At 42.0% G+C, this 57,671-nt stretch carries 59 protein-coding genes and 1 pseudogene (1 of these 60 running past the window's edge); 21 read left to right on the forward strand and 39 right to left on the reverse strand.

What is annotated here, in order from left to right:
• Positions 1-967 carry the 3' portion of an MDR family MFS transporter gene (locus ACQYAD_RS04675; protein WP_430236009.1) on the forward strand. It extends 548 nt beyond the left edge of the window, so only the last 967 of its 1,515 coding nucleotides appear in the window; its start codon lies off the left edge, out of view; it ends in the stop codon at positions 965-967.
• 152 nt (positions 968-1,119) lie between these two features.
• On the opposite strand, the gene ACQYAD_RS04680 is transcribed toward ACQYAD_RS04675, so the two are convergent.
• Positions 1,120-2,298, reverse strand: coding sequence for a GGDEF domain-containing protein (locus ACQYAD_RS04680; protein WP_430236010.1), 1,179 nt, complete (start codon positions 2,296-2,298; stop codon positions 1,120-1,122).
• Positions 2,299-2,647: 349 nt separating this feature from the next.
• A pseudogene (locus ACQYAD_RS04685) lies at positions 2,648-3,053 on the reverse strand (cytosolic protein).
• 160 nt (positions 3,054-3,213) lie between these two features.
• Here ACQYAD_RS04685 and ACQYAD_RS04690 point away from each other — a divergent pair.
• From ACQYAD_RS04690 to ACQYAD_RS04705, 4 genes are all read left to right on the forward strand, one after another.
• Complete coding sequence (locus ACQYAD_RS04690; protein ID WP_430236011.1) at positions 3,214-4,437, forward strand: ROK family transcriptional regulator; 1,224 nt, start codon at positions 3,214-3,216, stop codon at positions 4,435-4,437.
• Between the two features lie 396 nt (positions 4,438-4,833).
• Positions 4,834-5,388, forward strand: coding sequence for an FMN-binding protein (locus ACQYAD_RS04695; RefSeq protein ID WP_430236013.1), 555 nt, complete (start codon positions 4,834-4,836; stop codon positions 5,386-5,388).
• Between the two features lie 9 nt (positions 5,389-5,397).
• The gene (locus ACQYAD_RS04700; RefSeq protein ID WP_430236014.1) at positions 5,398-6,279 is read left to right on the forward strand and encodes an FAD:protein FMN transferase; all 882 of its coding nucleotides are present in this window, start codon (positions 5,398-5,400) and stop codon (positions 6,277-6,279) included.
• Positions 6,280-7,131 (forward strand): RnfABCDGE type electron transport complex subunit D, encoded by an 852-nt coding sequence (locus ACQYAD_RS04705; protein WP_430236015.1) that lies wholly within the window; start codon positions 6,280-6,282, stop codon positions 7,129-7,131.
• A gap of 62 nt (positions 7,132-7,193) precedes the next feature.
• Here the strand turns inward: ACQYAD_RS04705 and galE are convergent, their stop codons facing one another.
• From galE to ACQYAD_RS04735, 6 genes are all read right to left on the reverse strand, one after another.
• Positions 7,194-8,183, reverse strand: coding sequence for a UDP-glucose 4-epimerase GalE (galE, locus tag ACQYAD_RS04710; RefSeq protein ID WP_430236016.1), 990 nt, complete (start codon positions 8,181-8,183; stop codon positions 7,194-7,196).
• A 3-nt stretch (positions 8,184-8,186) separates the two neighbouring features.
• Positions 8,187-9,380: a galactokinase gene (locus tag ACQYAD_RS04715; RefSeq protein ID WP_430236017.1), complete on the reverse strand. Its 1,194-nt coding sequence runs from the start codon at positions 9,378-9,380 to the stop codon at positions 8,187-8,189.
• 26 nt (positions 9,381-9,406) lie between these two features.
• Positions 9,407-10,942, reverse strand: a complete 1,536-nt coding sequence (gene galT / locus ACQYAD_RS04720; RefSeq protein ID WP_430236108.1) for a UDP-glucose--hexose-1-phosphate uridylyltransferase — start codon at positions 10,940-10,942, stop codon at positions 9,407-9,409.
• A 125-nt stretch (positions 10,943-11,067) separates the two neighbouring features.
• Positions 11,068-12,006 carry a magnesium transporter CorA family protein gene (locus tag ACQYAD_RS04725; RefSeq protein ID WP_430236018.1) on the reverse strand — a complete coding sequence of 313 codons (939 nt, stop codon included), beginning with the start codon at positions 12,004-12,006 and terminating at the stop codon, positions 11,068-11,070.
• 282 nt (positions 12,007-12,288) lie between these two features.
• Complete coding sequence (locus tag ACQYAD_RS04730) at positions 12,289-13,185, reverse strand: cation diffusion facilitator family transporter (RefSeq protein WP_430236019.1); 897 nt, start codon at positions 13,183-13,185, stop codon at positions 12,289-12,291.
• A 100-nt stretch (positions 13,186-13,285) separates the two neighbouring features.
• Entirely contained in the window at positions 13,286-13,435 is a 150-nt protein-coding gene (locus tag ACQYAD_RS04735) for a hypothetical protein (protein WP_430236021.1), read from the reverse strand.
• A gap of 107 nt (positions 13,436-13,542) precedes the next feature.
• Here ACQYAD_RS04735 and ACQYAD_RS04740 point away from each other — a divergent pair, with 107 nt between their 5' ends.
• Complete coding sequence (locus tag ACQYAD_RS04740; protein WP_430236022.1) at positions 13,543-13,743, forward strand: YozQ family protein; 201 nt, start codon at positions 13,543-13,545, stop codon at positions 13,741-13,743.
• Between the two features lie 50 nt (positions 13,744-13,793).
• On the opposite strand, the gene ACQYAD_RS04745 is transcribed toward ACQYAD_RS04740, so the two are convergent.
• Positions 13,794-14,555 (reverse strand): yteA family sporulation protein, encoded by a 762-nt coding sequence (locus ACQYAD_RS04745; RefSeq protein ID WP_430236023.1) that lies wholly within the window; start codon positions 14,553-14,555, stop codon positions 13,794-13,796.
• A 211-nt stretch (positions 14,556-14,766) separates the two neighbouring features.
• Between ACQYAD_RS04745 and ACQYAD_RS04750 the strand changes: the two genes are divergently transcribed.
• Both ACQYAD_RS04750 and ACQYAD_RS04755 read left to right on the forward strand, forming a co-directional pair.
• Positions 14,767-14,931, forward strand: coding sequence for a hypothetical protein (locus tag ACQYAD_RS04750; RefSeq protein ID WP_430236024.1), 165 nt, complete (start codon positions 14,767-14,769; stop codon positions 14,929-14,931).
• Positions 14,932-14,945: 14 nt separating this feature from the next.
• The gene (locus ACQYAD_RS04755; protein WP_430236025.1) at positions 14,946-16,295 is read left to right on the forward strand and encodes an amino acid permease; all 1,350 of its coding nucleotides are present in this window, start codon (positions 14,946-14,948) and stop codon (positions 16,293-16,295) included.
• A 28-nt stretch (positions 16,296-16,323) separates the two neighbouring features.
• Here the strand turns inward: ACQYAD_RS04755 and ACQYAD_RS04760 are convergent, their stop codons facing one another.
• Both ACQYAD_RS04760 and ACQYAD_RS04765 read right to left on the reverse strand, forming a co-directional pair.
• On the reverse strand, positions 16,324-16,950 hold the full coding sequence (locus ACQYAD_RS04760; RefSeq protein ID WP_430236026.1) for a LysE family transporter: 627 nt from the start codon (positions 16,948-16,950) through the stop codon (positions 16,324-16,326).
• 283 nt (positions 16,951-17,233) lie between these two features.
• Positions 17,234-18,217: a potassium channel family protein gene (locus tag ACQYAD_RS04765; protein WP_430236027.1), complete on the reverse strand. Its 984-nt coding sequence runs from the start codon at positions 18,215-18,217 to the stop codon at positions 17,234-17,236.
• Positions 18,218-18,361: 144 nt separating this feature from the next.
• On the opposite strand from ACQYAD_RS04765, the gene ACQYAD_RS04770 reads away from it, so the two are divergent.
• Both ACQYAD_RS04770 and ACQYAD_RS04775 read left to right on the forward strand, forming a co-directional pair.
• Entirely contained in the window at positions 18,362-20,035 is a 1,674-nt protein-coding gene (locus tag ACQYAD_RS04770; RefSeq protein ID WP_430236028.1) for a DUF6044 family protein, read from the forward strand.
• An 11-nt stretch (positions 20,036-20,046) separates the two neighbouring features.
• Positions 20,047-21,063, forward strand: coding sequence for a glycosyltransferase family 2 protein (locus ACQYAD_RS04775; protein ID WP_430236029.1), 1,017 nt, complete (start codon positions 20,047-20,049; stop codon positions 21,061-21,063).
• A gap of 339 nt (positions 21,064-21,402) precedes the next feature.
• Here the strand turns inward: ACQYAD_RS04775 and ACQYAD_RS04780 are convergent, their stop codons facing one another.
• Both ACQYAD_RS04780 and ACQYAD_RS04785 read right to left on the reverse strand, forming a co-directional pair.
• On the reverse strand, positions 21,403-22,752 hold the full coding sequence (locus ACQYAD_RS04780; RefSeq protein ID WP_430236031.1) for a glucose-6-phosphate isomerase: 1,350 nt from the start codon (positions 22,750-22,752) through the stop codon (positions 21,403-21,405).
• A 201-nt stretch (positions 22,753-22,953) separates the two neighbouring features.
• Positions 22,954-24,117: an iron-containing alcohol dehydrogenase gene (locus tag ACQYAD_RS04785; RefSeq protein ID WP_430236032.1), complete on the reverse strand. Its 1,164-nt coding sequence runs from the start codon at positions 24,115-24,117 to the stop codon at positions 22,954-22,956.
• Between the two features lie 165 nt (positions 24,118-24,282).
• Between ACQYAD_RS04785 and ACQYAD_RS04790 the strand changes: the two genes are divergently transcribed.
• The gene (locus ACQYAD_RS04790) at positions 24,283-24,516 is read left to right on the forward strand and encodes a DUF378 domain-containing protein (protein WP_430236033.1); all 234 of its coding nucleotides are present in this window, start codon (positions 24,283-24,285) and stop codon (positions 24,514-24,516) included.
• Between the two features lie 43 nt (positions 24,517-24,559).
• Here the strand turns inward: ACQYAD_RS04790 and yugI are convergent, their stop codons facing one another.
• Both yugI and ACQYAD_RS04800 read right to left on the reverse strand, forming a co-directional pair.
• Positions 24,560-24,961 (reverse strand): S1 domain-containing post-transcriptional regulator GSP13, encoded by a 402-nt coding sequence (gene yugI, locus ACQYAD_RS04795; protein ID WP_430236035.1) that lies wholly within the window; start codon positions 24,959-24,961, stop codon positions 24,560-24,562.
• Positions 24,962-25,421: 460 nt separating this feature from the next.
• Entirely contained in the window at positions 25,422-26,861 is a 1,440-nt protein-coding gene (locus tag ACQYAD_RS04800; protein WP_430234386.1) for an IS6 family transposase, read from the reverse strand.
• A 167-nt stretch (positions 26,862-27,028) separates the two neighbouring features.
• Here ACQYAD_RS04800 and ACQYAD_RS04805 point away from each other — a divergent pair, with 167 nt between their 5' ends.
• Both ACQYAD_RS04805 and ACQYAD_RS04810 read left to right on the forward strand, forming a co-directional pair.
• Positions 27,029-27,229, forward strand: coding sequence for a helix-turn-helix domain-containing protein (locus tag ACQYAD_RS04805; protein WP_430236036.1), 201 nt, complete (start codon positions 27,029-27,031; stop codon positions 27,227-27,229).
• Between the two features lie 373 nt (positions 27,230-27,602).
• Entirely contained in the window at positions 27,603-28,778 is a 1,176-nt protein-coding gene (locus ACQYAD_RS04810; RefSeq protein ID WP_430236038.1) for a MalY/PatB family protein, read from the forward strand.
• A gap of 46 nt (positions 28,779-28,824) precedes the next feature.
• Here the strand turns inward: ACQYAD_RS04810 and ACQYAD_RS04815 are convergent, their stop codons facing one another.
• From ACQYAD_RS04815 to ACQYAD_RS04840, 6 genes are all read right to left on the reverse strand, one after another.
• A complete protein-coding gene (locus tag ACQYAD_RS04815) occupies positions 28,825-29,202 on the reverse strand; it encodes a PH domain-containing protein (RefSeq protein WP_430236039.1) in 378 nt (125 codons plus the stop codon).
• A 74-nt stretch (positions 29,203-29,276) separates the two neighbouring features.
• On the reverse strand, positions 29,277-30,689 hold the full coding sequence (gene gndA, locus ACQYAD_RS04820; RefSeq protein ID WP_430236040.1) for an NADP-dependent phosphogluconate dehydrogenase: 1,413 nt from the start codon (positions 30,687-30,689) through the stop codon (positions 29,277-29,279).
• Positions 30,690-30,821: 132 nt separating this feature from the next.
• Positions 30,822-32,030, reverse strand: coding sequence for an alanyl-tRNA editing protein (locus ACQYAD_RS04825; RefSeq protein WP_430236041.1), 1,209 nt, complete (start codon positions 32,028-32,030; stop codon positions 30,822-30,824).
• 177 nt (positions 32,031-32,207) lie between these two features.
• Positions 32,208-32,498, reverse strand: coding sequence for a hypothetical protein (locus ACQYAD_RS04830; RefSeq protein WP_430236042.1), 291 nt, complete (start codon positions 32,496-32,498; stop codon positions 32,208-32,210).
• Positions 32,499-32,591: 93 nt separating this feature from the next.
• Entirely contained in the window at positions 32,592-33,143 is a 552-nt protein-coding gene (locus ACQYAD_RS04835; RefSeq protein WP_430236044.1) for a superoxide dismutase family protein, read from the reverse strand.
• A gap of 96 nt (positions 33,144-33,239) precedes the next feature.
• Positions 33,240-33,980, reverse strand: a complete 741-nt coding sequence (locus ACQYAD_RS04840; RefSeq protein WP_430236045.1) for a peptidylprolyl isomerase — start codon at positions 33,978-33,980, stop codon at positions 33,240-33,242.
• 113 nt (positions 33,981-34,093) lie between these two features.
• On the opposite strand from ACQYAD_RS04840, the gene ACQYAD_RS04845 reads away from it, so the two are divergent.
• Entirely contained in the window at positions 34,094-34,474 is a 381-nt protein-coding gene (locus tag ACQYAD_RS04845; protein WP_430236046.1) for a kinase-associated lipoprotein B, read from the forward strand.
• A gap of 40 nt (positions 34,475-34,514) precedes the next feature.
• Here ACQYAD_RS04845 and kapD read toward each other — a convergent pair whose 3' ends face one another.
• The 3 genes from kapD to ACQYAD_RS04860 form a co-directional block, all read right to left on the reverse strand.
• On the reverse strand, positions 34,515-35,135 hold the full coding sequence (gene kapD, locus ACQYAD_RS04850) for a 3'-5' exonuclease KapD (RefSeq protein ID WP_430236047.1): 621 nt from the start codon (positions 35,133-35,135) through the stop codon (positions 34,515-34,517).
• Positions 35,136-35,321: 186 nt separating this feature from the next.
• Positions 35,322-37,259: a cytochrome b gene (locus tag ACQYAD_RS04855; RefSeq protein ID WP_430236048.1), complete on the reverse strand. Its 1,938-nt coding sequence runs from the start codon at positions 37,257-37,259 to the stop codon at positions 35,322-35,324.
• Between the two features lie 36 nt (positions 37,260-37,295).
• Positions 37,296-37,775, reverse strand: coding sequence for a hypothetical protein (locus ACQYAD_RS04860; RefSeq protein ID WP_430236050.1), 480 nt, complete (start codon positions 37,773-37,775; stop codon positions 37,296-37,298).
• Positions 37,776-38,020: 245 nt separating this feature from the next.
• Here ACQYAD_RS04860 and ACQYAD_RS04865 point away from each other — a divergent pair, with 245 nt between their 5' ends.
• A complete protein-coding gene (locus tag ACQYAD_RS04865) occupies positions 38,021-39,739 on the forward strand; it encodes a PAS domain S-box protein (protein WP_430236051.1) in 1,719 nt (572 codons plus the stop codon).
• Entirely contained in the window at positions 39,732-40,430 is a 699-nt protein-coding gene (locus ACQYAD_RS04870) for a response regulator (protein ID WP_430236053.1), read from the forward strand. The genes ACQYAD_RS04865 and ACQYAD_RS04870 overlap by 8 nt, the downstream gene beginning before the upstream one ends.
• Positions 40,431-40,437: 7 nt before the next feature.
• Here ACQYAD_RS04870 and ACQYAD_RS04875 read toward each other — a convergent pair whose 3' ends face one another.
• The 7 genes from ACQYAD_RS04875 to ACQYAD_RS04905 form a co-directional block, all read right to left on the reverse strand.
• Positions 40,438-40,824 (reverse strand): hotdog fold thioesterase, encoded by a 387-nt coding sequence (locus ACQYAD_RS04875; RefSeq protein WP_430236054.1) that lies wholly within the window; start codon positions 40,822-40,824, stop codon positions 40,438-40,440.
• Between the two features lie 154 nt (positions 40,825-40,978).
• Positions 40,979-41,179 (reverse strand): hypothetical protein, encoded by a 201-nt coding sequence (locus ACQYAD_RS04880; protein WP_430236055.1) that lies wholly within the window; start codon positions 41,177-41,179, stop codon positions 40,979-40,981.
• Between the two features lie 136 nt (positions 41,180-41,315).
• A complete protein-coding gene (locus ACQYAD_RS04885; RefSeq protein ID WP_430236056.1) occupies positions 41,316-42,824 on the reverse strand; it encodes a leucyl aminopeptidase in 1,509 nt (502 codons plus the stop codon).
• Positions 42,825-44,339: 1,515 nt separating this feature from the next.
• Positions 44,340-45,053, reverse strand: coding sequence for a 3D domain-containing protein (locus ACQYAD_RS04890; RefSeq protein ID WP_430236057.1), 714 nt, complete (start codon positions 45,051-45,053; stop codon positions 44,340-44,342).
• Between the two features lie 97 nt (positions 45,054-45,150).
• A complete protein-coding gene (locus ACQYAD_RS04895; protein WP_430236059.1) occupies positions 45,151-45,468 on the reverse strand; it encodes a YuiB family protein in 318 nt (105 codons plus the stop codon).
• Positions 45,469-45,551: 83 nt separating this feature from the next.
• On the reverse strand, positions 45,552-45,698 hold the full coding sequence (locus ACQYAD_RS04900; protein ID WP_430236060.1) for a YuiA family protein: 147 nt from the start codon (positions 45,696-45,698) through the stop codon (positions 45,552-45,554).
• Positions 45,699-45,901: 203 nt separating this feature from the next.
• On the reverse strand, positions 45,902-47,128 hold the full coding sequence (locus ACQYAD_RS04905; RefSeq protein ID WP_430236061.1) for an NAD(P)/FAD-dependent oxidoreductase: 1,227 nt from the start codon (positions 47,126-47,128) through the stop codon (positions 45,902-45,904).
• Positions 47,129-47,446: 318 nt separating this feature from the next.
• On the opposite strand from ACQYAD_RS04905, the gene ACQYAD_RS04910 reads away from it, so the two are divergent.
• The gene (locus ACQYAD_RS04910) at positions 47,447-48,442 is read left to right on the forward strand and encodes an NAD(P)/FAD-dependent oxidoreductase (RefSeq protein WP_430236063.1); all 996 of its coding nucleotides are present in this window, start codon (positions 47,447-47,449) and stop codon (positions 48,440-48,442) included.
• Positions 48,443-48,684: 242 nt separating this feature from the next.
• Here ACQYAD_RS04910 and ACQYAD_RS04915 read toward each other — a convergent pair whose 3' ends face one another.
• Positions 48,685-49,050 (reverse strand): HesB/IscA family protein, encoded by a 366-nt coding sequence (locus ACQYAD_RS04915; protein ID WP_430236064.1) that lies wholly within the window; start codon positions 49,048-49,050, stop codon positions 48,685-48,687.
• A gap of 133 nt (positions 49,051-49,183) precedes the next feature.
• On the opposite strand from ACQYAD_RS04915, the gene ACQYAD_RS04920 reads away from it, so the two are divergent.
• Positions 49,184-49,870: a DUF2225 domain-containing protein gene (locus ACQYAD_RS04920; protein ID WP_430236066.1), complete on the forward strand. Its 687-nt coding sequence runs from the start codon at positions 49,184-49,186 to the stop codon at positions 49,868-49,870.
• Between the two features lie 30 nt (positions 49,871-49,900).
• On the opposite strand, the gene ACQYAD_RS04925 is transcribed toward ACQYAD_RS04920, so the two are convergent.
• A complete protein-coding gene (locus ACQYAD_RS04925) occupies positions 49,901-50,140 on the reverse strand; it encodes a YuzB family protein (protein ID WP_430236067.1) in 240 nt (79 codons plus the stop codon).
• Between the two features lie 222 nt (positions 50,141-50,362).
• On the opposite strand from ACQYAD_RS04925, the gene ACQYAD_RS04930 reads away from it, so the two are divergent.
• Positions 50,363-51,430, forward strand: a complete 1,068-nt coding sequence (locus ACQYAD_RS04930; protein WP_430236068.1) for an NAD(P)/FAD-dependent oxidoreductase — start codon at positions 50,363-50,365, stop codon at positions 51,428-51,430.
• 47 nt (positions 51,431-51,477) lie between these two features.
• Here ACQYAD_RS04930 and ACQYAD_RS04935 read toward each other — a convergent pair whose 3' ends face one another.
• Positions 51,478-51,810, reverse strand: a complete 333-nt coding sequence (locus tag ACQYAD_RS04935; protein WP_430236070.1) for a YuzD family protein — start codon at positions 51,808-51,810, stop codon at positions 51,478-51,480.
• A 144-nt stretch (positions 51,811-51,954) separates the two neighbouring features.
• On the opposite strand from ACQYAD_RS04935, the gene ACQYAD_RS04940 reads away from it, so the two are divergent.
• Positions 51,955-52,194 carry a NifU family protein gene (locus ACQYAD_RS04940; RefSeq protein WP_430236072.1) on the forward strand — a complete coding sequence of 80 codons (240 nt, stop codon included), beginning with the start codon at positions 51,955-51,957 and terminating at the stop codon, positions 52,192-52,194.
• Positions 52,195-52,227: 33 nt separating this feature from the next.
• Here the strand turns inward: ACQYAD_RS04940 and ACQYAD_RS04945 are convergent, their stop codons facing one another.
• Both ACQYAD_RS04945 and yutH read right to left on the reverse strand, forming a co-directional pair.
• Positions 52,228-53,220, reverse strand: coding sequence for a 2-hydroxyacid dehydrogenase (locus tag ACQYAD_RS04945; RefSeq protein ID WP_430236073.1), 993 nt, complete (start codon positions 53,218-53,220; stop codon positions 52,228-52,230).
• Positions 53,221-53,272: 52 nt separating this feature from the next.
• Positions 53,273-54,286 carry a spore coat putative kinase YutH gene (yutH, locus tag ACQYAD_RS04950; RefSeq protein ID WP_430236074.1) on the reverse strand — a complete coding sequence of 338 codons (1,014 nt, stop codon included), beginning with the start codon at positions 54,284-54,286 and terminating at the stop codon, positions 53,273-53,275.
• A 199-nt stretch (positions 54,287-54,485) separates the two neighbouring features.
• Here yutH and ACQYAD_RS04955 point away from each other — a divergent pair, with 199 nt between their 5' ends.
• Positions 54,486-54,986 (forward strand): phosphatidylglycerophosphatase A family protein, encoded by a 501-nt coding sequence (locus ACQYAD_RS04955; protein WP_430236075.1) that lies wholly within the window; start codon positions 54,486-54,488, stop codon positions 54,984-54,986.
• 42 nt (positions 54,987-55,028) lie between these two features.
• Here ACQYAD_RS04955 and ACQYAD_RS04960 read toward each other — a convergent pair whose 3' ends face one another.
• The 3 genes from ACQYAD_RS04960 to ACQYAD_RS04970 all read right to left on the reverse strand — a co-directional run bounded on the left by ACQYAD_RS04960 (position 55,029) and on the right by ACQYAD_RS04970 (position 57,627).
• Positions 55,029-55,793, reverse strand: a complete 765-nt coding sequence (locus ACQYAD_RS04960; protein ID WP_430236076.1) for a TIGR01457 family HAD-type hydrolase — start codon at positions 55,791-55,793, stop codon at positions 55,029-55,031.
• Positions 55,794-55,874: 81 nt separating this feature from the next.
• Positions 55,875-56,312 carry a DUF86 domain-containing protein gene (locus tag ACQYAD_RS04965; protein WP_430236078.1) on the reverse strand — a complete coding sequence of 146 codons (438 nt, stop codon included), beginning with the start codon at positions 56,310-56,312 and terminating at the stop codon, positions 55,875-55,877.
• A 28-nt stretch (positions 56,313-56,340) separates the two neighbouring features.
• Entirely contained in the window at positions 56,341-57,627 is a 1,287-nt protein-coding gene (locus ACQYAD_RS04970) for an EAL domain-containing protein (protein WP_430236080.1), read from the reverse strand.
• Positions 57,628-57,671: the final 44 nt, after the last annotated feature.

Here is a 57,671-nt window from a genome sequence, read left to right on the forward strand (position 1 = left end):
TTACCATGAATCACTTCAGCACTCAAAGCAAAAAATTGACTGGCTTGGTGCAGTTACTCTTGTGATTTCGGTAGTCAGCCTGATGTTTGCTCTCGAGCTTGGCGGCAAACAATATAAATGGGATTCCGTGCAGATTATTAGTTTATTTGCCAGTTTTGCGATTTTTTTCATTGCCTTTTTTATTACCGAATTGAAAGCAAAAGAACCAATTTTGCCGCTTTGGCTGTTTAAAAAGCGCTTGTTTGCAACATCGCAAATTTTGGCGTTTTTGTACGGAGCTACGTTCATTATTTTAACGGTATTTATTCCAATCTTCGTTCAAGCGGTATACGGCGGGTCGGCAAAAAATGCGGGCTTGATTTTGACGCCAATGATGCTCGGTTCTGTAGCTGGAAGCTCTGTCGGCGGAATCTTTTTAACGAAAACGTCCTACCGGAACCTGATGTTTATTTCAATTGTTTCCTATGTTGCCGGGATGTTCTTCCTTGGAACAATGACACCTGATACTGCAAGATACTTGTTAACGATTTACATGATTTTGGTCGGCTTTGGCGTCGGCTTTTCGTTTTCTTTATTGCCAACTGCTTCGATTCATAATCTCGAACCGCAGTACCGCGGCTCTGCCAATTCAACCAATTCATTTTTGCGCTCTTTTGGCATGACGCTTGGTGTTTCGGTTTATGGTTCCATTCAAAACAACCTATTTACAGATAAGGTAAAAGAAGCATTTAAAGGAATGCAGGGGGCTGGCGGAAGTTCGTCGTTTACGATGAGCGACCCAAGACAACTTTTCGAAGCGAGCCAACGTTCGAAAATACCGGGATTTATTTTGGATAAAATTGTCCAGGCCATGTCCGATTCGATTACGCATACATTTCTGCTGACGTTGATCCCTATTGCCTTTGCAGCAATCACGATCTTCTTCATGGGAAAAGCCAGAGTGGAAGTGGCTAAAAAATCAGTATAAAATGGTGAAAAAGCGCTGGTTTAAGGCCAGCGCTTTTTTCGCTAATCAGCATTTTTATCCATCAATTCTGAACGCACGACGGGCAACTACGCCTCATGAACCGCCAAAGGCTCGCCAATCGGCGAGTTTTCTTTATTACTTAACAGGACAAATTAGTTTCGGATGACGAGATTTCTAGAAAATTTATGGTTATACATTAATTTATCTGCTTTCGTTACACTGTTTTCAAGCGTATCTTTTTCGGAAAGAAACGAACTTCCAAAGCTAACGGAAACAGCCAGTCCTTTCTTCTTCCAAATTTCATTTTGTTGATAAATGAGTTGATTCATTTCCTCACAAGCCTCTTTACATTCCTTTTCATTCACATAAACAAACAAAATAAATTCATCACCGCCAAAACGGAACAAGCGATATTTGCGACTCATTTCTTTCCGAATATAGCTGACAAATTCCTGTAGGATGCGGTCTCCAAAATCGTGCCCGTATGTATCATTGATCGATTTAAAATAGTCCAAATCCATCATGCAAACGATCCCGGTAGGAAAAGAGCGGTTCTTTTTCATCCGTTTTGAAAATTCTTCCCATGATAATCTGCTTTCCGCTTTTGTTAACCCATCTAAATAAACTTTTTCCTCCATCAATTTCAGTTTTTGAAAATAGATAAATGACCGATAGACTGCCAGTAACAAAAAGGTGCTAAGAAACACTCCTGGAAGGTAGTAAGTCTGAAAGACAAGAAACATGATCACGCCAATAAGGTAGGTGGAAATATACCCCCAATTTAAATCTTTTACAAGCGCAAAGAGCTGCGCTTGCAAGCTCCGTTGCTTGCGATATGCGACAATGATGGCTGCTACAAAGCGGTTCACAGCAAAGTGAAGCAGCAAACTTACCGTAATAATTACAAAGGCTTTATATGTTTGGGAAAAAGCCGGCAGCAATTGGTGGTAAACAAATCCTGCTGCATAAATTCCAATCGATAAATGACCGATCATTAAGAAAAACTTATTGTATGGTTCTTTTTTCCCAAAAACACTCGCAATTGTTCCGGGAAGAGCGGTGAGAACGGCAAGTCTATAATCAAAGTGCAAAAAAGAAAATAAAATAAAGGCCATCCCCGGCCGAAAGCTTGCCCCACTTGGAAGCACGATCAAGAACGGAGAAAAAAGCAGAAATAATACCGAAATAGCAGCAAGCTCCATGATCGTTGAAGGGTTTTCAGTTCCTGCTAAATAGGAAAAAGAAAGATAAATAGAAATAACCCCAATCAATCTGATCAGGTTTATATACATTTGATATTGCCGTCTGTTTTTTTTCAACATACTTCCCATCGAAAGTACACCTCTATTTCGAATCGTGACTCATCGTTTATTCTATTTTCATTATACATTTTCTATCTCCCTAAAGTACAAAGAAATTTTACATATATTTTAGAATTTTCCAGAGATAATGTGGTTGTAGGCTTTTTCCCTGTTTTTAGGATAATAGGTGCGTTCGTTTGGCGCTTTCGTGCTGTGTTTTCCCTGTTTTTAGGAGAACAAGCGTTTTCGACAAGCTTTTCGTTATTGGCATGTATTTTTTTAAGATTTCATTTCTCAAAGTCGCGGACTCAGTTTGAAGAAAGATTATATTCGTGAAAATAGAAATAACCATACCCTATGGATATGGTTATTTCCCTGACTATGCTTCAATTCCATTCCCCGATTCGACGATATGGTAAAGGAGGTGGGCGAGATGGTGAATCGGCCCGTATGCTTGATCGTCCTCGTCCTCATCATCCGCCTCATCACTAAATTCCAAATCGTTCAGATATAGCGCCGTGAATTCATAAAAATCTTCCAATTTAAAAGCATAACAGGCAGTTGGATCTTCATTACCTTCTTCAAATTGCAAAACAAGGTATGAAACAACACCATCGGCATCCGCGCCGTCAAAAAACACAAAAAAAACCGATGTTCGTATCTAATTCAAATAAATGCCTTGTTCCGCCTTCTGTCGCTTTGTGAAAATCGTCCTCATTTAATTTTTGGATTTGCATACTGTCTACATGATCTTCTTGGTGGAAACTTACAACAAATGACTTCATCTTTTTCCTCCTCAGGCAACATCGTTTCCAAAACAGGAAACGTCTACTATCTAATATACCCGTTTTTTTTATTTCACACATCCTTATTAACGTTTTGTATTGAAAGAAAATAGTTTATAATTAAAATTAATTAAGAAAGTGCATCAATGGAGGAACTAAAATGGCAGATACCTTGCTAACTGGCAGCTTTCAATTAATGAAATCAATGAACCGGTCGGTAATTTTAAATAGTATTCGTGAAAAAGGACCCATCTCAAGAGCAGAAATCGCAAAGCAAACAGGACTAACCCCGCCGACTGTCAGCAATCTTGTCAAGGAACTTTTGCAGGCTGAAATGGTCATGGAACAAAGGCTTGGTGAATCCAGTGGCGGCAGAAAGCCGACACTGCTTACATTAAATAGCGAAAGATTCCATGTCATTGGTCTGGATGTCGGTTCCCATGATATCAAAATCATTTTAACAACGATCACTGGAAAGGTTTTGAAAAAAGCAACCGAACCCATTCCCCCGGACATTACAAATGAAAAGCTTTTGTCGTTCATCATTGAATCAATTCACTCGTTAACTAGCACAGATGAGATCGATGAAACAAAAATTATTGGGATCGGTGTTGGAATGCATGGAATTGTAGATGTTGAAAAAGGCGTATCCATTCTTGCGCCAAATCTAAAATTGAAAAACATTCCGATTAAAGAGGTATTAGAAAAAGAATTCAATTGGATAGTAAAAGTTGAAAATGACGCAAGAGTGATGGGACTGGGTGAACTTTGGTTTGGACATGGAGCAGGGGTAAACAGTTTTGTTTGCATCAATGTTGGCCGCGGAATCGGAGCCGGCATTGTGATGAATGGAAAGCTTTACCACGGAAACGATTGTATTAGTGGCGAGATTGGTCATATGACCATTGATTTGAACGGTCCAAAATGCACATGCGGAAATGACGGTTGTCTGCAAACCTTTGCATCTGGCCCTTCGATTGCTGAAAAGGTGAAAAAGGAGCTGCGATCAGGCCACGCGAGTCTGCTGGAGGAGCTTGTTGGGCATGACGATGGAAAAATAACCGGTGAGATGGTGTACAAGGCGGCATTGCAAGGCGATCCGCTAGCGATTAGCGCTCTTACCGAGGCGGGTCGCTATCTCGGAATCGGAATAACCAATCTTATTCATGCAATCAACCCCAAGCGGATTATTTTAGGAGGCGGCGTTTTAAACGCAAAAGACTTTATTCTTACAACCATTGCAAATACCGTTCAACAGCGTGCCTTGACAGATGCGGCAAAGCAAACTGAAATCGTAGTCTCCAAGCTTGGCGAGGACGCAACTGCCATGGGGGCAGTGGCTTTGATTTTAGTGGAAATATTTGCTTCGAAAGGAGTGGAATAATTACGCGCGGCTGTCTATTTTTATAAAAAACATACATGAATCCATCGTACTAGAACCTAAAAAAGAAAGTGTCCAAATTGGGGCACTTTCTTTTTTTCTTCATTGTTTAAATTCTTCGTTGACTTTCACTTATGAGAAATTAATCAAAACAGCATTGGCTCCGCCTTCGCCAAGTGCCATGACAGCCACACATGCTGTCCCCTCTAGTAAATACTATAGCGTTGGATTGTTACCAAATTGTGTCGTAGATATGAGCAGGATATGAAACGTTTGTAAATTTAAAGTCCACTAAAGTTAAGAATCATAAGCAAGTTTTTTAAAGAAATTTTAAGAAAGCTTTTCTATACTGTACATGTTAAAAACGTTTTGTATGAATTTGCTAGGGAGGATTTTTATATGAAAAAAACGGATAAAAAGTGGGTTATGCTGTGTTCTACGGCGGTCGCAGCCGTTTATGCAGCTGGGTATTTTACCACTGAACCTCAAGCAGCGGCAGGGCAGCAGCCCATTCAGCATATTGTTCAAAAAGCTCCAGCGAATAGCAGCCTAGCAACGAACAGTCTTCCAGCTACAAATAGCGGGACACAAGGCAAAAACAACTCTCCATCAGCCAATAGTGGAACACAAGGCAAAAGCAGCAACCAGGCTCCAAGCACAACCGTTGCCCGAGCACAACCAAAACGAATGTACAAAGAAGGCACCTTTACCGGAGAAGGAATGAACAGACGAGGTACTATTGGTGTCCAGGTAACGATTAAGAATGATAAAATTACAGACGTTCAAATCAGCAATTTCGGTATGCATTATTCCGAAAGTGATGTGGTCGGTCTCCCCAAGGAAGTAATCCAAAAGCAAAGTGCACAGGTGGACAATGTTTCTGGTGCTACTTACAGTACGGCAGCCTTTGCGGACGCTGTTCAGCAGGCACTTGATCAGGCCAAAAATGCATAGGGGAACAAAATGAGAAAAACAAAATTGTACATGGACACAGTAGTGGACATCAACGTTGTAACAACGAAGTCAAAGGTAGCGACCGAAGCAAAAATAAATCGCGCGTTTGAAGCCTTTCAAAAAGTGGAACAGGCCTGCAGCCGTTTTAACACGGAAAGTGAATTGATGAAGGCAAGCCAATATGTCGGAAAGCCGGTAAAGATTAGTCCGTTTTTATTTGAACCGCTTACGTTTGCTCTGGAGATCGCCCAGCTGACAAACGGGCTGTTTGATCCCACTGTCGGAAAAATAATGGAGGAAAACGGATTTAATCGGCAGTATTTGACGGGAAATTTTATCAACAGTTGTTCTGCTGAAACCGCTCATTATCTGGATATCGAGCTTGATCCAAAAAACCTTACAATGCTAGTAAAAAAACCGTTACTCATTGATTTGGGAGCTGTCGCCAAAGGATTTGCCATTGATTTAGCTGCAAACGAGCTAAAGGAATTTGAAGGGTTTATTGTCAATGCCGGAGGAGATTTGTATGCCGGCGGGGTCAATCAAAAAGGAGAACCATGGAAAATTGGCATCCAGCATCCTTATCTAAAGGAAAAAGTCATTGAGACAATTGAGGTTTCCGATGCGGCGGTTTGTACATCTGGCAGTTATGAGCGAAGAAACGCAATGCAGCCGGATGTCCATCATATTGTCAATCCGCAAACAAAATTCTCTCCCGACGAATGGGTCAGCAGCACCGTAATCGCCCCATTCGCAATGATGGCCGATGGATTTTCCACTGTTTCATTTTTAATGGCAAGAGAAAAAGCGAAGAGTTTCCTTGAAGACCTTTCCTTAGAAGGCCTTTTAATTACACCTGAATTGGAACTTGTCAAAGTTGGAGGGATTTAAATGACAGTAAAAAAATGGCTTAAAACCCCAAAGGGTTATGTCACCCTAGCCTTGATTTCTTATTTAATCATTGCATCGATCGGTTCAAAAACAATACTGGGAATAGAAAATACCATGGTTGCCGTCTTAGTGTCGTTTGCTGCAGATTATCTCTGCTGCACTTTTATGAAACGAAAAAGCAGCAAGGACAGCACCGTGATCACGAGTTTAATCATTTCGCTTATTTTAAGCTTTACAACGTCCTGGCTTGTTGTTGCCGGAACAGCCATTGTAGCTATTCTGTCTAAGCATTTTATCGTCTATAAAAAGAAGCCCGTCTTTAATCCGGCGGCCTTTGGGCTGCTTTTTTCTCTCTTTTTTATTTCGCAAACAGGCCAAAGCTGGTGGGGAGCGTTCGGAGATCTTCCAGCATGGATGATCGTTTTTCTTTTAATTGGCGGCTATCTAATTACAAACCGTATTACTAAATTTCCACAGGTTTTCTCGTTCCTTTTAACCTATATGGTCCTATTATTCGTCATGGGACTGTACAATATGGGGAATGCTGCGGATGCTTTCAGACCGCCATTTATTAATGCAACCTTGTTTTTTGGCTTTTTTATGCTCACCGACCCGCCCACCTCACCGGCAAAATCTAAGAGCCAGATTGTATTCGGAATGCTAACAGCGGCAGCAGGAGTCCTTGTGTACGGAATGTTCGGCGGCCTGGCCTATTTATACATCGGTCTGGTTTTAGGAAACCTTTATCAACATCTTCAAAAACGCTTTTCTCCAAAAAGCGCGGCTGTCAGTCAAAAAGTAGATGCGCAAACAAGAGTTGGCAGGGCAAAACAAGCCCGTGCAGGAAGATAGGAAAATTCCACAATTTACAAGACGAAAGAAAAAGCACCGAACACGGTGCTTTTTCACATTTTTTATTTATCATTATACCCCTTTGGATTGGCCTGATGCCATTTCCAAGCGGTGGCGATGATGGTCTTTAGATCATTGTACTGCGGTTTCCAGCCAAGTACGGATTGGGCTTTTTCAGACGAAGCGATTAACACGGCCGGGTCGCCTGCTCTTCTCGGACTTACTTTTTCAGGGATAGGGTGGTCGGTTACTTGACGGGCTGTTTCAATAACTTGCTTCACCGAAAATCCTGTCCCGTTTCCAAGGTTGAAGACGTCACTTGTATTGTTTTTGCGTAAATGTTCCAGGGCAAGCCAATGGGCATTGGCCAGATCCATCACATGGATGTAATCGCGGATGCATGTGCCATCTTCCGTCGGATAGTCGTCGCCAAAAATTCCGATTGCTTCGCGCTGCCCTAATGCAACTTGAAGAATAATCGGGATCAAGTGGCTTTCCGGATTGTGATCCTCGCCGATCATGGCATCCGGATGTGCGCCGGCTGCATTAAAATAGCGAAGTGAAATCGATTTTAAACCGTACGCATTGTCACTCCAGCGAAACATTTTTTCCATCGCCAGTTTCGTCTCGCCATATGGATTGGTCGGACTGGTGACGTCCGATTCCAAAATCGGGATGCTTTTCGGCTCACCGTACGTTGCCGCCGTTGAGGAGAACACAATTTTCTTAACACCATGATCAATCATTGCCGAAACAAGCGCGTGTGACGCAATCAAGTTATTCTCATAATAATCAAGCGGCTTTTGGACACTCTCTCCAACTAAAGAGCTGGCCGCAAAATGAATGACCGCCTCAATTTCATGTTTTGCAAAAACAGAATCAAGGAACTTGCGGTCGCTGATATCTCCTTGATAAAAGGTTCCTCCTGTTACCGCCTGTTTATGGCCCGTCCGTAGATTATCAACGACAACAACCTCTTCACCATGATTCAATAATTCAACAACCGTATGGCTGCCGATATAGCCTGCACCGCCGGTTACTAAAATTGCCATTTCCTATTCCTCCAATAAGATTTCTTTTGTGCCATCGCCAATTTCACAAACATAAAAAGTTGGTTCCAAACCCGTTCTCGCCGTATAGTTTTCCGCAACTTGCTTTTTAAACGCATCGACTGCTTCTTCTTTTACAAGGCTGACATTGCAGCCGCCAAATCCAGCGCCTGTCATCCGTGTTCCGATACAGCCGTCCATTTTAGCTGCTTCCTCAAACAACGTATCGAGCTCAAAACCGGTTACTTCATAGAGATCACGCAGTGATTCATGCGATTTTTTCATCAATTCTCCAAACGTAATCAGATCATTTTCCTGAAGGCTTTTCGTTGCTTGCAAAACGCGGTCATCTTCTGTGATCACATGCTCGACGCGGCGGCGAATGACTTCATCCTCAATCGCTGATTTTACATTCACCCACTCATTATAGCTTACATCGCCAAGACAGTGAACCTCTGGAAGCTGCTGCTGAATCACTGCAAGCCCTTGTTCACATTCGCTTCTTCGTTCATTGTATTTCGAGTCAGCAAGACCGCGGCGTTTATTCGTATTTGTGATCACCAGTTTGTACCCATCAATTTTGACCGGCACATATTCATATTCAAGCGTATCGCAATCCAGCTTAATGGCATGGCCTTCTTTCCCCATTCCAACAGCAAACTGATCCATAATTCCGCAGTTTACACCAACAAAACGATTTTCAGCACGCTGACCGCTTTTAACAAGTTCAAGCATTTCCACTTCAATGCCGGCAAGTTTGCTTAAAGCAAGGCCGGTTACCAATTCAATCGAAGCAGAGGAGGAGAGGCCTGCCCCATTTGGGATATTGCCGTAAAATAGCACATCTGCACCCTTATAGGCGCTGTCATTTACGCCCCCTTCCAGCTCTAGCAATTCTTTTAACACACCTTTTGGATAATTCGCCCAATCGTCTTCCTGTTTGTAGTTGATTCCTTCTTTCACAGAACATTCGACTGCTTGCCCTGGAAAATTTAGCGAACGAAAGCGGTAGATGCCGTCCTGTCTCGAGCTTGCAACTGCCCATGTGCCGAACGTCAACGCGGCTGGAAAAACATAGCCGCCGTTATAGTCTGTATGCTCACCGATTAAATTCACGCGGCCGGGCGCAAAAAACAGCCGCACATTCTCAGCATAGCCGAATTCCTCTTTAAATTGCTCGATCAATTGATGGTTTTCCACAGAAACCCCTTCTTTCCTCTTAATTTTTAAAAATTCCCTTGTCTTGCTTGTGTTTGCAAATGATTGATAAATCTGGCAAAAGCCAATTTTCCTTCATGGGTCTGTTTAAATACACCTGCATGTTCCAGCACGGTCGTAAATTTAGCTCCTACTTCTGCCTTCAAAATCTCGGTTACATTGCTTTCCGTGATTTCTTGATGTTTTTCTATCAATTCCTGAACCCAATCCCAGTGCTTTACAACGGACGGATCCCACTGTGCTTTCGCACAAGGATGAAGCAAATAATGAGCAACAAGCTCTAATTCTTCCGCAAGCCTCCCCGGCAAAACAGCAAGCCCCATGACTTCAATCAGGCCGATATTTTCCTTTTTGATATGGTGCAGTTCTTGGTGTGGATGAAAAATGCCATCCGGAAACGCGTCTGTTGTCCGATTGTTTCTTAGAACAACATCCATTTCGTATTGTTCACCGCGCCTTCTGGCGATCGGTGTTACCGTGTTATGCGGGATTTCACCGCTATAAGCCAAGATATCTGCATGCGGGTCGCTATACTCACGCCATTTTTTCCAAATGAATTCCGTTGCCGCCGCAACCTCTTCCTTGTTACCCTGGAGGCGGATCACTGACATTGGCCAGTTCACAATCCCCAGTTTTATCGATGGATAGCCCTCGAGTTTCTGAAATTCTCCAACCCCGGCTCTTTCAATTGCAAACTCGTATCGGCCGCCTTGGAAGTGATCATGCGACAATATTGAGCCGCCAACAATCGGCAAATCCGCATTGGAGCCGATAAAATAGTGCGGGAATTTCTCGATAAACGCGAGCAGGCGATCAAATGTTTGCCGTGAAATCTTCATCGGCACATGTTCTTTTTTCAAAATAATCGAATGTTCCTGATAGTAAACATATGGAGAATATTGAAGGAACCACTCTTCCCCGTTTAACGATAGCGGGATGACCCGGTGCGTCGCTCTGGCTGGATTGCGCAAGTTCCCTTTATACCCCTCGTTTTCTTTGCACAATAAACAGGTTGGGTAGGAGACACTCGGTGCATTTTTCAGCATCGCAATTTCTTTCGGATCTTTTTCTGGCTTTGATAAATTGATCGTAATGTCAATGTCACCATACGGTGTAGCCGCTTTCCAAACTTTGTTTTTGGCAATTCGATCGGTGCGAATGTAATTGGAAGCGGTCGACAGCTGATAGAAATAATCGGTTGCCGCCTCAGAGCTTTCCTGGTCATATTTTTTATAAAATTGATTGATTACCTCTGACGGGCGAGGCATCAGGCAATTCATGATTTCGGTATCAAGAATGTCTCTTTCGGTTGTTGTATTGGATGCCAGCACTTGATTTTCATATGCCCAATCAAGGATGGAGTTTAAAATGTTTGCCAAGGAACGCTGCCCTGATTGCGGCAGACAATCTTGCCATTCATTTAACCCCAGCTCGGCCAAAATCCGATTTCGCGCATAGATCCGATCTGCTGGTTCCATCAGTTTTTCCCTCAACCCATATTCAAGGAGGTTTTGGATATCTTGAAAAATAGTTGTTGCCACGATGGCCACCCCAATTCAAAGAGTAACTTAATTAAATTAATTAATTATGTACCTTCATCATAGACCATCCACTCTTCTTTTTCAATCCTTTCTGAATAAAAAAAGCCAGCCCTAAGGCTGACTTTTTTTCAAAAGTATTTCTTTTTCCAAAAGATAAATGCAGTTAAACTTGTTAAAAAGGCAGAAATCAATAATGGCACAACAAAGGAGTGCGGCGCGCGCTGGAACGGGATATCCACGTTCATGCCGTAAAAGCTCGCAACCATTGTTGGAAAAGAAAGTATAATCGTAATCGAAGTTAAAAATTTCATCACAATGTTTAAGTTATTGGAAATAATCGAAGCAAAGGCGTTCATCATCCCGCTTAAGATGGATCTGTACGTCTCCGCCATTTCGATCGCCTGTGTTTTTTCAATAATCACGTCTTCCAGTAAATCCTTGTCTTCTTCATACATTTTGATATAGTTAAACCGCAATAACTTGTCGAGCACCACTTTGTTCGACTTTAAGGAAGTCGTAAAGTATACCAAACTTTTTTCTAATGCCAGGAAAGCATACAACTCTTTATTTTTCAACGATTGATGCACTTCCCGCTCAATTTCATTTGTTTTCTTATTGATCTGCTTTAAATACCGTAAATAATAGGATGAAATAACAAACAGAATTTGCAGCGCAAAACGCGTTTTTTTATACGTATAAAATTCTTTTATCCGATTCTTTCTGAAATCATCCAAAATCGGTGAATCTTTTAACGAAATCGTAATCACGCATTGATCGGCCAAAACAATGCCGATCGGGATTGTTTCATATGTCGGGAATCCAGAATCATCATGGGTAATATATGGGTAGTCAACGATGATGTACACCTGGCCTTCATCCCGTTCAATCCTTGGGCGCTCTTCATCGTCCAATGCGTCTTTCATTAAATCAACGGAAATTTGCGCATCATTGGCAACAAGGTTAATTTCAGCCTCAGTCGGTGCATAAAGGTTGATCCAACAACCTTTCGAAATCGTCTCGACCTTTTCTAATACATTTGCCTCATTGCTTTTAAAAATTTCTAACATCCATAAAACCTCCTCTCCATGTTAGAGGAAGTCTCCACCTTTGCTAAGAGCTGATATTGTTTCAGAATCCAATTCGTTCAATCGAAAGATTTCGACTTCCCCCTGTCTACTATTTGGGTCCGGGTCAACGGGATAACTCAAAAATATCAACTCCTCTCAATTAAAAGCATGGTGCCAAGCTAACGGTTATGACAGAATCCTTCCTTATCATAAACCCAAAACGGCGAAAGCACAAACCTGTTTTGATTGGATTGTGAAATTTTCATTATCCAATAAAAGGAATCACTTTTCAACCTCTGAAAAATACGGATTCAAGTGAATTAGCACTTCATCAATATGATCATATTGATCCATTAACCTTTCTTTGATTCTTTTTGCCAAATCATGCCCTTCTTTGATCGTCCGGTCATGCTCAATCGAAATCCGTAAATCAACCAAAACATAATGGCCGTGTTCACGGGCTCTGAGCCGGTCGATCCGCTTTACTTCTGGAAATGAGGCAATAATCGAGAGATATTCTTCAAGCGTTCCCGAATCAATGTTCCGTTCTAATAATATATTGAAAGCTTCCAGCAGCATCTCCTTGGCAATTTTAAAAATAAGGTAAGCGACAAAAATACTGGCCACTTTGTCACCGTACAGTAAAAATGGCATCGCCAACTTTTCCCCGATAATGGAGATGAAGACCCCGATCGCCGCAGCAATCGATGCAACGATATCGGCCTTATGATCATAGGCAATCGCTTCAATTGCCTTGCTGTTATGCTGTTTTGCTACTTTTAGTGAAGATTTGAAAAGAATGATTTTCGCCATGTAGGAAAATAATGCAACACCCATTGCCACAAACGTCGGTGATTGTACTGGATGGAAAAAGCCGATAATCCCTTCATAAACAACATAAAGCGAAACGAGAAACAGCAAGATACCAATAATTCCTGACACAATCACTTCCGCTTTCCCATGCCCGTATGGGTGTTCCTTATCTGCCGGTTTGTTGGCAATTTTGATCACCAATAATACAATCAGGGAAGCAAAAACGTCTGCCGCCGAGTGAATCCCGTCCGCAAAAACCGCATCACTATTGCCATACAAGCCAATGATAATTTTGCCAACGGTTAAAACAATATTGCTGATTAAGCTAATCCAGGCAATTCTTTTTGCCAATGCTTCTCTTACCACACTATACCACCTCAGGAAAATTCTTTTGCAATCATATCAAACGAAGCCAAGGTGGGTCTAGAGAAAAACAATTGTCCACTGCAATTTTAGTTGCGTTTGATCAACTTTCATTTTTTTCTCCTTTTGATGCACGTTCTTCCTTTATCATTTCCTGTTCTTCTTCTACTGCGATTCGAGTGATTTGGTCTTGAAGAAAATGAAAGGATTCATCGAGCGCCGTTCGGGGCGGGAATTGATTTTTCTTAGGCATTATTTTGACCTCCAGTTATCTTTTCGAATTCTTTTTCCAAAATTAACAAGTGTAAACCTTTTCTTATCAGCAAACACTACCCATTGTAAAAAAAGGAGGGTTTCAAGATGAACAAAAAAGATCAAAAAAGTCGTTCCCAAATTGCCGGCCGTTTTTTCAAGCCGAGCGATTATCAGCAAACCGACGCCCTTTCCTCTGGTCTCGCAACGACCCATGAACAAGTAACTGATGCATATATGGAAGGCGAAATCGGCGGCGTCATCGAGGATGCCGCGGGGAAAGATCTCCCGTTACCTAAACAGCCATAAATGGGATCGAAAACAGCTTGCCGGCAAGGCAGCTGTTTTCTTATTTTGTTTTAAATCCCTTTATCACGGTCTACATATGGGTCATGTTCATATGCCGGCAAATCGCCAAAACTCGTCATAATCCCTTCCTCATCAAGCGAATCCTCATAGTGTTCGTGCTGCGGATTCGGATAAACAGTACTATTTTTTCCATACAGATCATTGCCAACAAAATTCTCAAAATCCTCCACATAGCCAACGTTTTCATCGGCTTCCGTGTAAATATCCTGATAGTCATCCTGCGGAAAGGCCAGATCTGAAGGGGTATCGGAAGTCCCCCACTGCGCCACTGTCTGCCAAGAATCTTCTGCATCGAATGCGACATCTTCATCTTTTTCATCCATATCAAACTTTCCAAATGGCGGCATGAGTACACCTTCTTCCACCGGCCGATCGTGCGAAACGACTTGATCTGGACTATGTTCTTTGCAATACGTGGTATTTGGCAATGCCTTTAGCCTTTCTAATGGGATCTCTTTGCCGCACACTTCACATTTGCCATATGTGCCATTCTCCATCGCTTCTAGCGCATGATTGATATTTCGGAGTTCAAAAGAGTAATGTTCATTAAGGGCAATGTCCTTTTCCCTCTCATACAGTTCTGTCGCATCATCGGCCGGGTGATTGTCATAGCTCGACAGCTCTCCCATCGATTCATGATCATGGCCGCGTTCCAGTCCAAAATGATCATTTTGCTTTATATGCTCTTCCAAATCTGCCTTTTCTTGCAGCAATTGAATTCGAAGTTCAGCTAACACTTCTGTTGATAGCATTTTTCATACCTCCAGTAAAAATCAAACCTGTTTTCTTTCTATTTTCAGGTTTTATCGGCTCAATTATGTAATTTTTTTCGTTCCAGCAATCTCCAGAGTTTTGCTGTGAAACGATCGTATATCTCTGCTTTGAACGTGTATCTTAACAAAAAGCAGGATGCGATTGTAAGCCGTCCTCGGCTGAAAATTCATTACAAAAAGAGGGATTAACATGGTAAATGAAAACTTTGAATTGTTTAGAAAAGAGCAGAAAAAACATAAACCGGCTTATTTAGGCTCAGATCAAAACCAGCCCCCTGGAGTAAATGATGCAGATTACAATCATCAGGACAACACGGATCAATCCGTTGGCGCAATTGGCCGAAAGGTAGAGTAAACAGGAGGACTTGTATGGAAAAATCAAACTGCGGCATGAACGAACAGAATAACATGAAATGGTGGCAGCTCTCCTTATTTGGTGTCGGCTGCACGATTGGAACGGGCTTTTTTCTCGGATCCAGCTTGGCAATTAGAATGGCTGGACCCTCAATCCTAATTGCTTTCATTCTTGCCGCATTTGGAACGTATTTTGTTTTTGACGCCCTGTCGAAAATGACAGCAAAAGATCCGCAAAAAGGAGCTTTTCGTTCTTATGCCAAAAAAGCGTACGGCCGCTGGGCAGGCTTTAGCAGCGGCTGGGTTTATTGGTGTTCCGAAATGCTTATTATGGGCAGCCAAATGACGGCATTATCGATATTTTCGCGGTTCTGGTTTCCAAAAGTACCCTTATGGATGTTTGCTACTGACTATGCCATTCTTGGTTTAGTTGTCCTTTTAATTGGCGTTCAAATTTTAAATAAGGTGGAAAACTTCCTTGCCATTTTAAAAATTGCTGCGATCCTGCTGTTTATTGTGATCGCTGCACTAGCTCTTTTCGGTGTGATCGACGGAGGAGGCCGCACACTTCGCATTCCAAATACGGCAGCGGAATTTTTCCCAAAAGGATTCAATGGTCTTTGGTCATCGGTTATTTTTGCTTTTTACGCATTTGGCGGTATTGAAATTTTGGGATTGATGGCGACAAGGCTGAAAGATCCAAAAGAAGCGCCAAAGGCTGGGAAAGTTATGCTGATGACACTGACTAATATCTATATATTGTCCATTGGTCTGGCTGTAGCGATCACTGCCTGGAGTTCATTCAATGGAAAGGAAAGTCCGTTTATCATTGCGCTGGATCAGTTCCATTTATCCTTTGTTCCACATCTTTTTAATGGCGCCTTGATCATTGCTGGCTTTTCAACAATGGCCGCTTCCCTATTTGCGATAACGAGTATTTTAGTCACTTTAGCAGAAGAAGGCGATGCCCCGGCAATTTTTTCAAAAAAAGGGAAGCTACAGATTCCAATTCCCGCTCTTTTGTTAACCATCGCCGGGATCACAGCTTCCATCATCACCGCACTGGTGATGCCAAATCAAATTTATGAATATCTCACAACTGCAGCGGGTCTAATGCTGCTTTACAATTGGATCTTCATTCTCGCGTCTTCCCGAAAAATTTTGAAGCTGGAAGCTAAGGAGAAAATGATGTATTTAATCGGGGCAGCCTTTATTTTGCTAGCTGTTATTGGTACTCTTTTTCACGATTCAAGCCGGCCAGGATTTTTCATCAGTTTGTTATTTTTGGCGATCATCGGGGGAGTCACATGGATGATGCATTTCCGGTGGAAAAATAAAGAAGCTCTGAAACCACAACCAACATAAGCTGGTCGGATTGTTCCGGCCAGCTTTTTTACTGAAGCAATAATTTTACTGCCTGAACGCCAAAATAAATTCCGAAACCAATGAGTGAAAAGCCGGATAAAAACGATATGGACACAAGCAATCCCGATGTTAAGTATTTGCGAAAACTGCTTGAGATTCCAGCCATCATAATATCCCAAAGCAGTAGTCCGATGAAAATGGCACTGCTGTAAAAGAGTAACTCCGTGGTTTCATAAGAAGCGGCTGTCTTAGCAAGAATGGAGCCGTATATTCCAAGCCAAAACAAAATGGTGAGCGGATTCGACACTGACATAAAAAACCCTGAAAAGAACGATTTATAAAGCGGCTCTTTGTTCCTATGGTCTTGAAGATTCAGTTTACCAGCACTGATCAAGCTCTCCACCCCAGTATAGAGTAGAACAAAGCTGCCAAATGACCATAAAAAGGTTTTCATAAAATCCATTTCGAGAAACTGGATCACTCCTATGTAAACAATCAGCATGTAAAGGCCATCGGCAAGGATCGCACCCACACCAATGAACCATGCATGCATAAAGCCATTTTTTATTCCTCTGTCAATTTGCGCTGCATTGATTGGACCAATCGGAGCCGCCAACGAAAGCCCCAGCAGGATGTAACTTAAAAAAACGTTCATGCACTCTCTCCCCATTTTTTTGATTAGAAGCCTGTCTACAAATTTGTATTCGAGATGGGGACCAGATATGAATTGTTCAATGGTGCAAATATTCCCAAAAACTCTTGCACGAACCAGTTTACTGGTTTTCAGGAGGCGCATTCGGGTGGGTGCTCTTGCGTGATGCGTTTTCCCTAGCTGGGGATCCTTGTGGATAAACCACTTAAAAATGTTGATAAACATGTATATACTGTGAATAAGTTTGTTGATAACTAGAATAACATTGTTGGTATGTGGATAACTTCTATTTTAAAATTAAAAACTTATCCCCTTTTTCGATTAAATTGGAGTGGGACGGATGAACGATCAGTTCCTCTCCTCTCTTTAACCCAATCAAAAGCTCTCCTTTTTCAAATAAAATCCCCAAAACCTTTTTAAACGGCATTCCGACAAAGCTGTCTTCAGCTTCTTGCAGCGATAGGCGGTTTTCCTGCAATGGCTGGACAAAATCTGAAAGCAGTCCGTCACCATTCGAATGCAGGCTGTTCACCATAAATACACTTGTTAGTTTATTCGACTGGATGACTTCATCAGCCCCCGCCCGTTTCGCATTAATGACTTGCTCTGCTGTAAGAATTTCCACAATGCACTTCACAGAAGGGCACAGCCCCTTAATCGTTAGCAAAGTGAGAATGCTGTTCATATCGGCTTGCAGTTCATCGTTTCCGCGATCTGCTGTGATCAACACTTTCTCGGCCTCGTCAATATTGCTCTTTAAAATGGTTTCATCCATATGGGGCTTCCCCTGAATAAAATGCACAAACCTCGACTGCACTGGATTTGCCTCCAGCGTTTCATCCACAAGAACAATATTCTGTGCACCAAAACGGACAAGTTTGTGGATCAATTCCCGCGAGCGCTCGTTCCAGCCAATAATGATTGTATGACCATGACCTTTAAAAGCAATTCTCCCTGCTGAAAGTGCGTCCTGCCTTGTCACCGCGGCCGTTGCCAATGTAGCAAAATAGGACGAAACAAAGCCTGCGCCAAGTAAAATCAGCACAGTTGCTGCTAGCCTTCCCCAAGTCGAATGCGGCACATAATCCCCATATCCGACCGTTGAAGCCGTAATAATAGACCACCAAATTCCATCGAAAATCGTTGGAAATGTAGCCGGTTCAAGCAAATGAATCAAAATGCCAAAAGAGAGAAACACAAATAGGGCGATTAACAAGATGCGCAGAAGCAGAGGCAAATGCAAAAAACGAATATAGAAACGGTTTGGCATGTGAAATCCCCCGATTTTGATTTTATTTTCCATTATGGACGAAAAGAGCCATTTTTATCTAAGAAGGAAAAGTTAAGAAAAAAGGAATACTTTCCAGACATCAAACAAAAACTACCAGAAAAAATGGGTTGAGGTGTTTTTGAGTTGAATCGTGTTTGGACAGAAGAGTCGAGATGGTTTGGTCTTGCCTTTCTTGTGCTCGCTATTTATTTGTCCCCCCTGTTTATCCTACAGGAAAATGCGCATATCCGCGTTCATGATAATTTGGACTCGAATATCGCCTGGTATAAAGTTCTAGCAAACAGCGGACAAATGTTTGGCTCGATTCATGGCGTGATCCCGCAAATCATCAACGGTTTGCCAAGAAATGCATTCGGAACGGAATACAGCGGAATCGTCTGGCTGTACGCATTCTTTCCAACCATGACCGCTTACAGCTTTAGCCAATTGATCACAAGGGCCATTGCCTTCATTGGAATGTATTTGCTCCTAAAAAAACATCTCCTTCCAGGACGACAATGGCTGCCATACCAAATTGGCACCGCCCTTGCCTTTGCCCTAACTCCCTTTTGGCCATCGGGGATGCTAAGCACCTTGGGCATGCCGCTTGCACTTTGGGCATTTTTAAACATTCGCAGCCGTGAATCCTCATGGAAGGATTATGCAGTACTCACCCTATTGCCGTTTTATTCAAGTTTTGTTTTGGGCTTTTTCTTTTTTTTAAGCGCCATGGGCGCCTTTTGGCTGAGTGACGCCTTACGAAAAAGAAAGGTGAATGGGCCATTTTTGCTGGCGATCGTCTATATGACCGGATTGTATCTGCTAGTCGACTATCGTCTCGTTTCTTCTTTCTTGCTAAAAGGCGAGCCGAATAGCCGGGACGAATATTTTCATGCCAGTTTGCCATTTTGGCGAGCCGTTCGGTTAACTTTTAAAAACTATTTTTTCGGCCACACCCATGATATGACCGTTCACGGATTCATCCTTCTGCCTGTTACGTTTATTGCTCTTTATTTTGTGATTAAAAATCATTCATGGAAACAAGATCGCGTATTTGTGTTTTTATTTTTCTTAAATTTTCTATTGTCGGCCTGGTATGCCTTTTGGTTTTACAAAGGATGGCTGCCGCTGACAAAAAGGTTTCATTTTCTTGATACATTCAACTTTGCCCGCTACCATTTTCTAAGCCCGCTCGTCATTTATGCTGATTTTGCCTTGGCCTTGAAAATTGTTGCAAGTCAACGTTTTTCTTGGACAAAGTCTGCCAAGTGGCTGGCTTTTGGCCAAATACTCATGTTGTTCCTGTTTAATGATGAAATCGTGTACCATCAAAAACCAACGGTAAAAGAATTTTACGCGGAAGAACTATTTAGCGAAGTTCGCAATTATATTGCGTTGCCGCAAAAAGAGTACCGGGTCGCAAGCATTGGAATTCATCCGGCAATCGCCCAGTACAATGGGTTTTACACCCTTGATACATACAATAATTTTTATCCGCTTGTCTACAAGCACCGGTTTCGAAAGATTATTGCCCAGGAATTGCACAGAAACAACGTCATCCGCCGCTATTTTGATCAATGGGGCGGCCGCTGTTACCTTTTTACAAGCCAACTGGGGAAACGCTATATGATCAAAAAAGACTCCAAGCGGCATTTAAAAAATCTTCAGCTGAATACCGTCGAATTGAAAAAGTTGGGCGGTCGCTATATTTTTGCCGCCCTGCCGATTGATAACGCAATTGAAAACCATTTAAAGCTGGAGAAGGTTTTTCAATCGAAACAGGCTGCTTGGAAAATTTACTTATACAAAGTAATGTGAGGGACTCAACGATGATCGAACCAATTTTAACGATAGTGGTGCCATGCTACAATGAGGAAGCAGTTTTGCCAGAAACCATTTCCGTTTTAACGAATTTCATGATCGATTTGAAAAATGAAAAAATGATTTCCGATCGAAGCAAAATTGTTTTTGTCGACGATGGCAGCAAGGATGGAACATGGGATTTAATTTACAAAGAGGGGCTTCACAATGAGCATGTTCGCGGCTTGAAGCTTTCGCGCAATGTTGGTCATCAAAATGCTTTGCTCGCCGGGATGTTCAATGTAAAGGATCTTTCCGATTGTGTTGTTACAATTGATGCCGATCTTCAGGATGATATTGAGACCATCCGTGAATTTATTTTAAACTATACTGCAGGTTGTGAAATTGTATACGGTGTTCGCAAGCGCCGGGAAACCGATTCATTTTTTAAACGAACGACTGCCCAAGGTTTTTATAACATCATGAAAAAAATGGGCGTTGACCTTGTTTACAATCATGCCGATTTCCGTCTGATGAGCAGACGAGCGATTCAAGAACTCGAAAACTTTAAGGAAGTTAATCTTTTCTTACGAGGGATCATCCCTTTGATTGGCTTTCGTTCGACCACTGTTTATTATGACCGCAAGGAGCGAAAAGCCGGGGAGACGAAATATCCTTTGAAAAAAATGCTCGCTTTCGCCTTCGATGGGATAACGTCTTTTTCCGTTACCCCTATTAGGCTTGTCCTGTTGATTGGGGTTGTCTCATTTTTGGTCAGCTTCTTTTTTGGCAGCTATTTTTTAACGCTTAAATTTTTGGGACACACCCAGACAGGCTGGACTTCGCTGATTACTTCCATTTGGCTGATCGGCGGCCTCCAGTTGATTGCGATAGGTTTGATTGGGGAATATATCGGAAAAATTTACAAGGAATCAAAACAACGTCCTAAGTATATTGTCGAATTTGACACTTTTCATATGGGAATTCCACGGCATTTAATAGAGGAAAAGTGGTTCCAAAAGAACAACATATTGGAAAATAGCTAGCAGACGCTAGCTATTTTTGCTATTAAAAAAATTTTCATTGCTATTTGGTGATTTTGGGAATTATTCCTTGGTTAGGATTCTATTATCTATGAAGTTGATTATTTATCCGAGGATTTTGTTCTTTTATCCGTGGATTTTTCCCGTTTATCCGTGAACATTGTTCTTTTATCCGCGGGTTTTTCCCGTTTATCCGTGAACATTGTTCTTTTATCCGCGGGTTTTTCCCGTTTATCCGTATTTGTCACTTTTTCGGCAATAGTCCATTACATATTTTCACAAACCATACATGTTCCTTAGCCCCAAAAAAGCACTCCCGCTTGGGGAGTGCTCATCGTTATCTTATTTTAATCGTTTTTCAAGTTCGGCTTTTTTCTCTTCGTAACCTGGTTTGCCGAGAAGGGCGAACATGTTAACTTTGTAAGCTTCAACACCAGGCTGGTCAAATGGATTTACCCCGAGCAGATAACCGCTCATTGCACAAGCTTTCTCAAAGAAATAGACAAGATAACCGAAAGTATATTCATCAAGCGACGGAATCGTAACAATTAAATTCGGTACGCCGCCATCCGTATGAGCAAGCATTGTTCCTTCAAATGCTTTGTTATTAACAAAATCAACAGTTTGTCCAGCCAAGTAATTTAAGCCGTCCAAATCTTTATCCTCTTTGCCGATTGTCAGTTCATGGCGCGGCTTCTCAACCTTGACCACTGTTTCAAAGAGATCGCGGCGGCCTTCTTGTACGTACTGGCCAAGAGAATGAAGATCAGTTGAAAAGTTTGCGGAAGACGGATAAATTCCTTTTTGGTCTTTTCCTTCGCTTTCACCAAACAGCTGCTTCCACCATTCGGAAAAATACTGCAATGCCGGCTCATAATTGATCAGCATTTCAATCGTTTTCCCTTTATTGTAAAGAGCGTTCCGAACGGCAGCATATTGATAGGCTGGATTTTCTTCCAATTCCGAGTGGCCGAAATCTTCACGGGCTTTTGCAGCGCCTTCCATCATTTTTTCGATATCCGCTCCGCTCACCGCAATTGGCAATAGTCCGACAGCTGTCAAAACGGAATAGCGGCCGCCGACATCATCCGGAATCACAAACGATTCATAGCCTTCTTCATCCGCTAATGTTTTTAAAGCGCCGCGGGCTTTGTCCGTCGTAGCGTAAATCCGTTTGCGCGCTTCTTCTGCTCCGTATTTTTCCTCAAGCAGTTTGCGGAAAATGCGGAAGGCAATAGCCGGTTCAGTAGTCGTACCGGATTTTGAAATCACGTTAATTGAAAAATCTGCATCTTCCAGAAGATCCATTACATCCTGCATGTAAGTGGAGCTGATGTTGTTGCCGACAAAAATAATTTGCGGCGTCTTCCGCTTCCCTTTTGGAAGGACATTGTAAAAACTGTGCTGCAACGCTTCAATTGCCGCTCTTGCCCCTAAATAAGAGCCGCCAATGCCGATAACAAGCAGGACATCTGAATCCGACTTGATTTTCGCAGCTGCCTTTTGAATGCGCGAAAATTCTTCTTTGTCGTAATCCGCAGGCAGGTCGATCCAGCCTAAAAAGTCGCTGCCGGCACCTGTTTTTTCATGAAGGGAATGGTGCGCAACTTTAACGGCATCGCGCAAGTATGTAAGTTCATGTTCGCCAAAAAAGCTTAGTGCTTTCGTGTAATCAAAACGGATATGTGTCATTTTTCTTGAGTCCTCCGTAAATTTTTTTCAATACCACTTTTACTTTAACGAATGGTGAACAGATAATCAAGGAACTAACCGGAATGTAAGCGTAACCAATTTCGATAATTTTTTTACGTTTTGAATAGTAAATTCCACGTCAAATTCGCCAAAAAGAAGCCATTCACCCTTTCGATGGACGAATAGCTCCTTTCCCCGATATTATAAAGATGCGCGGTAAATCGCGAGTACATCTTCCTTGTTCAATTTTTTAAAATTACCAAATTCACCATTAACCATTGCTTTGTCTGCCATTAATTCAAGCTGGCTGTCATCAATTTTATAATCGGCCAGGCGGGATGGAGCCCCAATGCTCATCCAGAACTCGCGAAGTTTTTCAATACCTTCAAGTCCGGCCTCTTCAGCCGTTTTTCCTTGCGGATCGACACCAAACACCCTTACTGCCATCTGTTGAAAGCGTTCCGGCTTCACTTTTAAGTTATGCTTCATCCAGTTAGGGAAAAGAATCGCGAGTCCGCCGCCATGCGGAATATCATAGACCGCAGAAACCGCATGCTCAAGATTGTGTGTTGCCCAATCGCCGCGATACCCCATTGACAGCATGCCGTTTAATGCCATTGTTCCACAGTAGAGGATGGTGGAACGATACTCGTAATTCTCCAAATCATTGAGAAGTTTTGGCGCGGTGTCAATCACCGTTTGCAAGAGAGATTCCACCATGCGATCCTGCAGCGGAGTATTTTCTTCAAGGTGAAAATAATGTTCAAACGCATGCGACATCATGTCAACCATTCCATATATCGTTTGATCCTTCGGAACCGTATATGTATATACCGGATCTAATATCGAAAATGTTGGGAAGGTTACCGAGCTGCCCCAGCCGTATTTTTCCTTCGTTTCCCAATTGGTAATCACAGACCCGGAATTCATTTCCGAACCCGTTGCGGCGAGAGTTAACACGGTTCCAAATGGAAGAGCTTCCGTTGCAAAAGCTTTTTTCGTTACAAGATCCCACGCGTCACCATCGTATTTTGAGCCGGCTGCAATGAGCTTTGTGCAGTCAATGACACTGCCGCCGCCAACAGCCAAAATAAAGTCAACCCCTTCATTTTTGCAAATCTCGATCCCTTTCTTCGCTGTTGTCAAACGGGGATTCGGCTCAACACCAGGCAATTCAAAAACTTTGGCATCGAATTCTTTTAAATAAGCTATCACCTTTTCATATAAACCAGTCCGCTTAATGCTGCCGCCGCCATAAACAAGCAAAACATTATTCCCATATTGTGGAATTTCTGTTTTCAATTGTTCAAGCTGGCCTTTGCCAAAAATTAATTTTGTTGGATTCGTGAAAGTAAAGTTTTCCAATTCATTCAGCCTCCTTTTCAATCCTATTATTATGGATTTTCGTGTTGAATGCAAAGATCGCGATTTATTTTTCCCGCCGATAAACTTTCTAAAACTTTTCGATGAATATTTTTTTGAAGAATGCTGACTCTAAATACGAACCCATTTAATGAAGGAGGAAACAGCATGAGTGGCATACAACGCACCGCCTTGGTTCTGACAATTATCGGCGCGATCAACTGGGGATTAATTGGTTTTTTTCAATTTGATCTTGTTGCTGCTATTTTTGGCGGATCAAGCTCAGCAGTTTCAAGAATTATCTACGGTTTAATTGGAATTGCCGGCCTTGTAAACCTGGGACTTCTCTTTAAACCAAACGAAGAATTGGAGCGGGAGCCTGAAGCGCATCCGACAAGATAAAAGAAAAACCCTTGCATTCTCTCTCAATGCAAGGATTTTTTTATTACCTTTTTATCAAGTCTTCACGTTGGGATTGGTCAATCCACTCTTGAAGTTTCTCTTTCAGTGTATTAAAGCCCTGCTGTTCTTCCGCTTCTGGCAAGATAGTCGCCGTCTGGCGTTTCCGCGCTTTTTTTGGTTTTACTGCTGTTTGCTGTGGGGCGTCCTCCGTTGCGCGAATCGATAAGCCCACTTTACCAGCACTTTCATCAATGGAGAGTACTTTTACTTTTACTTCATCGCCGACTTTTAAATACTCATTTATATCTTTTACATAACCGTGGGTAATTTCAGAAATATGGACAAGTCCTTGCGTTTGTTCATCAAGTGCTACAAATGCACCGTACGGTTGAACCCCTGTCACTTTACCCGTTACTATACTGCCAACTTCCAATTTATCTGACATGAAAACACTCCTAAATAAGTTATTTTTTCTTTTCATTTTATATGCATTGAAACATTATATCATATCGAATATTTTTAATCAAAAATAACTTTTTTGTTTTATTAACAGAATGTTCGAAAATCAGAGCAAGGAAAATACATGAACATGATACAATAAAGTTGGGGATATCTAAAAAATCGACAAGAGCTGTTATTAAATAAAGAAGGTAGTGTCAAAAGTTCTATGAAAACTACCTAGCGATTTAATATTTCTTCCATTTACTGGGCGGGTATGCCCCCGCAACCGCTCTTGACAAACACGCCAATGGTTTGCGTTTACTTTACCAAGGGCGACGGGGACAAAAAGAAGGCATGCTAAATAGCCCTTGGTTTTTCCATTTTAAACCATTGGCTAGTTCGGTTTGTCAAGAGTTCGCTTCGCCGGATGCTAGTTTTATTCAAGGGCTCTGCTAAACAAAAAGTTAGGTAGACCGCTGCTGGATAATCCAGCGTTGAGCTAATTCCATTAACTTTGTCCATCGCGCGGGCATTGTAGGAAGCCCTGATAGTTCTGGATTCACTACCGGGACTTTGCCCTCTAAACTTGCATGTGGACGAAGGAAATTAAAGTACGCCACAAACAACGTGACAAAAGAAACTGAACCATGTTCCGACCCAAAGCCATGAGTGGAACGATAGTTGCCCTTAAAAGTGCGGTTAAGTCTCTCGATAATTTGCTTAAGAGGTCTGTATTCCGTCGAAACAGGATCGTCGTTTGTCAGCCCAATCACTTGCTTCACATCAAAGGAAATGCCGTGCTGTGCGAAGAAATGTTGGGCTAGCAGATAGATCGGATTTCCGTCTACCACAAAGGTTAAATCTTTTGGAATCTCTTTCATCTTCAATAAGACATCATCCATTGCACGAATAGCGGAAACCGTATCTCGATTCGGTGAGACCGGATAAGAAAGGATGATTTTCTTCACCGCATCGAAAAAGAAAAATAAGTAATGCCAGTGACCATTCACTCGAATATAGGTTTCATCGCCACAAAATTGATCGGAAAGCTCGTAAGGGTAATGATCAATATATGGCTTAAGCAAAAGAGCGACGCTGTTTTCGTAGTTCAAAATCGTTTGATGTGAAATGGATACACCATGGACATCCTGCATAATGGCAGCTGTTTTACGAGCTGAAAGGCCATAGTTGACATGGTAAGTTAGAATCAACCCCAATGTATGTGGAGATGCGTAAATCTTTGACAAATCCACTACTGGAAGTTCAGGTGATTCCTTGGAAAGAGGCTTAAAATCAAGGTGAAACCGGCGAAAAATGTATCGTAATTTAAATGCCTGCGGATCCTTTTTAAACCGTTTCTTTTCTTTGGAAGACATGCCGTTTAGTTTCTTTTGGTAATAGGGACAATCGTTATTTTTGCACTTGAACACGTCAAAATCTTGTCGCTCCTTAACTTTTTCAAGGGTTTTTGAACAATGAGGGCACTTAAGAATAGCCTCTTTCAAATAACGACTCTTATTGTTAAAAAGGCAGGAACATACCTTACATTGATACTGTCCTTTGCCTCCATTATTGGCATAAAGATAATCCGATGGAGCACCACACGCTGGACAGTTCATTGACTTAGGTACAATTGCTTTTGTATTTGAACGTCTTTGAACCGGTTTTAAGGGTTTACCGTTTTTCTCAAGATAATCGGTGAGGAGTTTTTGATAATCAAGTTTTTCAAAGGTTTCGATGATAGGAAGTTCATCGACTTGAAGTTTTCGATAAGGTTTATTAACAGGCGTTTCTTCAGGTTTTTCAAACATACCCTTTCCAACGAGAAGTGTAAGTAATGTTCGAATTACCTGATCTTGATGCTTGATAAATTCCATTAAATAAGTTAATAATTGAGGGTACAAACTTGTCACTTCCAATCTGGGATGTTGTGTGTGGGGTAACCTCAATTATCCTTAGATTTTAGGGGGTGGCAAGTTTTTTGCATTTTAAAGCCCACTAAATCAAGGATTTATTAACTTTTTAATATATAACTTTTGACAATACGATAAAGAAAGGAGGGGTGGAGCAAATGAATTCGTTCGGTGAAAACCTTAAACAATGCCGGGAAAGATGCAATCTTACACAGCAAGAATTAGCGAGAAAAATCAGAGTCGGTACCGATACAATTAAACGATATGAATCCGGCCAACAAACTCCTACTACCCACACCATTTTAAAAATATCAACTGTTCTCGACATCCCTGCCTCTGAATTACTCAAAAAGGCATAAAAGAACCTCCAACTGCCATTGATAGGGAAATTGAAAGCCTAATGAAAAAAATCAGCATATAAAAGGGCAAAAAGCGGATCCCAAAACAACTGGGCTTTACAGTGAAGATTTTTGTCATAGAAAGGATTTGTCCCATTTTTTTGAAAAATAATTTCTGGGAATGCATAAAAGATAAAAAAGTTGGAAACTATATTTCTATAAGGCTTTCTAGTATTCCCCCCTTTTTGAAGCGGACAACCTCATGGTGTGTCCCTTTTTTTATGCCTTTAACAAACACCTGAGCATCGAAGCGTCTATTTTGGCCATCTTTTTAGTTTCAGATTATCTTCATTTACTTTAACATAGAATGGAGATGGTATTTATTTTCTAAAGGATGGTGTTTGGCTTGTCCAGATTTGATGAGAAAATTGATCGAATGCAAACCGCTTCCGTTAAGTGGGAGCGGACAGAGGCGATATTTGGGGAAAAAGATCTTTTGCCAATGTGGGTGGCGGACATGGATTTCCGCCCGCCCAAAGCAGTTATTGATGCTTTAAAAAAGCGCGTCGAACACGGAATCTTCGGCTATACCTTTATCCCGGAATCGGTAAACAGCGCTATTCAAACCTGGCTTCATAAACGGCATCGGTGGACGATTGAATCCGATACCCTTTTATATGCGAACAGTGTCGTCGAAGCGATTAGCATGGCTATTCAAACATTTACAGCCCCAGGAGACAAAGTCCTGCTGCAATCGCCTGTCTACACGCCCTTTTTTGATATGATTGAAAAAAATGACCGGATTGTTGCCAACTCACCATTAAAATTAACAAATGGCCGGTATGAGATTGATTTTGAACATTTTGAAGAAGAAGTAAAAAACGGTTGCAAACTGTTTTTGTTATGCAATCCCCACAATCCAGGCGGCCGCGTATGGAGCCGGGACGAATTGCAAAGAATAGCGGAGGTATGCGTTAAATACAATTGTTTGATCGTTTCTGATGAAATTCATTCGGACCTTGTTTACCAATCCCATAAGCATTATCCCATTGCTTCAATAAGCGATGAAGTCTTAGAAATGACCATTACTTGTCTTTCTCCAAGTAAAACGTTTAATCTTGCAGGCCTTCAAGCTTCAGCAGTAGTCATTCAATCGAAGGAAAAAAGGGAGCAGTTTCTCAAAACCCAAAGACGCCATGGATTTTTCTCCTTAAATACGTTTGGAATTTTGGCGATGGAGACCGCCTATCAGCATGGTGAAGCATGGCTCGAAGAATTGCTCGATTATTTGGAGGAGAATAAACAATTTGCCTTAAGCTATTTGGCGGAAAACCTGCCGCAGCTTTCTTGCATGGAACCGGATGGTACCTATTTGCTTTGGATTGATTGCCGCAAGTTGGGACAAACGGACAAAGAGATCAGGCGGCGTTTGATTGAAAAAGGAAAAGTAGCCCTCGAGCCTGGTACAAAGTATGGCTTGGGCGGTGAAGGCTTTATCCGCCTCAATTTTGCATGCCCGAAAGAAATGCTGGCAGACGCCCTCGAACGATTAAAACGAGCACTCGGCTAAAAACGAACGAGAGGACGAGCTAAAACACTGCTCGTCCTTTCCTCTTTTACTTGAGAACATATTCCGCCAATATCGATTGGAGTTCATAAATATTCAGGCTTTTATTAAATTGCTTTTGCAATGGCAAGGCATTTCCGGAAATCCAGATTTTTAATTCCGCATCCAAATCAAAATGCCCTGCTGTTTCGATACTGAAATGGGTAATATTTTTATACGGAATTGAATGATACTCGACTTTTTTCCCTGTCAGCCCTTGTTTGTCCACCAAGATTAGCCGTTTATTGGTAAAAATAAATAAATCCCTTATCAGTTTATACGCTTTCTCAATTCGTTCATTCGATGCAAGGATTTTCGTAAAATCCCGTTGTACTTCTTCTATATTGATTTCTGCTGCATTCCCGATCATCCCGTCAAACAGCCCCATGAACACCAACTCCTTTTTGTTTAAGTATAACAAAAACCGGACGCACTTGTTTACGTCCGGTTAAGGATTTCCATTTATTTTTCCAGCCAGTCCGTATGAAAGGTTCCTTCGCGATCGACGCGCTGGTACGTATGGGCACCGAAGTAATCACGCTGTGCTTGCAAAAGGTTTGCCGGTAAAACGGCCGTACGGTAGCTATCATAATACGCCAGAGCACTCGCTAATCCCGGCACAGGTATACCTGCCTGAATGGCAACGGAAACAACTTCCCTCGCCGCATCCTGATAATTCTCTACAACCGATTTAAAATATTCATCAAGCAGCAAATTATCGAGTTCAGGATTGCGGTCATAGGCATCCTTGATGTTTTGCAGGAAGCCTGCGCGGATAATACAGCCGCCGCGGAAAATCATCGCAATTTCCCCTGGCTTCAAATGCCAACCGTATTCTTCCGAAGCTACCTTAAACTGGGCAAAACCCTGAGCATATGAACAAATTTTGCTTAAATAAAGTGTCTTGCGAATCAATTCAATAAATGCTTCCTTGTTCCCAGTGAATGATTTTTTCACCGGCCCATTAAGAATGTTGCTGGCACGAACCCGTTCTTCCTTCATTGCCGACAGAAAACGGGAGAAAACCGACTCGGTTATAATCGATAGCGGCACACCTAAATCAAGTGCACTTTGGCTTGTCCATTTTCCGGTTCCTTTTTGGCCGGCGGTATCTAAGATGACATCCACAAGCGGCTTGCCTGTTTCCGGATCTTTTTTGGTAAAAATATCTGCGGTGATTTCGATTAAATAGCTATCCAGTTCACCTTTGTTCCACTCGCTGAACACTTCATGAAGCTCATCGGTCGTTAATCCAAGATGTTCTTTCATGATATGGTATGCTTCCGTGATTAACTGCATATCGCCGTATTCAATTCCATTATGAACCATTTTCACATAATGGCCGGCGCCGTCTGGCCCAATATATGTACAGCAAGGATCACCGTTGACTTTTGCAGAAATGCCTGTTAACAATTGTTCAACTGCTTCGTATGCTTCTTTCTGTCCGCTCGGCATAATCGCAGGACCTGTCAGTGCTCCTTCTTCACCGCCAGAAACACCTGCCCCAATAAATAGAATTCCTTTTTCTTCCAATTCCTGATTTCGGCGGATCGTATCTTTGTAAAAACTGTTGCCGCCGTCAATTAAGATGTCCCCTTTATCCAAATAAGGAACGATCGATTCAATCGCTTTATCGGTAATCGGACCGGCATTGACCATTAGCAAAATTTTTCTTGGCGTTTCGAGCGACTGCACAAATTCTTCTATATTGGTCGTACCGAATATGTTTTTCCCTTTGTTGTGTTCAAGGATTTCCTGCACCTTTTCAGCTGAAAGATCATAGACCGAGACAGGAAAACCTTTGCTTTCAAAGTTAAGGGCGATGCTTCTGCCCATTACTCCAACACCAACGACTCCGACTTGTTGTTTTTCCAAACTAACTCATCCCTTCAAGATGCTATTTTTTATAAACCGAGGTGAAAAATTTTTTACACAGTCTCTATTATATAGAAAATATTTTTTCATACAACGAATGTACCTATTTTAGTATGAACGAAATAAAGAGGTTCATTCCATGAGGTACTTTCGCAAAACTGAATTTAGTAAATCTTTCCCTGAAACAGAAGCGGCTCCGCCTCCCTGGGCAAATGTATCATTTCCGCCACCCTTGCCATTGATCAAACCAAGCGCTTCGCTAAGAAGATTTTTCATGCTTATGGTGCCTGCCGTGCCTCTGGCAAAAACGACTTGCAGTCTGTCGCCATTTTCAGCGGCAAAAAAAACATTGGCCCGGTCATTGGCGGCAGCAATCATCCGCGCAAGCTTTTGCAGTTCCTGGATTGTGCGATTCTCAAAAACACGGGTAAGATAAACTTCGGAATGGGCAAACGGTTTGCTTTCCGATTGGAGCTCCTTTGCTTCATAAGCGAGAAGCTGTTCTTGCGCATGCTCGAGCGCTTTCTCCGTTTCCTTGTTGCCGTCAAGTAGTTTTTGAACTGCTGCCGGCAATTCTTGTTCCGGAACGTTTAACAGTCTTGTTAAGTCAAGGAGGGCGGTTTGTTTTTTCCCAAATTGATGAAGTACCCGCTCCCCGCAAATAAAGTGGACACGGATTTTTTGCTTTTGCCGCTCCCAATTAAGAATTTTGATTGCGCGTACCTCTCCGGTCGTTTTTGGATGGGTGCCGCCGCAGCCATTGTAATCATAATCCGGGATGATCACAAGGCGGATATTCTCTTTCACCTTCGTTTCTTTGCGCAGCGGGTAAGCTGACAGTTCTTCAGGCCTCACCCATTTTGTTTCGATTGGCCTGTTTTCCAAAATCATTTTATTCGCCAAATCTTCCGCTTTCATCGCTTCTTCAGTCGTTAAATATTCGGTATCGATATCAATCGTCAGCCCTTCCTGACCCAAATGAAAACTGACCGTTCGATAGTGAAACAATTGATCAAAAGCGGCGGATAAAATATGCTGCCCTGCATGTTGCTGCATATGATCAAACCTTCGCTCCCAATTAATTTTGCCACTAACCTCAGAAGGCAGTTCGGCAAACGCTTTGTCTACATAATGCCTGATTTCCCCGTTCACCTCTTCTACATCGATGACATTATAGCCATTGATCGTGCCAGTGTCATGGGGCTGTCCTCCTCCGGTTGGATAAAAGGCGGTTTGGGTCAGTACAAGATAATCGTTTCCCCGTTCATCCTTTGCTTGTTTCACAACTTCGGTTGAAAAAGATTGAAGGTATGCATCTTCGTAATAGAGTTTTACTGCCACATTTTACACTTCCTATTTTCATTTCTTCCTTCTATTTTCGTCAAAACGAGTTGAGAAATCAAGAAGTAGCCTTTGCTTCGGTGCAAAGGGAAACCACCTATCATGGATAGGTGGTAAAGGTAACGAGCAATCAGTTGGGGATGGAAATAACCTACACCTGACTGAAGTTTCATTTTATTACTTCTCTTCCGATCTTTGACCGTAGCCTTGCGGATAGCCGCCCATCATTTGACCCGGATACCCGCCCATTTGTCCAGGGTAGCCGTGTTTCATTTGCGGATATCCTCCACCGTGATGATGATGGTGGTGGTGGTGATACGGATAATGATGTCCGCCCATTTGTGGATAACCTCCATATGGATAACCGCCCATATGCTGCGGATATCCTCCCATCATTCCTTGCTGCCCTGCTGGATAACCGCCCATCATTTGACCCGGGTAACCGCCATAATATTGTCTATTTTCCAAGCTCATCGCTCCTTCCTAAACTGTACACGATAGTTTATGTCCTATCAGGTAAGCGTGTATGGACAGCAAACCAATTAAAGGCGAAATGGGCGATTATTTTTTCTCATCTTGGGCTTTCGTTTGCCCTTTTTGCTGTTTATTTTTTGAAATTTCCCCGCAAGCAATTCTCTTACCCGAATCACCTGAAGGCTGGGTCATTCCATCGTCCTTGTCCTCATCAATGACAATGGAAGTTCCTTGTTTTGTGAATAACGATTTCTTTCCTTCTTTTAACGTGACATTTGGCGCCATTATTTCCGCCTTGACACTACCATCATCCTCGACAATGAGATTGGGAAGATCCCCTGCATGAGCTCCTTTTGGATTTAACAGACCATGTTCTTTATCTTCCGGGTTAAAATGGTTCCCGGCTGACTTAAAATCAGGCGCCATACACTTCCCATTATTATGAATATGGATGGCATGGACTCCGGGAGGCAACCCCTTTAAATTTATACTTAGCTTTACCCCGCTCGATTGTTCAGCCATCTTGATCGTTCCTAAAGAGTCTCCAACAGCATTATACATTTCAACATCGACTTTCATCGGGTTCTGCTGGGTACATCCGGCTAAAAAAAGCAAAGCAAATGCAACGAATTTTTTCATCAAAAGAACCTCCAAAAAAGCAATTTGTCATAGTATTTGCCTAAAACTTTACGGTATGCAAAAAAGAACAGCCGAAAAGATCAGCTGTTCCAACGATTATTTAACAACAGTTATTTTTTTAATGATGACATCTTCCTTCGGTTTGTCTTTTGCATCAACTGGTGTATTGGCGATTTTATCAACGATCTCCATTCCATCGATCACTTGCCCAAAAACGGTGTGCTTATAATCAAGCCATGGTGTTCCGCTATTTTTCTCATATGCGGCCATAATCTCTTTCGGGTAACCGGCTTGTTCCATCTGTCCTTTTAAAGCCGGATCCAATTTGCTTTTTTGAACAATAAAGAACTGGCTGCCATTTGTGTTCGGACCGGCATTTGCCATTGACAGCGCGCCGCGGAGGTTAAACAATTGGGGTGAGAACTCATCCGCGAAAGGTTTGCCATATATACTTTCACCGCCTGTCCCATTTCCATTCGGATCGCCGCCTTGGATCATAAAATCCTTAATCACCCGATGGAAGATAAGACCGTTGTAATATCCATCCTCACTATGCTTGATAAAGTTTTCAACCGCTTTTGGCGCATATTGAGGAAAAAGTTTTAGCTTAATCGTTCCCATAGATGTTTCCATTTCAACGACTCGATCCTTGGCGGAAACTTCGGTTGTTAATTGTGGAAAACTCGATTCTCCCACTGCAGTGCCTCCTTGTTTTTCAGTTGTCTTCGGTTTTGATGCCGTTGTTTTTTCGCTCTGGGTCGAATTGGCTGAACTGCATGCCGCTATCGCTACCATCATTGCCACAATCAAGGCCATGACCAGCATCCACTTTTTCAAAAAACATCCCTCCACTCTCTAGCGTTAACCAATCGTGTTTATTTTAACACTTTGTTTTTGGAAGAACATCCTTCATAATGAAGGAAAAAGGAATGATTGGAGGCAAGTGTAGCATGGCAGAATTTCAAGTGGGTGATACGGTCACCGCGATTTACAAAACGGGAAAGTATATCGGTGAAATTACAGATATTCGGCCGCAGCATTACTTAGTCAGAGTTTTAGCCGTTCTGAAACATCCGATGCAGGGCGATTTGCACAATCCAAAAGATGCAAATGTTGCAATCTTTCATGAACGAAAAGCGCTTGCCTTTCGCGAGCAGGCAAATATTCCAAAGCAAATGGTGAAAGCATTCAGTGACGAAGTGCCGGATTATTCTCATTCATTAAGAGAAGCGGTCGGAAAGATGAAAGCGGAGTTGAAGGCGGCTGAATCGCCTTGGGGCGCAAGAAGCTTGGACATTCTCGCTTCGTTAGAGAAGGAGTATTTTAAGTAAATGGTGATAAAGGCCAAGCACATGTTTGTGATTTGGCCTTTTAAACAAATTCATTAAGCAGTTTTGAAAAATCAACACGGTCGCCGATTGTCGTTGGCTTTGGTTTTTCCAAGTACCGTTTGTCTTTTTCGACAAGCCGGTAAATATTATACGTTGTCAAGGCATCGTCAAGTGCGCGATGATGTTTCCCAGTCCCCTCTTTTCCGTATTCCTGGACGGCTTTCCATAGGCCTGTTTGATTTTGGTCGCCGAAAAAGCGCTTATATTCCATCGATAAATCAATTTCTACCGCTTGAAAGGGAAAGGGAACTTTCGCTTGCTGGCAATTGTGCCTTAGTACTTTCATATCCATATTTCCCCAAGTAACAATGACATTTTCATGGTTTTTTGTGAATTCCTCAAGCTTTCGAAGGAGCTCATAGAACGATAAACCTTGATCAACTTGTTCTTGAGTAATATGTAAAAATGACTTGCAGCGTTCTGTTAGTATAGGAAACCGAAGCGGCGTGACAAAAGAAGAGAACTGCTCCGCGATTCGATCATCGATGACCAAAACAAGTCCTACTTCAATAATTTCCGGATAAAAATTTTTCATCCTGGCATTTTTTTCAGGCATCGTAAATTCAAAATCAATAAATAAAGTCTGCCTTCTTCCTTTCACTCTTTCCACCTCCGTTTTATGAATTTTCTATACTATTAATATATAAAAAAATATGTACAAGAACTGTGCTTCTCGTCATGAATATTTCTTCCATTATATCACGTTTTTAACGAATTTTTCTCAAATTTTTCTATTCACAATAAACAAAACGCCGATCCAGTTTGTGGACGGCGTCTTGCTGTTTTTTTATTTAAATAAGCCTTTCGCATCATTTATTGCCTTTTGCATTTGGGTTGCTAAAGACTGGGCTTTGCTCCAATCTGGATTGGCTTTGCTGACTTCCTCATTCAATCCGTCTGTTTCCATCTCTTTCACGATAGCGGGATTCTTTTCATTGATCCGATCCTTTAATGGATCAAGCGTTGCATCGAGTTGTTCAGCTTGTTCACGTGCTGCTGAAAGTTCCTTATTTTGAATGGCTTGCAGCAGTTTAGTGACAATCGCGTTTTCCTTATCTAATTGGGATGTCATATCCAAGTTTCCTGCTTTAACCAATGCATCTTTCATCGTCGTCAAGATTGTCGCTGCTTTTGTCCAGTCTGGACTGGCAGCGTTTAATGTTTCTGCTAATCCATCTGTATCCAAGTTGGCCACTAAAGATGGATCCAATTCCTTAATTGCATCTTTTGCCGGGTCGATGCTTCCGTCAAGTTCCTCAGCTTGTGCCAATGCAGCTTCTTTGTCCTGTTTTGCAATTGCGGCTTCCGTTTTGGTAATGCCAGTTAAAGCATTTGCGGTAATGGCAGTGATCCCAACAGGGAACAACGTTTGCGCTTGCTTAATGCCTGCCTCTGTACTTGCAACTAATGTCCCCGCTTTGCTTAAATCAGGGGATTTACCACTTAATAATGAAGCAATTTGATCAGATTTGATTTTATCTCCAGCTTTCGCATCTTTTGTCATAATAATCGTTTTTAATGGCAGTAAACCTTCGTTTAATTGAGCGGCGTCTTTTTGATAGCCTGCCTGATCCTTGCTAGCGATATCCTTTTTCAATTGGCCAACAAGGCTAAGAGATGCATCCAATCCTTTTGCAACAGCAGCATTGTCAATCTGGATGTTGGCTCCTTCCATCGATGCCATACCGATATGCTGTTTTGGCTTGGTTGCGTAAGCATTAATCGTAAGTCCACCTAATAGCAGGACAACAATGGCGGAAACGGAAACAATCAACTTTCTTTCTTTGATTAATTGCGTTTTGGCTCGATCCGCAAATGGAACGAGAATCAGAAGAACAACGATGGCAACGGATGCCCATAGCAACCCTGGTAGTCCTGCCCAGTTTTCAATACTGAAAATCCCCATGAATAACCAAGGCGGCTTCGTTGCTTCAAGCCCTTCGGTTGGAATTGGTCCTAATGCTGGCGGATAGATGACAGCCAAGAGAACAAGGAGACCAAAAGCAATAAATCCATAACCAACCAGTTTTAACCCATGCTGTGCAAACGTGTATTTCGGCCTGTTAATTGAAGGAGCAGCGGTTTCTTCATTTTTCGCTTTCCATGGCAATTGCGAAATTTTCAATTGTTTAACTAAGAATAAGTGGATACCGATCAACACAAATAGCAATAACGGTAAAATGCTTGTGTGCAAAACGAAAAATTTTGTTAAGATTGGAATTTTTGCCGCAAAGGTAAAGAAGAATCCCACTCCAGCCAGTTTACCTAGCTCCTGGGCATGTGCTAACGCTTCAGATGCTTCTTGGTCCCATTTCAAAACGGTTCCAGTGAAAATTAACCCGATCATGATCACAAATAGCGCAACACCGAATAGCCAGTGCAATTCTCTTGGCTTTTTGTATGATCCGTAAAACAGTACTCTTAAAAGGTGTAAAATCAATGTGATGACAGCAACGGTAGCGGCCCAAACGTGAAGCCCTCTTATTAAGCTGCCTAGCTTGACATCTGTAACAAATATCCGAATGCTTTGATTTGCCAGTTCTGGGTTCGGGCTATAAAAGACTGCCAGAATGACCCCGGTAATAATCAGGATTACAACGCTGATAAGGGTAACGCCCCCTAAAGAAAATAAGAAAGTGTTGGCATGTTTTGGAACTTCGTAGTTAAACGTTTTTAAAGGGAAGCGATTGTTAAACCATTCTTTAAATTTATTCTCTTTTGACATACTTCATCACCTAGTTTCTTCAAAGTGTATAAACGCTTATGCAACAGGTTTTATATCGGACAACGATTCTTTATGCTTATACGGTAATTTAGCGGCATATCGAGTAATAAGAACACCAATTAAGGCGGAACCGATTGCTAAAATGATTAAAAAGATGTTTAAACCCGTTGCTTTAAATCCCGGCTTAAATTCCAACAAATTCGATTTCTGCGGATCTTCTTTCAATGCTTCTGCCAGCGTTTTGTTTGCCTGTTCAAGATCTGATTTTTTCAAAAGAGCAATCGCTTGATTCAATTTGTTTTTATCGACAGTGTCAATGCCTTTTGCATATAGTGCCAATTGGGCTTTTTCCATTGCACCATTTGGATCTTGCAACCCTGTTGAAATATCAATTGCCTGGCGGATTAATGTTGGTGCATCCAGGGCGGTTGTACTTTCCCCCCCATGGGCTTCTGCAATCGTAAAAACCGAAAAGAATGAAACCAATAAAATAAAGAATGACAACAAGGATTTCATCTAAACCCCTCCCTTTAACATTTTTTGTATCCTTGTAGCTTTAGTATAAAAAAAAGATGGTTCGGCCGAAATTCCTCAATCAGATATAAATTTACCCCCACTGATACTTCTAAAGGAGTATCGATCCATACTCCCATTTTCTCTCTTAATTTTGACAATTCCGTGTTGTTTAATGGAGAAATCTAACATTAGAAAAGGGAAAAGATTACAATTGTAGTACAAAGGAAGGGGGCGTTTTGAAGGTGATGAGCTATACAAAGATTAAGTACTTAACGATCCTTTTTGCCAGCTCGTTTATCATTGGCTTTGAATATTATCGCCATAATTTTTTAATTTATGAGTTGCCGATGTACAGTGATATCATTTTATCGTCGATCATCTATTTTTCCATGATTTTTGGCTATACCCATTTTGTTTTTTCCATCATTAAAAAAATTGAAAAAAGACGGCAGCAAGAAGAACGCGAAGCTAAAACGATTTTCGAAAACAGCATTGACGGGATTTTTGTTTTTGACCACCATCTGCTGCTGACAGAATTAAACCGTGGGGCCGAGATCATGTCCGGCTACAATCAAAGCAAAGTAACCGGAAAATTATCGCTTGATCAATTAATTAGCTATAATGACAGTTTTTTAGATAAAAGCATCACATCCACACTAACGAGTGCAGCAGATACGAGTATAAAAATCGAGGAGGCTGCATTAAAAAAAAGCGACGACAGTTTCATTCCTGTTAGCGTTACCTTAACGCGAATTCCCGCCGAAAACCATGAAGAATATAAAACCGCAGTCATTGTCCGGGATTTGTCTGAACGGACACAAATGGAGGATGTGATTAAAGGACTTTATGAGGAAGCTACACAAAAGCAGCATGAAGCCGAAACAATGTACCGTATCTCACAGTCGATTACGTCCATTAAAGATCTGAAAAGCGAACAAATGAAACCAATTTTGTATAAAGTGGTAAAAGACATTGGCAACCTGTTTGATCAACTTGAAGTAGGCTTGTTGCTGTATGACTTTGTAAAAGGAAGCTTTGAGCTGGCTTCCATTTCAACTAACACTATGCGTGATTTAATGGTGGAAGAATTCAAATTGCAAGTAGAAAGTAGGCCATACAAATCACAGCACAGATATTTTTCATTTATTCCATTAAAAAAAGACGATTTAATCCTTGGATATCTTGGAGTTTACAATATCAATCGTATGAAAATTTCCCTGCACCAAAAGGAATTAATGAAAAACATTGTTCATAATCTTTCCATTTTGCTAGAAAATATCATGCTGTCACAACGAATGAGGGATATTGCCATTTCTGAGGAACGCGAGCGATTATCAAGGGAAATGCATGACGGTTTGGCGCAAATCATCAGCTCGATCCATGTAAAGCTGACCGCTTTAAAAGAAAATGCACTGGCGGTTGGGGGCAGCAGATGTTTTGAATGCATTCAATCAATGAGTATCATCGACTCCTTGGTCAATGAAGCCTATACAGAAGTACGGCAGAACCTGTTCCATTTGCGTGTTCCGATTTTAAACAATGTCCCATTTGTTTCGTACCTTGATTCCTATATTAAAAATTTCTGTGAACGGCATTCCTTTACAACCAAAATCGATATCGATTTTTCACCTACCAAAAATGAACTAATCGTATTGGAAAGAGAAAAGGTTCATATTATCCGTATTATCCAAGAAGCATTTGCGAATATTCGCCGCCATTCGAAAGCAACCCATGTTGAGTTTTCGCTTAAAAGCGATGGACTGTCTTATTGTTTTATTCAAATTAAAGACAATGGAGTTGGTTTTGAGTCAACTGAAAAAAAGCAAAAGGAAATGAGCTTGGGGCTTAAAACAATGAAAGAACGGATAAATCTTATCGGCGGGGATCTAAAAATTATCTCTGCGCCTGGTGCAGGAACAGAAATTAACATGACCCTTCCTTTGGAGGTTGAGCAATATGGATAAAATAAAAGTATTGATTTGTGATGATCATGAAATATTGCGCAAAGGTATGATCCAGCTGCTAAAATTAAGGCCTGGATTTGAAATCGTCGGGGAAGCAGCAAATGGCAAGGAAGCGATTGCACTCACGGATCAACTAAAGCCTGACATTGTTTTAATGGATATCCAAATGCCCATTCTTGATGGGATTGCCGCAACCTCCGTCATTCGCGGTAAATATCCCAGCATGAAAATCATTATGCTCACGATCTCGGATCAGGAAGAAGATTTGTTTAAGGCCATTCAAAGCGGAGCAAATGGATATTTGTTAAAAAATACAAATCTTGATGATTTGTTTTCAAATATAAAACGGGTTTATAACGGAACTCCAACTTTTTCTCCCGTTTTGGCGACAAAAATATTTGAACATTTCACGGTAATGAACGGATCGGCCAACAAAAAACAAGAGTATCCATTAAGCGATCGCGAAAAAGAAATTTTGGAATTGGTTGCCCGCGGCAGAACAAACCAATTTATCGCTGATGCTTTATTTATCAGCATCCATACCGTAAAAAAACACATGCAGCATATTTTGGAAAAGCTGCATGTGAACAATCGTGCTGAAGCGGTATCCCTTGCCCTTCGCAACGGACTCATCCTCGAAGAAAACAGCACACAAAAAAATGATGATCTTTCTGATTTCTTTAATTGGTAATGGCACACTATTGTTTGATTTTAAGCACAGCCATTGTGCATCTGGAGACACAAATCAACCGATCGTCTTCATCAGTAATTTTTATTTCCCAAACCATTGTTGTTTTGCCTTGATGAAGCACCTGCCCTGTAGCAGTAACATAGCCGTCTTTTTTGGAACGAACATGGTTGGCGTTGATTTCCAGTCCCACGACAACTTCTGTCTGTTTATCGACCAATTCGTAGGCTCCTACACTTGCGACCGTTTCAGCCAAGGCAACAGAAGCACCCCCATGCAGCAAGCCAAACGGCTGGCGGGTGCGGTCATCGACCGGCATCTGAGCGACAACCTTTCCTTTTTCTAACAACGTGATTTCAATCCCAAGCGCCCCGAGTAATGTTTTTTCCAAGTCCATTTTCGATCCTCCCATCCAAAAAAGTGTCTAAGAATTTGTTTACGGCGGTAGCAGTCCTGCCGCATGTAGTCTTTTACTAATTCCAGCTCCTTCGGTGAAAATCCTTTTGAATGCGAAAAAAAACAGCTTACTTGTAAGCTGTTTTTGATCTCGCTTAGTAATAATACGGATAACCCGGGTAACCAAATCCAGGATAACCGAAACCCCCGTAAAACGGGCGGTAGAATAACGGTGCTGCCAAGGCTCCTCCAAGCAGCCCTCCGACTAGCCCTCCGACTAACGGCCATCCAAATAATCCAAAGCCAAAAAACCGCTGATCCTGCCCTTGATATGGTCCTCGATAATACGGATACAATTGACGTACCTCCTTTTACTCTATACATGCCTACACTACTTCATATGCGAGTTGTTTCCTTTTGGAGTGGGCAATAGCATAGAGAAACAGGCATTTGTCATGATTTTCATCAGCACCCTTTTGGGCAAAAACACGTTTACTTTCCGAAGGGTTCGAATCGTTCAACAAACAAGGCAAGTGTCCGGGTCATGACGCCAGTTGCTCCGCTGGGACCAAGATCAGAATCTTTTGCTGTGGTTGCTGTTCCCGCAATATCCAAGTGCACCCATGGAGTATCTTCAGCAAATTCGCCAATAAATGCACCGGCAACAATCGCGTGTCCTTCCCGTCCCGGTGAATTATTTAAATCGGCAATTTTGCTGTTGCGAACCCTTTCTTTCTCTTTTTCAAAAAGCGGCAGCTGCCAGACAGGCTCCCCTGCTTCAAAGGATGCTTCAAGCACCTGCTCAAATAACCGCTCATTGTTGGTCATCGCTCCTGTTGTGTTAAGGCCGAGCGCAACAATCACTCCGCCCGTCAGTGTTGCAACATCAACGAGATAGCTTGCGCCATGGTGTTTCGCATATGTTACCGCATCAGCCAAAACAAGCCGGCCTTCGGCATCTGTATTCAACACTTCAATTGTTTTGCCGCTCATGGAAGTAATCACATCGTCCGGTTTAAAAGCCGAGCCGCTAATCATATTGTCGGTTGACGGGATAACAGCCACAACATTCTGTTGGGGCCGAAGCTCTCCGATGATTTCCATTGCTCCTAAAACAGCAGCAGCTCCGCCCATATCGGTCTTCATTCCGACAATTCCATCTTTCGTTTTAAGGGAATAGCCGCCCGTATCAAACGTGATTCCTTTACCGACAAGACCGATTACGTCCTCCCACTGCTCTTTCCCTTGATACTTGAGGACAATCATTTTGGGCGGTTCCGCAGAGCCTTGGTTTACTGCAAGAAATGCGCCCATTCCCAGCTTTTCAATCTCCTGCTTTTCTAAAATTTCCACTTCAAAATCGTACCGATCAGCGAGCTCTTTTGCATAATTGGCCATATCGGTTGCCGTCAACAGATTACCTGGCGTGTTGACGAGCGTCCGCGCTGAATTGGCTCCTTTCCCGAAAGCATAACCGACCGATAAAGAAGCATGCAGTTCCCCTTTGTCCACAACATCGCAATAAACGGTTATGTTTTCGATGTTTTTTTCCGGCACATTCGCTTTTTGGCGGTAGCCTTCGAAACGATATGTCGCCAGCAGCAGGGCTTCACTTAGCGCATGGGCTGCATCTGTGGCATCAAGGCGATCTGTAAGAAAGCTCGTTAACAAAACGGCCGTCTCTTCCTGCCTTTCTGCGTGAATCGTTTTGAATACTTTGCCAAAAACTTCACGCAGCTTGTCGAATGTCCATTCGTTTTCTTTTCCAAGCCCGACGAACCAGATTTTTTTCGCAGCCATTTTTCCTAGAGTATGTAGTTTGCTGATTTTTTTCAACTTAGCGGAAATCTCGCCTTCTTTTACAAGTTCGGTTAACCCGCCATCAAATGCTTCGTCAAGCATTTTTAATTGTCCATGAAATGTCGTCGGTTTATCAAACAATCCGATCACCACGCTTTCATGAACATCGCTAGGCGAGTACACATCCTTTATTTGAAACATCTCCTTCACCTCCAACAGTATTCTCTATTATTATAGCGAAAAATGCTAATTACTTCGAATTTCGGAAAGGTTTTAAATGAAAACTCGCCGACTGGCGAGCCTTTAGCGAAGACAGAGGCGTAGTTGAATTTACCACGCTCGTATACCTGCCACATCCTGTGGCACTCGCCTGACTAGGACGTCCTGTCCATCGTCCGTTCAGAATTTATCCATATAAATTCTGATTAGCTAAGAAAAACCGGGCAAAAATCGCCTGATCCTTTTTAGTTTGGTGGACAAACGGGGGCCGTTGATTTCTGCTTCAGGCACTCGCTTTCCGCTGGGCGTGCGGGTGAGCTAGTAATGACCGGTTTACCTTGAAAAATTGGTGAATTGGGCATTAGGGAAGGAGTAGTGACCGGTTTGACCTGTAAAATTGGTGAATCGGGCATTAGGGAAGGTAGTAGTGACCGGTTTACCTTGAAAAATTGGTGAATTGGGCATTAGGCGAGCCAGTAATGACCGGTTTACCTTGAAAAATTGGTGAATTGGGCATTAGGGAAGCTAGTAATGACCGGTTTGACCTGTAAAATTGGTGAATCGGGCATTAGGGAGGGTAGTAATGACCGGGTTGACCTCAAAAATTGGTGAATCGGGCATTAGGGAAGCTAGTAATGACCGGGTTGACCTAAAAAAATGGTGAATTGGGCATTAGGCAAGCTAGTAGTGACCGGGTCACCCTAAAAAATTGGAGAATCGGGCATTAGAGAAGCTAGTAATGACCGGGTCACCCTAAAAAATTGGAGAATCGGGCATTAGAGAAGCTAGTAATGACCGGGTCACCCCAAAAAATTGGAGAATCGGGCATTAGGGAAGGTAGTAGTGACCGGGTTACATTGAAAAATTGGTGAATTGGGCATTAGGGAAGCTAGTAATGACCGGTTCACCCTAAAAAATTGGTGAATTGGGCATTAGGGAGGGTAGTAATGACCGGGTTGACCTCAAAAATTGGTGAATTGGGCATTAGGCGAGCCAGTAATGACCGGTTTACCCTAAAAAATTGGTGAATTGGGCATTAGGGAAGCTAGTAGTGACCGGGTTGACCTGTAAAATTGGTGAATCGGGCATTAGGGAAGCTAGTAGTGACCGGTTTACCTTGAAAAATTGGTGAATTGGGCATTAGGCGAGCCAGTAATGACCGGTTCACCTTGAAAAATTGGTGAATTGGGCATTAGGGAAGGTAGTAGTGACCGGTTTGACCTGTAAAATTGGTGAATCGGGCATTAGGGAAGCCAGTAGTGCCCATTTATCCTGATAAATCTGAGAATAGGACTCAAAAATGCATCCGCATTTCCTTCGTTCAATGTTATTTCAGAAAGCTTTTTCAAAGTCCTACGGGATCTCACCTGTAACGCTAATCCCCCCTGGAGTCGGTGCCTTCCGCTCCAATCAACTTCATGCCCGTCGTGCGTCAGACAGAATGTGCATATAAATACTGATTAGCTAAAACAAAAAACAGGCCGGAGCCTGCTGGTCTTATCTTCTTTCCGTTCCAATGTACTGCTGGCGGAACACTTGCATGGATTCATTTTCATTTAAGGCAGTCAATTGATCTTCTGTCAATTTTCCGTTGCCTCTTTCAACAATGTATACATCCAATTTCTTTTTTCCCCATAGCTTGTAAACGTCTTGAACGGTTTCATAATAAAGGTCCAACTCATTTCCTTTAATCGCTCCGCCCTTATCAGCTACAACACCATACCCGTACCCAGGAATAAACAAAATCGTCCCGATCGGAAAAACCCTCAAATCCGCAGCAATCGTAGAATATAAATCCCTTTTTACTTTAACTCCAGAATAGGTAATTCCATAGTCCGGATGGTTTTTGTTTTTACCTGTTGATTCATATCCTGCTGTATAGCCTGTTGCCACAACAGTTTGTTTTGGGTACTGCGACCAATCGATCGCATCTTCCAATGGCGGCACTGTTCCCGCTACGGCTACACTTGAGGAAATTAACGGATCTGTCTCAACCATTTCCTGAATACTGCGAAATGCTAGTCCAAGAGATTTTAAACCAAGATCCAGAAACGAACTCGTATCGTTTGATTGTTGTGTCTCCAAGCCATATTCGTTCAAGAAAAGACTTTGTGCTTTTACACCAGAAATCGATTGAAAGGTCGATAAAAATGCCATAAAGAAAAGAATTGTCATTATAAAACGTCTTGTCCAAATTTTTAGACGATTCATCTAAATATTCACTCCTCCCAGCAATAATCATTTCCAAAAGAAGAAACGATTATACAAAAAGGAGAAAAAAAACCTTTCCACCGTGGGAAAGAGTAGTTTAAAACATTTGGTATCCGTTTTTTCGTAACAATTTGATGACAATCCCGGCTGTGATAGCACCAGCTAATCCACTCGACAAAATGATCACATCCGCAGCTCCTAGTGAAAGGATGCGCTGCCAAAGATCTTTTACCGCCGCTCCAGTATGGGTAAAATACTCAATAAAGCGGATTTTATCGATGATAAGAATGGAAATAACAGGATAAATCACCGCAACAATCCATGACATTCGAAGCAACATATTCAACAAGAAACCGATTCCAAAAAACAAAACGAAAAAAAGCAGCACTGATATCAATAAGACAACTAGATTCATTTGCTCCTCTGTTCCCCCTTCCCCTTTACAAATAAGTGTAATGAACGGTAAAAAGGGAGTCAATCAAAAGAAGAGCGGGCGTTCTAATCGTTAGAACCCCCCTGCTCTTCCTTGCTTTTTCCTGTTCCGCCACAACTCTTACATGTTTCGGAGCCACCAAGCAGCAATTGGAAATAACCGACTCCAGCACAATAGTCACACACTTTTGTTTCCAACTGTTGAACCGCCACCTTGATCCCCTCCTTCAAATTTAAATTTCACTTAATTTTCTGATAATTTTACCAGAAAACTCGGTAAATGAAAAGGAAAGAAAGAATGGAAATTGCAAAAGGTAAGCGGATACAACTGAAGTTTTCCGTGTTTTTCTTCTAATTGCTCAAATTTTCAACTATTTTTGCGAATAGAAAAAAACCGGGATTAAACCCGGCTTTTTTTAGAAAAACTTGAATTTCCCTTTTTTCATTACGAGTGGGACGCCGCCAATCATAAACAGTGAGCGGTTGTCAATTACCTTCTTCATGAATGAAGCTTTTGTTCCGGTTAATTTTTTACCATAAACGACACCGATCGCATCGTCTTCGCCAAGTGAGCATACCGTTCCTTTGATATCCGGCTTAAACTCTTCAAGCTCTTTTTTCTCGCGAATAAGTGCTGCTAAGTTGCGGGCGCAAAGTTCCCCTTGCTGCATCGCAATCTGTGCAGTCGGCGGATACGGACGATTGATTTCCTCATTAATAAACAAGGAAGAATCACCGATAATAAAAATATCATCATGTCCTGGTGCACGAAGATTTTTTTCCACTTTCACCCGGCCGCGCATTGCTTCAAATCCGGACTTTTCAATAATCGAATTTCCTCGAACCCCTGCTGCCCAAACTACGGTGCCCGCTTTGATTTCGCGCGGCTCCTCGTCACCTTTTGCAACTAAGATCCCATTTGGCGTACATTCTTTGATGGCTGTACCAATCAAGAATTCAACACCTTTCCGCTCCAATTGGGAAACAGCGTATTGGACAAGTTCCGGGTCAAAGCCTGGAAGGACTGTTGGCGCAGCTTCCACACAAATAATTTTCACCTTATGGAAATCCACATCATATTCATGGCAAAGCTCTGGAATACGATTCGTTAATTCACCGAGAAATTCGATTCCAGTAAAGCCGGCACCGCCTACAACGATTGCCAGCCTTTCGTCCTTTTTCTCTTCTTCCATATTGTATGTCGCAAATTGATACTCAATATGCTCGCGCAACTGCCGGGAAGAATTGACGTTTACAATCCCAAACGCATATTCTTTCAGTCCTTTAATACCGAATGTTTCCGGCTCGCCACCAAGGGCAACAACCAGATAATCATAGCTGATTTCGCCTTTTTCCAAAATAACCTTTTTTTCTTCTCTGTTAATTTCAAGTGCTGTGTCTTCAACAAACTCTACTTTGCTGCGATCAATGACATCGCGAATATCATAGCGAACACGGTCATGGTGCAATGTTCCGGCAGATGCTTCATGCAGCCATGTCGTTTCGTAATGATAATCATTTTTATTAACCAATACGATATCTGCTTCATTGACTCCAATCATCTTTTGCAGACGAACCGTTGTCATTAAACCGCCGTACCCTGCTCCTAAAATAACAACCTTAGGCTTTCTCAAAGTGATCACTTCCACCTTTTTAATTTTTTTCTTATCTTCTGCTAGAATTGGCCATATTATTTTTAAAAAAGAAGAAAAGATTGTGATATAATTCACGAACAGTGACATAAAAGTGTGCTTTTTTTGTCACAATATATCCACATATCATCTTATTCCTTTTTTCACGTTTTTTCAAGCAATTTTTGTTGGATTTTTAACACAAAAATGTTTACAATATTGTATTGTCTGATAATTCTATTTTTCCTAAAAATATTATTCTGAAAATGTAAGCCATTTTGTGTTATGATATAGGTTGGAATTGTAACTATGTAGATGGGGGGAATTTGAGTGCAAGAAGATCAAAAAGTGTATGATATTACAATTATCGGTGGCGGCCCGGTCGGTATGTTCACCGCATTTTACGGCGGAATGAGACAAGCATCGGTTAAAATTATCGAGAGCCTGCCGCAGCTTGGCGGACAGCTTTCTGCTCTATATCCGGAAAAATATATTTACGATGTTGCCGGATTCCCAAAGGTTCGTGCCCAGGAACTAATCAATAATTTAAAAGAGCAAATGGCCAAGTTTGAGCCAGCGGTTGTTCTGGAACAATCTGTTGAAAAACTTGAAAAACAAGCAGATGGCACCTTTAAATTAACGACAAATAAAGAAGTTCATTATACAAAAACGATTATTATTACTGCCGGAAACGGTGCATTTCAACCGCGCCGCCTAGAGTTGGAAACAGCAGCACATTACGAAAACAAAAACCTTTATTACTTTATTGAAGATTTAAATCAATTTGCCGGAAAAAGAGTGGTTGTATTTGGCGGCGGCGATTCGGCGGTCGACTGGGCTTTAATGCTTGAGCCAATTGCTGAAAAGGTAACGATTGTGCATCGCCGGGATAAATTCCGTGCCCATGAACACAGTGTTGAAAATTTGTACAACTCAAAAGTTGATGTCAAAACACCGTTTGTTCCAGCTGAATTAATTGGCGATGGCAATGAAATTAACCAGGTTGTTCTAAAAAGTGTAGACGGTGAAACAGAGGAAACGATTGATGTAGATGCGGTCATCTGCAACTATGGATTTGTTTCTTCACTCGGTCCGATTAAAGAATGGGGTCTTGAAATCGCGAAAAATGCCATCGTTGTAAACTCTAAAATGGAAACGAATACACCAGGAATTTACGCTGCTGGAGATATCTGCACATATGACGGAAAAGTGAAACTGATCGCCTGTGGCTTTGGCGAAGCACCGACTGCGGTCAATAACGCAAAAGCCTATATAGATCCAAAAGCAAAAATCCAGCCAGTGCACAGTTCTTCGATGTTTAACTAACATAATGAGTAAGAAAAACCGGGCAAAAACCGCCCGGTCCTTTTTAGTTTAGCGGATAGACGAAGTCTGTCGATTTCCCCTCCAGGCACTCGCTTTCTGGGGGGGGGCGTGCGGGTGAAGCCAGTAGTGACCGTTTTACCACGAATCAGCTTTTTCCTTTCAATGGTCAAGAGATAAGTTAAGATATAAATTCTGGTGTATAAAAAGGCGTCCATTTTCAAAAATGGATGCCTTCTTCTTTTTCAGCATTCCTCCGGTGTTCCAGCATTTGCATCCGTGCGGAATGACGACCCGCATCCGCAGGAAGCGATGGCGTTTGGATTGTCGATGGTGAAGCCTCCGCCCATCATCGATTGCTTGTAATCAATTTTGGTGCCTTTTAAAACAGGCGCACTTTCTTTGTCCACTATAATTGGAATCGAATGCTGTTCAAAATGGTGGTCATCTTCCTTGATTTCATGGTCGAATCCCATTCCATACGATAAACCGCTGCAGCCTCCGCCTTTTACGGCAACCCGCAGGAATGCCCCTTCTTCTTCATTATGCTTCATCATTTCTTTTATTTGAAGAGCCGCAGCTTCCGTTAAAATAATCACATCTTCGCTCATTTTACTTCCTCCCTGTTGGTTTACTTTTAAGTATAATGATTTGAAATCAAGTTCTCAAATCATGAGATTCAGCAGTCATTTAGGAATTTTTGCGCTATAATAAAAGTATTCCATTATGAAAAGAGATTGGCCAATGACTGAATTAGAACCATTGTATGATAAAAAGCTGGAATGTCTACTTTGCAAACAGCCTTTTACGAGCAAGAAAGTTCGCAGCCGTTTTGTGAAAATAAAGGAAGTTGATACGGATTTTTGTCCCGTTTATGAATCGGATGAAGTGAACCCGCTACTTTATCCAATTCATGTTTGCCCCGCGTGCGGCTTTTCGTTTTCCGATGATTTTTCAAAATACTTTCCCCCTGGGGCAAAGGAATCGATTCAAACAAAGGTAACAGACCGCTGGGTTCCCCGGAATTTTGGTACTGAACGCACGATTCAGCAAGCAATCCAAGCATACAAACTCGCCATTTACTGTGGAACTTTAAAAAAAGAAAAACATGTTCTCCTAGCCGGCATGTATCTTCGCACTGCCTGGTTTTATCGCAGTCTGAAAGAAGAGCAGCAAGAATTGCGCTTTTTAAAATTAGCCGGAGAGGAATATGAGCAGTCCTACATGGAGGATGATTTCAAAGGTTCTCAAGTTTCCGAGGTCAAAATCCTTTATTTGATTGGCGAATTGTCAAGGCGAATCAAGGATGTTGATAAAGCCACCAAGTTTTTCTCAATGGTGATCGAGCGTCAAAAGCAGACTGTCGAGCCAAAGATCATTGAAATGGCAAAAGAGCGCTGGCATGAAATAAGAGATTCGCGCAAAAACTGAAGGAACGGTTTAGAAACCGTTCCTTTTCTATTAAAACATTGGGTTTTCATCCAAAAATTGATAGATCTTTTCAACGAGCTCTTCCGGAGAATTTCCGGTTACCATTTCACCGTTCACTAATGCAAATAAAGTAGAAGCACATTTCCCGCAATAGCTTAGACAGCCATATTCAATGATATCCAAGTTCGGATCTCGTTCCAATATTTCTCTGGCTTTCTGTGAACCGCTCGCCAAATTACTGACACAAAACTCAATGATCGGTTTAAACATTCTTTTCACCTCTACTAACTTACTATCCTACGCTTTTTTAATCATCTCGTCAAATATCATTTCTTATATATATTTGTCAATATGTAAGCGTTATATGTTGTTATTTTGTCACAATTTCGTTATACTCATTATGGATTGAAATCACAGAAAATAATATTTTTTTCAAATAACGTCCTTCTAGAGTTTTTGACAAAATGCTTCAACAAAGGGGAAAAGGCAAAAATGAACAAGCTCGTAATTCTCGGTGGAGGATACGGCGGGATGAAAATCATCAATGAACTTCTTCCCGGCCATCTTCCCGAAAATGCATCGATTACGTTAATTGACCGTGTTCCATACCACTGTTTGAAAACAGAGTATTATGCACTTGCTGCTGGAACTATTTCTGACAAAGAGGTACGTGTGAGCTTTCCGGAACATCCACGACTTCATATTCACTATGGGGTCGTTGAACGGATCGATTTAAAGGAAAAAAAAGTTTTGCTTAGCGATGGAGATGCTGTTGACTATGACGATTTAGTCATCGGTCTTGGCTGTGAAGACAAATATCATAATGTTCCCGGTGCAGATAAATATACCTACAGTATCCAAAACATTCGTAAAGCAAGAAAGACCTACACCATTTTAAACAATTTGCCTGCTGATTCTGTGGTCGGTATTGTCGGCGCAGGGCTTAGCGGGGTTGAGCTGGCGAGTGAACTGAGTGAAAGCCGGCCGGATATAACAATAAAACTATTTGATCGCGGCAAACATATCTTATCGGATTTTCCCGACCGTTTAAGCAAATACGTTGAGAAATGGTTTGTTCACCATCAAGTTGACATCATTAACGAATCCAATATCACAAAAGTCGAAGAGAAAACGCTTTATAACCATGATGAGCCGATACACTGCGATGCCATTGTCTGGACCGCAGGGATTCAGGCAAATCGGATTGTTCGTGAAATGGATATTGAACATGATGCATTGGGCAGAGCGGTGATCACACCGCTTCACCATTTGCCAAGCGATGAACATGTCTTTTTTGTTGGGGATTGCGCAAGCCTGCCGCATGCTCCAAGCGCTCAGCTTGCGGAAGGGCAGGCGATTCAGATTGTTGAGGTGTTAAAGAAGCGCTGGAATCAAGAACAATTGCCTGCTGCATTACCAACGATTAAGTTAAAAGGCGTTCTTGGGTCGCTTGGTAAGAAACATGGATTTGGCATCATGGGGGAACGCCCGATTACCGGACGGGTTGCCCGGCTGTTGAAATCCGGCATTCTCTGGATGTACAAGTACCATAATGGTTGATAGCGGATGAAGAAAAAACCAGGCGTTTGGTTAACCTGGTTTTTTCTTCATGATTCTGCCTTATAGCCGTATTTCTCCATTTCGGCAAAAATGGTCTTTAAGCGCGGATCCCCTTCGCCTACAACCTGTTCATTGATAACAACAACAGGATAAAACATTTCCTCTTCCAGCACTTTTTTTGCGAATTTTTCTTTTGTCTTATCAACAGGTGGATTAAAAAGATCCACATACGTTAGAACAAATGGCTGGTTTGGAAATTTTCTTGTAATCGCGGCTTGCAACCATTCCAACGTTTCCTTGGAAGAGGGCATCCTTACACAGCTTTGGCAAATTTCTTCGGCGCCATAAACAACAATTTCAATTCCTTGACTTTCGCTCATGTTTGATTCCTCGTTTTTCTTTTATTTTATAATATTATTCTGTTTAATACTAAGAAAATGTTATAAATCAGCACATTTCCATTCTATCACAATGGATTTTTCCATACGGTGACATTATAATAAAGGATAGGAAAGGAGTCGATTATGATGAACGATTTAGAAATGAAAGAACAAGTCCAAGAAGTATTAGATAAATTGCGCCCGTTTCTTCTTCGCGATGGCGGAGATTGTGAATTAGTTGATGTTGAGGATGGCATTGTAAAACTTCGTCTCCTTGGTGCATGTGGCAGCTGCCCAAGCTCCACGATCACACTAAAAGCTGGAATTGAGCGCGCTCTTTTAGAGGAAGTTCCCGGCGTTCTTGAAGTGGAGCAAGTGTTTTAAAAGAAAACTCGCCATTTAACGGCGAGTTTTCTTTTATTGTACAATGCCCTTTGTCACCCAATCTTGATTAACGAGTGTAGGCGGCCTTCTTCCACTTAAAACCGCATCGATGTTTTTAACGCATAAGTCCATCATCGCTGTCCGAGTGTCAATACTTGAGCTACCGATATGCGGAAGAGCGACGACATTTGTCAGTTTTAGCAGCGGATGATCAGCGCCAATCGGCTCACTTGCAAAAACGTCAAGACCAGCTCCGGCTATTTCACCTGTTTCAAGAGCTTCGTACAATGCCTGCTCATCGACAACTGGCCCCCTGCCAACGTTTATAAAAACCGCCGTCTTTTTCATTTTTTGAAAAACTTCCAATGTGAATAAATTCCTTGTTTCAGCAGTAAGCGGTGTCAAACAAACAACGAAATCAGCCTTCTCCACCAATTCCTCAAAAGAGGCGTAGCATGCGCCAAGCTGTTTCTCGACTTCCGGCTTCCTTGTCCGGTTATGATACAAAATCCTCATCTCAAAACCTGAAGCCCGTTTGGCAACTGCTTCGCCAATTTTCCCCATCCCGACGATTCCAATCGTTTTATGGTGAACATCCTGGCCGGCCAACAACAATGGACTCCAGCCTCTCCATTTGTCCTGTTTTACCATTTCTGCTGCTTCGACAATCCTTCTGGCCGTGGCTAATAACAGCGCAAACGTAAGATCGGCCGTGGTATCTGTTAAAACTTCCGGAGTGTTGCACACGGCAATCCCTCTTTTGCTTGCAGCAGCTAGATCGATATTATCAAACCCTACAGCCATATTGGCAATCACTTTCAACTCTCTTGCCGTCTCCAATAAAGTTTCATCAATCCGGTCGGATAACATGGTTAAGAGGGCATCTGCCCGCTGTGCCTCGTTGATTAATCGTTCTCTTGGCACCGCTTGAACGTCACGGTTCCACATGGTTACTTCATATTTTTCTTTTAGCGGTTGAATAACCGCTTCTGGCAGCTTTCTGGTAATAAAAATAGTCGGTTTCATGCGAGATTTCCTTTCTACACGAACTGCTTTTTCATTATTTTACCACAATCCGTTAGCGAACCGTATACAGCCATTCTGGAATTGACAAGTTGAATTTCTTCACTGGTGCTCCCACAAGATAAAAAAAATTTCCTAAAAACCGCTCATACTCCTTTGATTGCCGAAGAATTTTCATCAATTGTTCTTCGAGAAGCTTTTTGTTCTGTTCAGAGCGGGTCAAATAATATTGTTCAACGCATTCAAAATAGTGAAGCGGAAACATGATTCGCGCGTACAATAACTTCCATGAAAAAGAAGATAGTGGTGCTATCGATTGATACTCTTCAAAAAATCGTTTTACTTCGGGTTCATAGGTTTGGATATTATAAAAGTAGCGCTCTCTTGTCCATTCGGCTAAGTCACGGCTGCGATGATCAAATACCCAATCAAACGGATTTTTCAATAAAAATTCTTGACCCCATGATTTTTTCGAGAAACGTTCATGGCAGACGGTTCCATTGTCAACTTCCGTAGGGTCATCATCGATTTCCGTATCAACTAAAAATTGAATGGCATTTTCCGTCAACCCCAAATAATACGGAAACGATTCAACAAACATGCGTTCAAATTCATCTTCCGGTGTTTGAAAGAGAAGTCCATTCCATACTTTTTCCATTTGCTCAAGCCGCTTTACCCATAGCTCTTTCCATTGGCCAATCCGCTTGGATCGCTCAATCAGAAAGGGAATTCTTCTTCCCCGTTCATGAAATTTAGCTAATTTACGCCCGAGTTTCATGGAGTTTCTCCGTTCTGTCTGCCGGCTTGCCAACACACAGTAGTTCTTGTTTTCCCATGTTGTTAAGTATTTCCCTTCTTTTGTGGGTACAAAGACAGGGACATGGCGATCGCCAAAATTTCGTAAGTGTTCGGCAATTTTCCCCAATTCAATTAAATCTTCCTCCTGATAGTGCTCGGCTGTTGCCGGAAAGTACAGCCACCCGTTTCCTCGTAAAGCTTCGTATGAATCAAGCTGAATTGAACCATCTACTTTAATTCCGTACTCTTTTTCAAGCATTGTTTGCAGCATGTTTTTTCCCCCTTTCCTTCAATCCCTTAAGACATTTATATGTGACCATCGCTTTTTAAAGTATAAGGAAAAGGATAACGGAAACGCTAATCCTTGAAAAAGAAAACATGGTATTTTTGTTCCTTTTTTATACTGGCTGCATATTTTAAGAAAAAGGGGTTTGAACTGTGAAAATCAAAAGAAAAGGTGAGAAGAAATCATGGCGGAAAGCAAGAAAGTAGATATTATCGAGGAAACGGCCCGCAAATGGTTGAAAGAGCGAGGGGTGACGATTCAGGATATCGCCAGCCTTGTTTATTATTTGCAGGAAAAATACCATGAGAACTTAACAATGGACGATTGCATAACGAATGTGGAGCGCGTCCTTTCAAAACGGGAAGTTCAAAATGCGATTATTACAGGAATCCAACTGGATATCCTCGCTGAAAAGGGTCTTCTTGAAGAACCGCTGCAATCGATCATTGCAACAGATGAAAGCTTGTATGGCGTAGATGAGATTCTGGCCTTTTCAATTGTAAATGTGTACGGCTCCATCGGGTTTACCAATTACGGCTATATTGATAAGCAAAAACCGGGAATTTTGCACCATTTAAATGATAAATCAACAGGTGAGTGCCACACTTTTTTAGATGATTTAGTTGGAGCGATTGCTGCGGCAGCATCCAGCAGACTGGCACACCGTGCTGCAAAGGCTGAATAAGCAAAACAGGCTGAATCTTTATAAGGATTCAGCCTGTTTTCTTTACAGCCTCCATTCATCCAGTGAATCTACTACATAGGATGGCTTTCGGTCATAGCCTTTGAGCAATTCTTTTGTTGTCACCCCTGTGTGGACAAGGAGGGTATCCATCCCTGCGTTCAGGCCCGCAAGAATGTCGGTGTCATAATTGTCGCCAACCATTAGGGTATCTTCCTTGGCCATTCCAAGAACTTTAAGCGCTTGTTCCATAATGATGCTTTCCGGCTTTCCGATAAAAATCGGCTCGGTTTGCGTTGTCACGGCAATAACCGATGTCAGTGAACCATTTCCCGGAAGGAGCCCCCGTTCCGTCGGCAAGGCAATATCTCCGTTCGTTGAAATAAACACGGCGCCATTGCGAACGGCAAGTGCTGCCACTGCTAATTTTTCATAATTGATTTCCCTGTCAATTCCCATTACAACATAATCAGCATGTTCTTTTGCAAATGAAAAACCTTTTTCTTTTAAAGCTGTTTGAATGCCTTCTTCCCCGATCACGTAGATCGAGGCATCACTTTTTCGCTCATATATATAGTTTGCCGTCGCTTGACTCGTGGTAAAAACGAGTTCCGCTTCACAAGGAATATCAAACTGGCGCAATTTTTCCGCCACCTGTTCCGGCGTTCTTGAAGAATTGTTCGTGACAAACAAGTAGGGAATCTGTTTGTTGCGAAGCCGTTTGACAAAATCACTCGCGGCTTCAATCCGCTCTGAACCTCTATACATCGTCCCATCTAAATCAATCAAATACCCTTTATAGTCTTTCATTTATTTATACACCTCTTCTATATCCTACCCGAAACACGAAAGGAGACCGCTCGTTTCTTGCGGTCCCTTCCGTAAAGGCAGCTACTTTTTAAAAGCCGAAACAGGCCCCAATTCGTTCGTTAAGTAGTCGCGGATGTTTTTTGGAAAAACGGCAACAGCTTGAAGATGGTTTGAACATTCCCGCCGCAATTCTTCATGATTCACTTCTGTATACAGTTGCACAAGTATTTTCCGGTAGGGGATCAGCCGCTTTAAGCTCTGCCCCGTTTCTTCCGAGATAACCTGTTCATCCGTCAAAATATCAATAATGTCATCGTAGCTTCCAGGATCTCTCATAATAAAGCCGTCAATCACTGCGTTGCCGACGTCTAAAACCGACTCAATCATCATATGTACCATTCGCTCAAGTGCTGCTTTTTCAATCAACGTTGACCAATTCTCCGTTTTTAAAAAAAGGTCAATTTGCTTTTCAAGATAGACAAGTGTTGTTTCCATTTTTTCACGGTCAACAAAATACAAAGCCAATCATCTCCTTTTGGCAAAAAAATTACGTTGCCATGCTTTGGATCAGCGAAGCAGGCCGAGCGTAAAAATAGCCTTGTGCCAAGTCGACATTGTGGCGCGAAAGAACGGAGGCCTCCGCTTCGCTTTCAATTCCCTCGGCAACAACGAGCGATCCCGCCTCTTTTGCGACAAGCAGCAACCCTTTTAGCATGGACTCTTTCACGGTGTTTTTATCAATATTTTCAATCACTGAACGGTCAATTTTGATAATTTCCGGCAAAATTTCGCTAATGGTGTTCAAGCTGGCATACCCGGCCCCGGTGTCATCAACCGCAATGCGAAACCCCATCACCCTCAGCAATTTAATCGTATAACTGAAATCTTTTAATTCTTCGATCGAATCCCGTTCGGTCACTTCAAATGTAATCTGGGTGGGCAATATGGTTTTGTACCGCGCCATTATTTTTTTCAAATCTTGGACGAAGCGGATATTTCCAAGGGTGAGGGGCGTGCAATTCACAAAAACATCGTGCTGGCATTTAGCTTCTGTCATTTGTTCCAGCGCCTTTTCAATTACAATCATTTCAAGCTCGTACAGCAAACCCGTCTGCCTTGCAATCGAGAAGAGTGACAGCGGGTTTTCCAGCACTGTCCCGCTCGGCCCTCTTGTTAGTATTTCCCACGCCCTGATTTCGTTTGTCGCTACATCTATAATGGGCTGTGCCAATAGTTTGATGTCTTTTTCGGACACGAGTTTTCTTAGCAAATAAAGCATTTCATTAAATCCTGATTTAACTTTCTTTTCGGCCATTTCGGTGGCTTGTTTATAGGCTCTTGCCACAGCATCTGAAAGTGAATCGAGCTTCCTTTCAATAAACATATAGCCAGTCTCAAGTTGAATCGGAATCGCTGTATACTGAACAGCAAGCTTTTGTTTCACGATTTCCATAATGGTATTGATCAGCACATCAATTTGTGAGATTCCGCGCCGGTCATCATGGACTTTTACGAGCAGTGTGATCCCTTCACTGTAATAATCATGCAAAGCAATAATATCTTCAACTGGTACTCCTTGCTGAACGGACATTTGAAAATATTTTTTTAAATCATTCATGTATCGAGGGAAATAAGCGGTTAATTCTTTGATATTTTTGATCGTAAAGACGATCACGGCTGCTTCGTGATTTTCCTGAAAAGCCGCTTTTACGCCTTCCACAACTGGATCTCTTAAAATAAACTGAGGCGGGAAGAACTTGATGGATGACCAAGGATAGACAAGTTTTAACCATTTCAGTTTGCTGTTGAATTGATCGATGTAATGACGAACCATTCCATTCATCCCTCTCAGAAGCCAACGTAGGAAATCTATTTCTA

The sequence above is a fragment of the Neobacillus sp. SM06 genome (assembly GCF_050496765.1).
In the GTDB taxonomy this organism is placed as follows: Bacteria; Bacillota; Bacilli; order Bacillales; family Cytobacillaceae; genus JAEVLT01.

Coding starts and splice junctions, on each gene's coding strand:
- ACQYAD_RS04735 (WP_430236021.1), bottom strand. CDS start 13,435: ATGCCTAAGAAAAATCAATTCCCGCCCCGAACGGCGCTCGATGAATCC.
- ACQYAD_RS04940 (WP_430236072.1), top strand. CDS start 51,955: ATGATGAACGATTTAGAAATGAAAGAACAAGTCCAAGAAGTATTAGAT.
- ACQYAD_RS04890 (WP_430236057.1), bottom strand. CDS start 45,053: ATGAATCGTCTAAAAATTTGGACAAGACGTTTTATAATGACAATTCTT.
- ACQYAD_RS04690 (WP_430236011.1), top strand. CDS start 3,214: ATGGCAGATACCTTGCTAACTGGCAGCTTTCAATTAATGAAATCAATG.
- ACQYAD_RS04780 (WP_430236031.1), bottom strand. CDS start 22,752: ATGACACATATCCGTTTTGATTACACGAAAGCACTAAGCTTTTTTGGC.
- ACQYAD_RS04775 (WP_430236029.1), top strand. CDS start 20,047: ATGATCGAACCAATTTTAACGATAGTGGTGCCATGCTACAATGAGGAA.
- ACQYAD_RS04700 (WP_430236014.1), top strand. CDS start 5,398: ATGAGAAAAACAAAATTGTACATGGACACAGTAGTGGACATCAACGTT.
- ACQYAD_RS04725 (WP_430236018.1), bottom strand. CDS start 12,006: ATGTTAGAAATTTTTAAAAGCAATGAGGCAAATGTATTAGAAAAGGTC.
- ACQYAD_RS04835 (WP_430236044.1), bottom strand. CDS start 33,143: ATGAAAAAATTCGTTGCATTTGCTTTGCTTTTTTTAGCCGGATGTACC.
- ACQYAD_RS04865 (WP_430236051.1), top strand. CDS start 38,021: ATGAGCTATACAAAGATTAAGTACTTAACGATCCTTTTTGCCAGCTCG.
- galE (WP_430236016.1), bottom strand. CDS start 8,183: ATGGCAATTTTAGTAACCGGCGGTGCAGGCTATATCGGCAGCCATACG.
- ACQYAD_RS04925 (WP_430236067.1), bottom strand. CDS start 50,140: ATGTTTAAACCGATCATTGAGTTTTGTGTCAGTAATTTGGCGAGCGGT.
- ACQYAD_RS04920 (WP_430236066.1), top strand. CDS start 49,184: ATGACTGAATTAGAACCATTGTATGATAAAAAGCTGGAATGTCTACTT.
- ACQYAD_RS04885 (WP_430236056.1), bottom strand. CDS start 42,824: ATGTTTCAAATAAAGGATGTGTACTCGCCTAGCGATGTTCATGAAAGC.
- ACQYAD_RS04815 (WP_430236039.1), bottom strand. CDS start 29,202: ATGGGGCTGTTTGACGGGATGATCGGGAATGCAGCAGAAATCAATATA.
- ACQYAD_RS04875 (WP_430236054.1), bottom strand. CDS start 40,824: ATGGACTTGGAAAAAACATTACTCGGGGCGCTTGGGATTGAAATCACG.
- ACQYAD_RS04895 (WP_430236059.1), bottom strand. CDS start 45,468: ATGAATCTAGTTGTCTTATTGATATCAGTGCTGCTTTTTTTCGTTTTG.
- ACQYAD_RS04790 (WP_430236033.1), top strand. CDS start 24,283: ATGAGTGGCATACAACGCACCGCCTTGGTTCTGACAATTATCGGCGCG.
- ACQYAD_RS04915 (WP_430236064.1), bottom strand. CDS start 49,050: ATGAGCGAAGATGTGATTATTTTAACGGAAGCTGCGGCTCTTCAAATA.
- ACQYAD_RS04945 (WP_430236073.1), bottom strand. CDS start 53,220: ATGAAACCGACTATTTTTATTACCAGAAAGCTGCCAGAAGCGGTTATT.
- ACQYAD_RS04695 (WP_430236013.1), top strand. CDS start 4,834: ATGAAAAAAACGGATAAAAAGTGGGTTATGCTGTGTTCTACGGCGGTC.
- ACQYAD_RS04860 (WP_430236050.1), bottom strand. CDS start 37,775: ATGAAATCCTTGTTGTCATTCTTTATTTTATTGGTTTCATTCTTTTCG.
- ACQYAD_RS04750 (WP_430236024.1), top strand. CDS start 14,767: ATGGTAAATGAAAACTTTGAATTGTTTAGAAAAGAGCAGAAAAAACAT.
- ACQYAD_RS04960 (WP_430236076.1), bottom strand. CDS start 55,793: ATGAAAGACTATAAAGGGTATTTGATTGATTTAGATGGGACGATGTAT.
- ACQYAD_RS04740 (WP_430236022.1), top strand. CDS start 13,543: ATGAACAAAAAAGATCAAAAAAGTCGTTCCCAAATTGCCGGCCGTTTT.
- ACQYAD_RS04935 (WP_430236070.1), bottom strand. CDS start 51,810: ATGAGCGAAAGTCAAGGAATTGAAATTGTTGTTTATGGCGCCGAAGAA.
- ACQYAD_RS04970 (WP_430236080.1), bottom strand. CDS start 57,627: ATGGTTCGTCATTACATCGATCAATTCAACAGCAAACTGAAATGGTTA.
- ACQYAD_RS04680 (WP_430236010.1), bottom strand. CDS start 2,298: ATGGGAAGTATGTTGAAAAAAAACAGACGGCAATATCAAATGTATATA.
- ACQYAD_RS04845 (WP_430236046.1), top strand. CDS start 34,094: ATGGCAGAATTTCAAGTGGGTGATACGGTCACCGCGATTTACAAAACG.
- ACQYAD_RS04870 (WP_430236053.1), top strand. CDS start 39,732: ATGGATAAAATAAAAGTATTGATTTGTGATGATCATGAAATATTGCGC.
- ACQYAD_RS04705 (WP_430236015.1), top strand. CDS start 6,280: ATGACAGTAAAAAAATGGCTTAAAACCCCAAAGGGTTATGTCACCCTA.
- ACQYAD_RS04765 (WP_430236027.1), bottom strand. CDS start 18,217: ATGCCAAACCGTTTCTATATTCGTTTTTTGCATTTGCCTCTGCTTCTG.
- ACQYAD_RS04745 (WP_430236023.1), bottom strand. CDS start 14,555: ATGCTATCAACAGAAGTGTTAGCTGAACTTCGAATTCAATTGCTGCAA.
- ACQYAD_RS04755 (WP_430236025.1), top strand. CDS start 14,946: ATGGAAAAATCAAACTGCGGCATGAACGAACAGAATAACATGAAATGG.
- ACQYAD_RS04805 (WP_430236036.1), top strand. CDS start 27,029: ATGAATTCGTTCGGTGAAAACCTTAAACAATGCCGGGAAAGATGCAAT.
- ACQYAD_RS04955 (WP_430236075.1), top strand. CDS start 54,486: ATGGCGGAAAGCAAGAAAGTAGATATTATCGAGGAAACGGCCCGCAAA.
- ACQYAD_RS04855 (WP_430236048.1), bottom strand. CDS start 37,259: ATGTCAAAAGAGAATAAATTTAAAGAATGGTTTAACAATCGCTTCCCT.
- ACQYAD_RS04760 (WP_430236026.1), bottom strand. CDS start 16,950: ATGAACGTTTTTTTAAGTTACATCCTGCTGGGGCTTTCGTTGGCGGCT.
- ACQYAD_RS04930 (WP_430236068.1), top strand. CDS start 50,363: ATGAACAAGCTCGTAATTCTCGGTGGAGGATACGGCGGGATGAAAATC.
- ACQYAD_RS04810 (WP_430236038.1), top strand. CDS start 27,603: ATGGTGTTTGGCTTGTCCAGATTTGATGAGAAAATTGATCGAATGCAA.
- yutH (WP_430236074.1), bottom strand. CDS start 54,286: ATGCTGCAAACAATGCTTGAAAAAGAGTACGGAATTAAAGTAGATGGT.
- yugI (WP_430236035.1), bottom strand. CDS start 24,961: ATGTCAGATAAATTGGAAGTTGGCAGTATAGTAACGGGTAAAGTGACA.